The 57,671-nt window shown below is 59.9% G+C and carries 50 protein-coding genes (2 of these 50 only partly in view); 33 read left to right on the top strand and 17 right to left on the bottom strand.

Translation table 11 applies throughout. The features are described 5' to 3' along the window. The 3 genes from H6866_05605 to H6866_05595 form a co-directional block, all read right to left on the bottom strand. A protein-coding gene (locus H6866_05605) for a hypothetical protein (protein ID USO06923.1) crosses the window boundary here: on the bottom strand, positions 1–1,297 show its 5' portion. It extends 29 nt beyond the left edge of the window; 1,297 of the gene's 1,326 nt are visible here — the first part of the coding sequence; it begins with the start codon at positions 1,295–1,297; its stop codon lies off the left edge, out of view. A gap of 302 nt (positions 1,298–1,599) precedes the next feature. After that, on the bottom strand, positions 1,600–2,346 hold the full coding sequence (locus H6866_05600) for an SIMPL domain-containing protein (protein USO06922.1): 747 nt from the start codon (positions 2,344–2,346) through the stop codon (positions 1,600–1,602). Between the two features lie 2 nt (positions 2,347–2,348). Then, on the bottom strand, positions 2,349–3,392 hold the full coding sequence (locus H6866_05595; GenBank protein USO06921.1) for a class I SAM-dependent methyltransferase: 1,044 nt from the start codon (positions 3,390–3,392) through the stop codon (positions 2,349–2,351). 154 nt (positions 3,393–3,546) lie between these two features. On the opposite strand from H6866_05595, the gene H6866_05590 reads away from it, so the two are divergent. Next, on the top strand, positions 3,547–4,290 hold the full coding sequence (locus tag H6866_05590) for a hypothetical protein (protein ID USO06920.1): 744 nt from the start codon (positions 3,547–3,549) through the stop codon (positions 4,288–4,290). A 33-nt stretch (positions 4,291–4,323) separates the two neighbouring features. On the opposite strand, the gene H6866_05585 is transcribed toward H6866_05590, so the two are convergent. Further along, a complete protein-coding gene (locus tag H6866_05585) occupies positions 4,324–4,590 on the bottom strand; it encodes a Usg family protein (protein ID USO08603.1) in 267 nt (88 codons plus the stop codon). Between the two features lie 144 nt (positions 4,591–4,734). Between H6866_05585 and H6866_05580 the strand changes: the two genes are divergently transcribed. The 4 genes from H6866_05580 (at position 4,735) to H6866_05565 (ending at position 8,349) form a co-directional block, all read left to right on the top strand. Further along, the gene (locus H6866_05580; GenBank protein ID USO06919.1) at positions 4,735–5,406 is read left to right on the top strand and encodes an HAD family hydrolase; all 672 of its coding nucleotides are present in this window, start codon (positions 4,735–4,737) and stop codon (positions 5,404–5,406) included. A 103-nt stretch (positions 5,407–5,509) separates the two neighbouring features. After that, positions 5,510–5,800 (top strand): co-chaperone GroES, encoded by a 291-nt coding sequence (groES, locus tag H6866_05575; GenBank protein USO06918.1) that lies wholly within the window; start codon positions 5,510–5,512, stop codon positions 5,798–5,800. A gap of 31 nt (positions 5,801–5,831) precedes the next feature. Next, entirely contained in the window at positions 5,832–7,475 is a 1,644-nt protein-coding gene (gene groL, locus H6866_05570) for a chaperonin GroEL (protein ID USO06917.1), read from the top strand. Between the two features lie 94 nt (positions 7,476–7,569). Next, positions 7,570–8,349, top strand: coding sequence for a hypothetical protein (locus H6866_05565; protein USO06916.1), 780 nt, complete (start codon positions 7,570–7,572; stop codon positions 8,347–8,349). On the opposite strand, the gene H6866_05560 is transcribed toward H6866_05565, so the two are convergent. Then, complete coding sequence (locus tag H6866_05560; GenBank protein ID USO06915.1) at positions 8,330–9,178, bottom strand: GGDEF domain-containing protein; 849 nt, start codon at positions 9,176–9,178, stop codon at positions 8,330–8,332. The genes H6866_05565 and H6866_05560 overlap by 20 nt on opposite strands. A gap of 308 nt (positions 9,179–9,486) precedes the next feature. Between H6866_05560 and mutM the strand changes: the two genes are divergently transcribed. The 4 genes from mutM to H6866_05540 all read left to right on the top strand — a co-directional run bounded on the left by mutM (position 9,487) and on the right by H6866_05540 (position 14,998). After that, the gene (gene mutM, locus H6866_05555; protein ID USO06914.1) at positions 9,487–10,326 is read left to right on the top strand and encodes a bifunctional DNA-formamidopyrimidine glycosylase/DNA-(apurinic or apyrimidinic site) lyase; all 840 of its coding nucleotides are present in this window, start codon (positions 9,487–9,489) and stop codon (positions 10,324–10,326) included. A gap of 226 nt (positions 10,327–10,552) precedes the next feature. Beyond that, positions 10,553–10,819: a 30S ribosomal protein S20 gene (gene rpsT, locus H6866_05550; protein ID USO08602.1), complete on the top strand. Its 267-nt coding sequence runs from the start codon at positions 10,553–10,555 to the stop codon at positions 10,817–10,819. Between the two features lie 530 nt (positions 10,820–11,349). Further along, a complete protein-coding gene (gene dnaA / locus H6866_05545; GenBank protein ID USO06913.1) occupies positions 11,350–12,813 on the top strand; it encodes a chromosomal replication initiator protein DnaA in 1,464 nt (487 codons plus the stop codon). Between the two features lie 196 nt (positions 12,814–13,009). Further along, positions 13,010–14,998 (top strand): hypothetical protein, encoded by a 1,989-nt coding sequence (locus tag H6866_05540; protein USO06912.1) that lies wholly within the window; start codon positions 13,010–13,012, stop codon positions 14,996–14,998. A 58-nt stretch (positions 14,999–15,056) separates the two neighbouring features. Here H6866_05540 and H6866_05535 read toward each other — a convergent pair whose 3' ends face one another. The 3 genes from H6866_05535 to H6866_05525 all read right to left on the bottom strand — a co-directional run bounded on the left by H6866_05535 (position 15,057) and on the right by H6866_05525 (position 18,480). Next, positions 15,057–16,094, bottom strand: a complete 1,038-nt coding sequence (locus tag H6866_05535) for a ribonucleotide-diphosphate reductase subunit beta (GenBank protein ID USO06911.1) — start codon at positions 16,092–16,094, stop codon at positions 15,057–15,059. 35 nt (positions 16,095–16,129) lie between these two features. After that, positions 16,130–16,546, bottom strand: a complete 417-nt coding sequence (locus H6866_05530; protein USO08601.1) for a nucleoside triphosphate pyrophosphohydrolase family protein — start codon at positions 16,544–16,546, stop codon at positions 16,130–16,132. Between the two features lie 119 nt (positions 16,547–16,665). Then, positions 16,666–18,480, bottom strand: coding sequence for a ribonucleoside-diphosphate reductase subunit alpha (locus H6866_05525; GenBank protein ID USO06910.1), 1,815 nt, complete (start codon positions 18,478–18,480; stop codon positions 16,666–16,668). A gap of 585 nt (positions 18,481–19,065) precedes the next feature. Here H6866_05525 and pyk point away from each other — a divergent pair. Further along, entirely contained in the window at positions 19,066–20,514 is a 1,449-nt protein-coding gene (gene pyk / locus H6866_05520; protein ID USO06909.1) for a pyruvate kinase, read from the top strand. Here the strand turns inward: pyk and H6866_05515 are convergent. From H6866_05515 to H6866_05505, 3 genes are all read right to left on the bottom strand, one after another. Next, the gene (locus H6866_05515; GenBank protein ID USO06908.1) at positions 20,511–21,326 is read right to left on the bottom strand and encodes a hypothetical protein; all 816 of its coding nucleotides are present in this window, start codon (positions 21,324–21,326) and stop codon (positions 20,511–20,513) included. The two genes, pyk and H6866_05515, sit on opposite strands and share 4 nt — an antisense overlap. Next, entirely contained in the window at positions 21,323–22,147 is an 825-nt protein-coding gene (locus H6866_05510) for a hypothetical protein (protein USO06907.1), read from the bottom strand. Before H6866_05510 ends, H6866_05515 begins: the two co-directional genes overlap by 4 nt. Before the next feature lie 61 nt (positions 22,148–22,208). Beyond that, positions 22,209–22,883 carry a hypothetical protein gene (locus tag H6866_05505; GenBank protein USO06906.1) on the bottom strand — a complete coding sequence of 225 codons (675 nt, stop codon included), beginning with the start codon at positions 22,881–22,883 and terminating at the stop codon, positions 22,209–22,211. Between the two features lie 404 nt (positions 22,884–23,287). Between H6866_05505 and H6866_05500 the strand changes: the two genes are divergently transcribed. From H6866_05500 to H6866_05490, 3 genes are read left to right on the top strand one after another with little or no spacing between them, the layout of a single operon-like run. Further along, complete coding sequence (locus H6866_05500) at positions 23,288–24,667, top strand: hypothetical protein (GenBank protein USO06905.1); 1,380 nt, start codon at positions 23,288–23,290, stop codon at positions 24,665–24,667. A gap of 51 nt (positions 24,668–24,718) precedes the next feature. Further along, positions 24,719–26,230 carry a YifB family Mg chelatase-like AAA ATPase gene (locus tag H6866_05495; GenBank protein ID USO06904.1) on the top strand — a complete coding sequence of 504 codons (1,512 nt, stop codon included), beginning with the start codon at positions 24,719–24,721 and terminating at the stop codon, positions 26,228–26,230. Positions 26,231–26,281: 51 nt separating this feature from the next. Continuing rightward, positions 26,282–26,932 carry a hypothetical protein gene (locus H6866_05490; protein USO06903.1) on the top strand — a complete coding sequence of 217 codons (651 nt, stop codon included), beginning with the start codon at positions 26,282–26,284 and terminating at the stop codon, positions 26,930–26,932. 143 nt (positions 26,933–27,075) lie between these two features. Here H6866_05490 and pssA read toward each other — a convergent pair whose 3' ends face one another. Beyond that, complete coding sequence (gene pssA / locus H6866_05485; GenBank protein USO06902.1) at positions 27,076–27,918, bottom strand: CDP-diacylglycerol--serine O-phosphatidyltransferase; 843 nt, start codon at positions 27,916–27,918, stop codon at positions 27,076–27,078. After that, positions 27,915–28,664 carry a phosphatidylserine decarboxylase family protein gene (locus tag H6866_05480; protein ID USO06901.1) on the bottom strand — a complete coding sequence of 250 codons (750 nt, stop codon included), beginning with the start codon at positions 28,662–28,664 and terminating at the stop codon, positions 27,915–27,917. Before H6866_05480 ends, pssA begins: the two co-directional genes overlap by 4 nt. A gap of 62 nt (positions 28,665–28,726) precedes the next feature. Between H6866_05480 and H6866_05475 the strand changes: the two genes are divergently transcribed. Next, complete coding sequence (locus H6866_05475; GenBank protein ID USO06900.1) at positions 28,727–29,347, top strand: TIGR00730 family Rossman fold protein; 621 nt, start codon at positions 28,727–28,729, stop codon at positions 29,345–29,347. Positions 29,348–29,477: 130 nt separating this feature from the next. After that, a complete protein-coding gene (locus H6866_05470) occupies positions 29,478–30,539 on the top strand; it encodes a GGDEF domain-containing protein (protein ID USO06899.1) in 1,062 nt (353 codons plus the stop codon). Positions 30,540–30,584: 45 nt separating this feature from the next. Here the strand turns inward: H6866_05470 and H6866_05465 are convergent, their stop codons facing one another. Beyond that, complete coding sequence (locus H6866_05465) at positions 30,585–31,280, bottom strand: Bax inhibitor-1/YccA family protein (GenBank protein ID USO08600.1); 696 nt, start codon at positions 31,278–31,280, stop codon at positions 30,585–30,587. 229 nt (positions 31,281–31,509) lie between these two features. Between H6866_05465 and H6866_05460 the strand changes: the two genes are divergently transcribed. The 18 genes from H6866_05460 (at position 31,510) to H6866_05375 (ending at position 53,039) form a co-directional block, all read left to right on the top strand. Then, positions 31,510–32,589: a thioredoxin fold domain-containing protein gene (locus H6866_05460; protein USO06898.1), complete on the top strand. Its 1,080-nt coding sequence runs from the start codon at positions 31,510–31,512 to the stop codon at positions 32,587–32,589. Positions 32,590–32,742: 153 nt separating this feature from the next. After that, on the top strand, positions 32,743–33,744 hold the full coding sequence (locus tag H6866_05455) for a hypothetical protein (GenBank protein ID USO06897.1): 1,002 nt from the start codon (positions 32,743–32,745) through the stop codon (positions 33,742–33,744). Further along, a complete protein-coding gene (locus tag H6866_05450) occupies positions 33,741–34,268 on the top strand; it encodes a lytic transglycosylase domain-containing protein (GenBank protein USO06896.1) in 528 nt (175 codons plus the stop codon). The genes H6866_05455 and H6866_05450 overlap by 4 nt, the downstream gene beginning before the upstream one ends. Before the next feature lie 106 nt (positions 34,269–34,374). Further along, positions 34,375–34,938, top strand: a complete 564-nt coding sequence (locus H6866_05445) for a DotD/TraH family lipoprotein (protein ID USO06895.1) — start codon at positions 34,375–34,377, stop codon at positions 34,936–34,938. Between the two features lie 6 nt (positions 34,939–34,944). Then, on the top strand, positions 34,945–35,814 hold the full coding sequence (locus H6866_05440; protein USO06894.1) for a type IV secretory system conjugative DNA transfer family protein: 870 nt from the start codon (positions 34,945–34,947) through the stop codon (positions 35,812–35,814). Beyond that, a complete protein-coding gene (gene tadA / locus H6866_05435; GenBank protein USO06893.1) occupies positions 35,793–36,953 on the top strand; it encodes a Flp pilus assembly complex ATPase component TadA in 1,161 nt (386 codons plus the stop codon). Before H6866_05440 ends, tadA (H6866_05435) begins: the two co-directional genes overlap by 22 nt. 254 nt (positions 36,954–37,207) lie before the next feature. Next, entirely contained in the window at positions 37,208–37,450 is a 243-nt protein-coding gene (locus tag H6866_05430) for a type IV secretion protein IcmT (GenBank protein USO08599.1), read from the top strand. Positions 37,451–37,619: 169 nt separating this feature from the next. Beyond that, positions 37,620–38,930, top strand: a complete 1,311-nt coding sequence (locus H6866_05425; protein USO06892.1) for a TcpQ domain-containing protein — start codon at positions 37,620–37,622, stop codon at positions 38,928–38,930. A 291-nt stretch (positions 38,931–39,221) separates the two neighbouring features. After that, on the top strand, positions 39,222–40,835 hold the full coding sequence (locus tag H6866_05420; GenBank protein ID USO06891.1) for a hypothetical protein: 1,614 nt from the start codon (positions 39,222–39,224) through the stop codon (positions 40,833–40,835). A gap of 19 nt (positions 40,836–40,854) precedes the next feature. After that, positions 40,855–42,423, top strand: a complete 1,569-nt coding sequence (pilO2, locus tag H6866_05415) for a type 4b pilus protein PilO2 (GenBank protein ID USO06890.1) — start codon at positions 40,855–40,857, stop codon at positions 42,421–42,423. Between the two features lie 8 nt (positions 42,424–42,431). Next, positions 42,432–43,298, top strand: coding sequence for a hypothetical protein (locus H6866_05410; GenBank protein ID USO06889.1), 867 nt, complete (start codon positions 42,432–42,434; stop codon positions 43,296–43,298). Between the two features lie 24 nt (positions 43,299–43,322). Further along, positions 43,323–44,879 carry a Flp pilus assembly complex ATPase component TadA gene (tadA, locus tag H6866_05405; protein ID USO06888.1) on the top strand — a complete coding sequence of 519 codons (1,557 nt, stop codon included), beginning with the start codon at positions 43,323–43,325 and terminating at the stop codon, positions 44,877–44,879. A 15-nt stretch (positions 44,880–44,894) separates the two neighbouring features. After that, positions 44,895–45,968, top strand: a complete 1,074-nt coding sequence (locus H6866_05400; protein USO06887.1) for a type II secretion system F family protein — start codon at positions 44,895–44,897, stop codon at positions 45,966–45,968. Between the two features lie 138 nt (positions 45,969–46,106). Next, positions 46,107–46,655, top strand: coding sequence for a prepilin-type N-terminal cleavage/methylation domain-containing protein (locus H6866_05395; protein ID USO08598.1), 549 nt, complete (start codon positions 46,107–46,109; stop codon positions 46,653–46,655). Positions 46,656–46,786: 131 nt separating this feature from the next. Next, positions 46,787–48,580: a hypothetical protein gene (locus tag H6866_05390; GenBank protein USO06886.1), complete on the top strand. Its 1,794-nt coding sequence runs from the start codon at positions 46,787–46,789 to the stop codon at positions 48,578–48,580. A gap of 14 nt (positions 48,581–48,594) precedes the next feature. Beyond that, the gene (pilV, locus tag H6866_05385) at positions 48,595–50,253 is read left to right on the top strand and encodes a shufflon system plasmid conjugative transfer pilus tip adhesin PilV (GenBank protein USO06885.1); all 1,659 of its coding nucleotides are present in this window, start codon (positions 48,595–48,597) and stop codon (positions 50,251–50,253) included. Next, entirely contained in the window at positions 50,250–51,788 is a 1,539-nt protein-coding gene (locus H6866_05380) for a prepilin-type N-terminal cleavage/methylation domain-containing protein (GenBank protein ID USO06884.1), read from the top strand. Before pilV ends, H6866_05380 begins: the two co-directional genes overlap by 4 nt. Before the next feature lie 171 nt (positions 51,789–51,959). After that, positions 51,960–53,039, top strand: coding sequence for a hypothetical protein (locus H6866_05375; GenBank protein USO06883.1), 1,080 nt, complete (start codon positions 51,960–51,962; stop codon positions 53,037–53,039). Positions 53,040–53,043: 4 nt separating this feature from the next. Here the strand turns inward: H6866_05375 and H6866_05370 are convergent, their stop codons facing one another. The 3 genes from H6866_05370 to H6866_05360 all read right to left on the bottom strand — a co-directional run. Further along, positions 53,044–54,066, bottom strand: a complete 1,023-nt coding sequence (locus H6866_05370) for a hypothetical protein (GenBank protein USO06882.1) — start codon at positions 54,064–54,066, stop codon at positions 53,044–53,046. Between the two features lie 18 nt (positions 54,067–54,084). Then, positions 54,085–56,175, bottom strand: coding sequence for a flagellar hook-associated protein FlgK (gene flgK / locus H6866_05365; GenBank protein USO06881.1), 2,091 nt, complete (start codon positions 56,173–56,175; stop codon positions 54,085–54,087). 149 nt (positions 56,176–56,324) lie between these two features. Beyond that, positions 56,325–57,671, bottom strand: the 3' portion of a protein-coding gene (locus H6866_05360; protein USO06880.1) for a hypothetical protein. 51 nt of this gene lie beyond the right edge of the window; 1,347 of the gene's 1,398 nt are visible here — the last part of the coding sequence; its start codon lies off the right edge, out of view; its stop codon occupies positions 56,325–56,327.

Below are 57,671 nucleotides of genomic sequence, written 5' to 3'. Positions count from 1 at the left end.
TACCCAAAGAAGTTTGTACGGCGTTGATGAAACTTCCCAGATTGATCGCGATCGACCCTGCGACGATGTGCGTGACGACCGACATCATGCTAGCGCCCTGCGCGCCTTCGGCAAAGCCCTTAAGTAAAAACAGCCCGCGCACCACCGACAAAAACCCGATCACCGCCATAAAAGCCAGTACCGCGGAAAACACGTTCTTGGCGTTCTGAAGCTGGGCCGCGTCGACACCGGTGCCGGACATGAATTCGACCTTGGTCAGCGCCTGACCGCCGCCCAGAAGGCTCATATCGAGGGCGCTTAAAAGTTGCGGGAAGGACAACAGGCATCCCGCCACCACGAACATGGTGATGGTGCCGAAGCCCAAAGGCCCGCGCGGCCCGTCCTGCGCCGTGCGCACCAGGCGCTGCATGGCGAAAAGAACCATCAGGATGCCCGCGAGATAGCAAAACAGCTCGATCGCCGAATAGGCGGGGTTGGCGATGTCGGAAATGAACGACACCATCATGCCGTCGAGCGACCCGGCGCCAGACCCCGCATTCGCGGTCCAGCCGGTGTTGGCGAGCGCGCTGGAACCCGTGCCGCCGGCGCCAAAGGTGTTGTAGATGACGTTGACGATGATCGGGAAGGATAAAAGCGCGCCGCCGACCGCCAGACGTTTCAGGCTGTCCGGCAACTGGGTCTGGCCGGGATTTTCGATATGCGCGCGCAGCATCTGGATGCCGCGGACGACAAAAAAGACGCCGATGATGAACGCCGCCACGTTGGCAACGTCGATCAAAATCATGGTTTCGTTGACGCCGTGGGCGATCAGGCCGCTGATCCCGTTATTCTTGATCCCGCCAGTGCCGGAGGGGTTGAACTTGTAGGCGTTCATATTGAACATTTCAAAGATGGCGCTGGTGCCACCGTCGAACGTGCCCTGCGCCACCGCCGTCATATACGGCACGGCCATCAATATGCCGCCAAAGCCGAGCTTGGCGATCGGATGACGCATTTTCAACCCGTCGGAACCGGACCCCTCGCTTACAAGGCGCAATTCATTGATGCCCAGGCCGGCCAGAATGCAGCCGGAAAGAAAGGCGATATAATTGAAAATATCGATCAGAATCGCCGTCTGATTCGTCGTGTTCTTGGCATAGTTCTGAAAGTCGGCAGTCGTGCCGCCCAAAGGTTCGGCCAACGCCGCGCCCGCATGCGTGGCCACGAACAGGCCAAGCACGACGAAAAGCGCCGCGCGCGCCTGCGGCGTGGCGAGCCAACCCTGAAACCTTTCGTAATACGCGCGCAGTTTGCGCATTATGATCACACCCTTTTGTTTTCTTTTACTATTTAAACATAAAGGGGGCCGGTTTCGCAATGAAATCGCACACCGTATACCAAGCACGCCCCAAGCATTTTCCTTAACTTTCAATCCATCATGCACCGGGACATTTAAAAATTGCTTAAAATTTTAAGTAAATGCCGGGGGTGCGACATTTTGGTTGATCGTTTCTGGTCGCTCACACGCCGCTTGGCTTCGCTCGCATAAGCTCGCGCGGCGGCAGTCGCCGCCGTTTCTGGTCGCTCTGGCCCCGTCACGCTGGATCGCAACGCAATCGGCTATTCGAGATCGTATTCCACCGTCGTGACTACCCGCACCCGTTTGTCGATCACCGCGGTTTCCGGGCTGTTGTCGTCGTCGCGCGCGCTGATCTGGAACAGACCCTGCGTGGCGGTGCGGATGCCGCCCACGCGCGCGCCCGAATCCTCGGCGAATTTGCGGGCGCCCTCGCGCGCGCTTTCCGTCGCCCGGGCGATCATGTCCGGCTTGATGTCGTTGAGTTTGGTGAAAATATAGGACGGGCCGCTGCCCGGCGCGAGTATCACGCCCTGTGCGATCAGCTCGCCCACGTTGCGGGCGATTTTGTCGACCAGATCGACGTCCGTCGTGCGCACCATATAGGTCTTGGTCAGCAGGTAGCGCCCGTTCTGGATATTGTCGGGTCGGTATTGCTGGGCCAGAAGATCCGTCACCTCTACCTTCTGGACGCGCACGGCGTTGGCGGGCAGGCCCTGCGCCTTCAGGAAGGCCTCGATTTTTTGGCCCTGATCGTCCAATGCCTTCTGCGCGACGCCAAGGTCGTTGTCAGTGACCGTGTACTGAACCGGCCAGATGGCCAGATCGGCGCGCACGTCTTGTTCGGAAAGGCCGCGCACCGTCACGCTGCGTTCGCCGCCGCGCAGGTGGACCAACCCTTTCATCACCGCGTAGCCTGCGCCGCCCAGACCCAGCGCCAGCAACAAAGCGGCCAAAAGATGCAGCGCACCCGGCCTGCAACAGGAAGACGAGGAAGAAGCTTCGGTCATCGTTAATCTCCTTTAGTGGCTTGCAGCACCTTGTAGCCAAGCGTATCGGCCAGAAGCGTAATACGCCCCCCTGCGTTTTCAAGCACCGTTTCATAGGGCAAATGCCGGTTGGCCACGAGATAGACGCTGCCACCGGGTTTGAGCAAATTTATGGCAGAAACGCAAAAACGCTGGCCAAGGGCGCGGTCCTCGTCCTGCTGGGTGTGAAAGGGCGGGTTCGTGACCACAGCGTCGAAGCCGGCGGCGTCGAAGCCGGTTAAGTCCGGCGCGGGCCGGGTCGCGTCACCCCAGCGGACATCCCATTCCAGAGTCGGCGGAGCCACGGTCGCCAAATTGCGGCGGCAGCATTCGACCGCGCGCGCATCGGCGTCGATCGCGTACAGGCGGCGCAGTTCCGGGCGACGCGCGAGATGCATCGCCAGATAGCCGTTGCCGCAACCCAGATCGGCGATCGCGGAGCCGATATTCAGCGGCAGCGTTTCAAGCAGCAGGCGCGAACCGGGATCGGCGCGGTCCCACGCGAACAAGCCGGGCGTGGTCCAGAATCCACCGCCGCGGCCCTTACCCGCCGCGACGAAGCGAATGGAAGCGGCGGCGCGCCAGCGTTCCAGGGCCGCCGGATCAGCATCGGCGCGGGCGAGCACCAAGGTGCGGCATTTATATTTGATGACGGCGCGGGCGTTCGGGAAAACCCGGCGCACGGTTTTTTCAAGCCCTTGCGCGCCATGGGCGTTTTCCTGCGCGATCAGGATATGGCCGTCCGGCGCTGTGTGGTCGGCGGCCAGTACCAGATAGCCCAATGTTTCCTCGATCTGGCGGGTGGCGCGGATAAAAACGCTATTAAAAACACATTCTAATGTGTTTTTTAAATTGTTACAGGCGTTATCGCTTTGTTTCACACATGCGTCACCCTTGACGCCCAGTATGTCCATGCCTGCCATATTCCCGTCTGCCGCGTTCACAATTGCAACAGGGGACTTCAGATCGCCGGATTGTTCTGCCGCGTATAAAAGAGCGGCGGTCAGGGTGTCGGTAATAGGGTGCATGGGATCACGTGTGATTGTTTGGGTGAAGTGGTGGGGTTGCGTGGCGTTATACCACGTTCATGAACTTTGTGCATGGGGGATGCAGATTCATGCGTTGCGAGGGCGGGCAGCGTTATGCGGTCATAAAGGAACACCGCAAAAAGAGGCACGAAACATGTTCACCATCCTGCATCTCGACCAGACCGTTTTCAGGCCAGCCCCCGGGCCTGTCTGGGCCGAGCGGGTGGAACAGGCGGAACAGGACGCGCTGGCCCAGATGCAGGTGGCGACGCGGCCTTACGACAAGGCGCTGCGCTTGATGTCGCCGACGGCAAGATTTGCGCGGCTTGCGGCGGAATCCGCGCCCAAAGGCCAGCGTCCGAATGGCGATACCAGCCTGTTTTTGCGTTTACGGTATGAAGGGTTGCATCGTCAGCGGCACATGGCAGGGCCGCGGCTGATCCGCGCGCTCAGGCAGATCTTTCCAAAACCGCCACTGGAATACGACGCGCAAGGAACTTATAAACCACCCCATCCCGACCGGGTGGCCGTGGCCGCGATCGTCACCGCGCAGCCGGTCGAATCCGTGTTTCTGGCGCTCCAGCAGGCAGGGTTGGACAATGAAATACCCGAACGAATGGTTTTTGGGCCGGAAAAGATGAATAATCTGGGTTTTTTGTATCAAAAAGACCAGATGAAGGCCATTTTTTTGCTTGCAGCAGGGTCCGCATGGGGTGATTCCAGCATAATCACCCTGATTTCAGACCAAAATGCCGGTATTTTAGCCGGAAATGATCTAAATTTCGGCAAAACCATATATTACAGCCCTGTCTGGACGCGACGTAAAATTCATGAGATTCCGGATGGCAGCACCCGACATGTCATGCGACGCCTTGGGGGTGGATTCAGGCTAAAATGACCTTATTTGCATGTTTTTCGCGTTAAATCAGGCTTAATGGACCAGAAATACCCCGTCCAAAGCCTGAAATTCATGCGCGGTGACCAGTTTTTTGCGCGCAACATAGACGGAATGCAGTTTTCCATCCAGTTTTTCGACCCAAAAGCCCAAAAACTTGGACAGAACCGGGTATTGCGGCGCCAGATCGTAATCCTGCCAGACATAGGTCTGCAGCAAGGCGGGATAATCGGGCATGTGATAAAAAATCTCCGCCGTCGTCAGGCGGTAGTCATGCAGCAGCAATTCGATATCGCTCATCAGGTTCCTCCCAATGCATGCTTATCCGGCATTTCCGCCGGTAGTTTCATTGTGCCCAAGGATTTGTTAATCCCGCGTTAATTGGGCATCCTTCGCATCGACCGTATGTTGACCGCGTCTTGTTTCCGCCCTATCACCGGCAGCGTTATGACCCGTTTTTCCGCCGTTATATTCGATCTTGATGGCACGCTGGTGGATTCCGGACGACTGGTCGCGCAATCCGCCATCGACGCTTTCCGGCATTTCGCGCTGCCGGTGCCGACGGCGGCGGCCGTCATCGCCTATATGGGCATCCCCATCGAAGTCTACTTCGCCAAGTTGGCAGGCCCGGCTTTTGAAACCATCGACCCCGGCGCGCTTTATGCCGATTACCGCGCGCGCTTCAAGGTGATGGTCGAGGCGGGGGAATTGCAGGCTTATGAAGGCATCCCCGAGATACTGGCCGGGCTTAAGGAAGCAGGCGTTCTCATCGGCATCGCGACCAGCAAGGAAACGCGGCCCGCCATCCATAGCTGCGAACATGCGGGGCTGGCGCCCTATATCGACGCCTATGTGGGGTCGGATATGGTGCAGGCCTACAAACCCGCGCCCGACACCGCCCTGAAATGCCTTGAAGCATTCGGTTTGAGTGCGGGACCCAATATTTGCGTCGTGGGCGACGCCGAAGGCGATATCGCCATGGGGCGCGAAGCGGCGGCTACAACCTGCGGGGTGACATGGGGAGCGCATGACGCCACACGGCTTTCGCGTCAGTCCCCTGCCTTTATCGCGCATACACGCGGGCAGCTTCGCGACTTTCTGGGGCTGGGCGCTTTTTGAACTTTACCCTTGAAAATCGAGTCTTTCGGGGCATATAACCCTTCTGGCACTCGACCTATGGGAGTGCCAAAAACCCAAAACCCAGACAAAACGGAGTTTAGACATGAAATTTCGTCCCTTGCATGATCGCGTCCTACTGCGCCGGATCGAGCAGAACGAAAAAACGGCGGGCGGCATCATCATCCCCGACACCGCCAAGGAAAAACCGATGGAAGGCGAAATCGTCGCCGTCGGCACCGGCCTGCGCGACGATTCGGGCAAAGTGGTGCCGCTGGACGTCAAGGCCGGCGATCGCGTGCTGTTTTCCAAATGGTCCGGCACCGAAGTGACCATCGATGGCCATGAATACCTGGTCATGAAGGAATCCGACATCGTCGGCGTCATCGCCGCCTAACCCACACAAAAAACGACAGGAGTCTTATAACATGGCTGCCAAGAACGTATTGTTTTCAACCGACGCGCGCGAGGAACTGCTCAACGGCGTCGACATCATCGCCAACGCGGTGAAAGTGACCCTGGGTCCCAAAGGCCGCAACGTGCTGATCGAGAAATCCTTCGGCGCGCCGCGCTCGACCAAGGACGGCGTCACCGTCGCCAAGGAAATCGAGCTGAAGGACAAGCGCCGCAACATCGGCGCCCAGCTGATCCGTGAAGTCGCCAGCAAACAGGCCGACCATTCGGGCGACGGCACCACCACCGCCACCGTGCTGGCGCAATCGATCGTGCGCGAAGGCGTCAAGGCCGTGGCCGCAGGCATGAACCCGATGGATTTGAAGCGCGGGATGGACCTGGCGGTCAAGGCCGTGGTCGAGGACATCACCAAACGCGGCACCGCCGTCAAAGGCAACGACGAAATCAAGCAGATCGCGCTGGTTTCGGCCAATGGCGACGAAGACATCGCGGGCAAGATCGCCGAAGCGATGGCCAAGGTCGGCAACGAGGGCGTCATCACCATCGAGGAAGCGAAATCGATGGATTCGGAACTGGACGTCGTCGAAGGGATGCAATTCGACCGCGGCTATATCAGCCCGTACTTCATCACCAACGCCGATAAAATGGTGTGCGAGCTTGAAAACCCGTTCATCCTGCTGGTCGAGAAAAAACTTTCCGGTCTGCAACCGCTGCTGCCGGTTCTGGAAGCGGTGGTGCAATCGGGCCGTCCGCTGCTGATCATCGCCGAGGACGTCGAGGGCGAGGCTTTGGCCACGCTGGTCGTCAACAAGCTGCGCGGCGGGCTGAAGGTTGCCGCGGTCAAGGCGCCGGGCTTCGGCGACCGCCGCAAGGCCATGCTTGAAGACATCGCGATCCTGACCAAGGCGCAACTGATCTCGGAAGATCTGGGCATCAAGCTGGAAAACGTGACGCCGCAGATGCTGGGTACGGCCAAGACCGTGCGCATCACCAAGGACGAAAGCACGATCATCGACGGCGCTGGCGACAAAAAAGGCATCGAGGCCCGTATCGCCCAGATTCGCTCGCAGATCGCCGAAACGACGTCCGATTACGACCGTGAGAAACTGCAAGAACGTCTGGCCAAGCTGGCCGGCGGGGTCGCGGTGATCCGCGTGGGCGGCGCCACGGAAGTGGAAGTGAAGGAGAAAAAGGACCGTGCCGACGACGCCAAGGAAGCGACCAAGGCCGCCGTTCAAGAGGGTGTGATCGCGGGCGGGGGCGTTGCCCTTCTGTACGCGAGCAAGGCGCTGGACGGCCTGAAAGGTGCCAACAACGACCAGCAGGTGGGCATCGACATCATCCGCCGCGCGTTGCAGGCGCCGGTGCGCCAGATCGTCGAAAACGCCGGGTCGGAAGGCTCGGTCGTGGTGGGCAAATTGCTCGACCAGAAGGATTCGTCGTTCGGGTTCAACGCCCAGACCGGCGAATACGTCAACATGGTCAAAGCCGGCATCATCGACCCGGTCAAGGTCGTACGCACGGCGTTGCAGGACGCGGCATCGGTCGCCAGCCTGCTGATCACCACCGAGGCGATGATCTTTGAAGCCCCCGACGATAAAAAAGCCCCGGCCATGCCCGGCGGCGGCATGGGCGGCATGGGCGACATGGATTTTTAAATCCTTGTCCAAACAGAAAACAAAAGGCCGGGAACATCCCCGGCCTTTTTTTATAAATTTGCGCGGCAAGAAATCCTTCGCATAAAGTGCCGCGATGAGCCCGCAAGACATTGACCTTCGCCGCGCCTTCATGCAGGTCACCGGCAACTTCGAGATGGAAGGGCCGCTGGACGGCTGTTTTCTGTGTCGTGACACGGATCCGGCGGGCAATAGCCTCAACGGCCATACCCATTTTTTCAGGCACTGGTATCTGGCGCGGACCTTGGCAAAAACCCTGCGCGATGTCATCGGCAACGATGCCGCGCCGCTTCGTATTCTTGCGGCGCCTTCGTCCATAGGGTGCGAAGCCAACGGTCTGGCGGCCATGGCGATCGCGGGCGGGCTGGATCAAGACGCAGGATTTTCCATTGATGCGTTCGACATTTCGCCCTTGTTCACCCGTCTTGCACGCGCGAAAGCCTATCCGGGGGAGATGGCCGATATTCTGGAGCCACAATGGCGGCGGATGCTCTTTCCGGAAACCTCGCAAGCGCTGGTGCCCGTGCTCGACACGGTCGGCGCACACCTCAATTTTTTGGATGCGCAGCCATTCGAAACCTTCCGGGCGCAAAGCCATTACCATGTGGCGATGGTGAACAATTTATTCCTGTACATGAACGCGGATCAGTTGGCTGCGGCGATGGAAACGTTACGTGCCGTCCGCCCCGATATGATCGTGTTCGGGTTTGACAAAGGTATTGGACGGGAAAGCGGCGTAAGGGTGCCGGGCTATGTCGATATCGGCGCGCATCCCGTCTGGCGCGATACGGCGCTGGCGAACGACAATCTTTTGCGACCCCGCTATGGCATGTGGGTCAGGCAACCGACTGTTTAGACGCTATGCCGGCGCGGCGGGAAACCTCCGCCACCGGTGCGTCCGTATCCTGCATCACACGGTTGCGGCCCGCGCGTTTCGCGGCATAAAGCGCGGTATCGGCGCGTTTTTGCAAATCGGCCAGCGATTCGCCGGGGCGATGGACCGCCATGCCAATCGAAACCGTGACCGGCGGCGCGTAAGGATGCCGTTCATCGGCCTTTTGTTCCCGGCGGGCCGCCACCGCCTTGCGCAGGCGTTCGGCGACGGCTTTGGCTTCGTCCGCGTCCAGGCCAGACAGGGCGATAAAAAACTCCTCGCCACCGCAGCGCGTTACCAGATCGTCCTCCTTCACGCCCTTGCGCAGCTGGTTTGCAAAAATCCGCAAAACCTCGTCCCCCGCGTCATGGCCGTGCGCATCGTTGACCTTTTTGAAATGATCGATGTCGAAGGCCAGCAGGGTCAGCGGCGCGCCGTCTTGCGTCGCCGCCAGTCTTTGCGCCATCTCGGCCTCGTAATAGCGGCGGTTGTGCAGGCCCGTCAGGGCGTCGCGGAACCCTATGTCCTCGGTCGTTTTGTGAATGTCCTCGGCCCCGGTGCGCGCCGTGACCGTGGTCGCGGCGACGAATTCAAGCGCCGCGCGCGCCTGCGCCAGACAATCCAGAACCGCCTGCGGCGCATGCGGCGGCAGCAATTCAAGCGCGCGGTCGAGGGCATTGCGCCCGCCGACGGCCATGAGCGCGGCCTTATGCTGCGTCCCGACCAACGCGTTGAACGCCGCGCGCAGCGAGGCGGGCGTAGTTTTCGCCGTTCCCGAAACCCGGGGTTTTCGTTCCTTTTCGCGCGCCATGCCGCGATCAATCCTTTTTAACCTGCTGATACGATACAGGAATTTGGTTAAGGAACTGCAAAAACCCCGCTGAAACCAAGGCAATAAGCGGTTTTTGAAGCCTTCGGACGTCCCTTCGGGCCGGGCGGACGTAACAACAGCAAAAGACAGAGCATGAACATGGTTTAGAACGTCATACCATCTGTGCAACTGTATTTAATGAGATATATTTCATGCGTAATTTTTTACTTGGTGTTTTTATTTATATTTCATTTTTATTTGGTTTTTGTATGGTGGCGGTACCGACCTGTTCGCGCTAAAATCTTGATATGCCCGAACTGCCCGAAGTCGAGACCGTCCGGCGCGGCCTTGCCCCCTTGATTACCGGCCACGTCATCGCGCAGGTCACGCTGCGGCGCGGCGGGCTGCGCCACGCCTTTCCCGCGCATTTCGCCGAAACGCTTGAAGGCGCGCGGGTTACCGGTTTACGGCGGCGGGGGAAATGCCTGTTGATCGATCTGGACAAAAATCGGGTCTGGATGGTTCATCTGGGCATGTCAGGATCGTTTCGCAGCGTGCCGGACGGGCAGAATTTCCAGCCAGAAACACACGACCATGTCGTCATCACGTTCGAAAACGGTTTGCGGCTGGCCTTCAACGACCCGCGCCGCTTCGGGCAGATGGATATGTTTCCCGCCGATGCGGAAAGCACACACCGGGCCCTGGCCACAATGGGGCCGGAGCCGCTTGAGCGGGGCTTCACTGGCGCGGTCTTGCGCGCGCAGCTGGCTGGTCGGCGTGTCGCGATCAAGGTCGCGTTGATGGACCAGCACGTCGTCGCGGGGATCGGCAATATCTATGCGTGCGAGGCGTTGTTTCGCGCCGGGATATCGCCACGCCGCATGGCCGGGCGGATCACCGCGCGCGAAGCCGACACGCTTGCCCGGTCGATCCGAGTGGTGATGCGCGCGGCGCTACGTTCGGGCGGTAGTTCCTTACGCAACCACCGGCAGGTCGACGGCAGCACCGGGTATTTCCAGCATTCCTTCGCTGTTTACGGGCATGCCAACGCGCCTTGCGCGGGATGCGTCTGCGCAGGAAAAAACCATGTTCGCGCCTTTACGCAAAGCGGGCGGACCACATTCTATTGCCCTGTCAAACAACGATGAATCGGAGCACAGTTTTATCCCCATTCTTTTCCTTGACAGAAGGGTTAACAGACCGTTAATTGTCATCCGTTATGAATTTGGCGTTGCAAATTCGGCGTTGCGAATGTGGGTAACCCCATAATCAACGGCCAGATTTTAACGCGATGCGGACTTAAAAACCGTACTTAAAACCAACACCATGGCACGGCGCATCCCGTTTTGCGCGGCCAGAATGAAGAAGAAAGACATGGCCAACCACAAGTCATCCGAAAAGCGCATCCGCACGACGGCCCGTCAGACCGCCGTCAACACGGCGCGCCGCAACCGCATCCGCACTTTCGTGCGCAAGATCGAGCAGGCCGTCGCCACCGGCGATGCCACCGCCGCCGAAGCCGCATTCAAAGCCGCCCGCCCGGAAATCCAGCGCGGCGTTTCCAAAGGCGTGATCAAGAAAGCCACTGCTTCGCGCAAGCTTTCGCGCCTGTCCGCCCGCATCAAGGCGATCAAGGGTTAATTTTTACAAAGGGCGCCCCTCATCGCGGGCACCCTTTTTTGATATGCGTCCGCGTCATGCGTCGCATTTATTTAAAAACAAACTAAATATTCGTTTTCAACCTGCAAGTATTCGTGCGGGTATTTTTTCATTTCCTAAATATTTGGCAAAGTTAGATTCTTTCTTTTTTGAAATTTTTTCTTCACAACGTCTTGCACAATTTTTTTTTCGCGCGTAGGGTGAGGGACATTCAGACGAAAAAAGCAAGGAAATCCGCCGCTTTGCGGTGAATCTCGCATATTCTCTGGATCTGGGGATAAACGGCGGCAACACCATTTTTTCCCAAGAGGGCGGAAATTCCTTGGGATTTCCCCCTTGAAATGCCGAACGACGCATCTAGCGCAGACGCCAACCAGAAGGGCCGATTAAAAACGCCCCGGAAGCGATGTGTAAAGCCGATGCGCCAAATCGTGCGAAATGCGGCTGCGAAGGCGACCGCGGAAAATTGAGTACAGGGACCAATTCATCAAGGACCAAGGGGGATCCAGACCATGAGTAAAAAAGCAAGCGCCGGCGCCGTTAAAGCAGATGCACCCACGGGTGTCGATTCTGCGCCTTCCGGCGTTGCCGCGGGCACCAAACTGGATACGGTGCCAAGCACGGAAATTCTGGCCACGTGGGAGAGCGTGCACGATGCGCTGCGTCAGGAATTCGGCGAGGCCGTGTTCCGTTCATGGCTCAAGCCGATGCAGCTTCAGGCCTTTTATCAAGGCACGCTGGAAGTTTCGGTTCCGACGCGATTCATGCGCGACTGGATCGGCAGCCATTACCATGATCGCATTCTGACCCTGTGCCGGGAATCGAACCCCGACATCCTGCGCGTGCAGATCGTCGTGCAGGTTCAGGCGCTCAAGGACGCAGGCGGGCGCGGCGGCGATCCGATCGAGGTATCGACGGCGGCGCGTCTGGGCGAAAGTGATTTGTATTCCGAGCTTTCGTCAGCGCTTGACCCGCGTTTCACGTTCGAAACCTTCGTGGTCGGCAAGCCTAACGCATTCGCGCACGCCGCGTGCCGCCGCGTGGTCGAGGCCGACGGGATGCCGTTCAACCCGCTTTACATCTATGGCGGCGTGGGCTTGGGCAAAACCCACCTGATGCACGCGATGGCGCATTCCCTGCGCGAAAAGCAAAGCCGCAAGGTCGTTTATCTTTCGGCCGAGAAGTTCATGTACCAGTTCGTGCGCGCGCTGCGTCGGCAGGATTCTATGAATTTCAAGGAGCAGTTCCGTTCGGTCGACGTATTGATGATCGACGACATCCAGTTCATCGCCGGCAAGGACACGACGCAGGAAGAATTCTTCCACACGTTCAACGCGCTGGTCGACCAGGGCAAACTGATCGTCATTTCGGGCGACCGCGCGCCGATGGATCTTGAAGGCCTGGACGAACGTCTGCGTTCGCGCCTTGGCTGGGGTCTGGTCGCCGACATCAAGCCGTCAACCTTTGACCTCCGTCTCGACGTCGTCAAGGCGAAGGCGGGCTTGATGGGCGTCGACCTGCCGGCCGACGTGTCGCATTTCCTGGCGGGCAAGATCACGTCGAATATCCGCGAACTTGAGGGTGCGCTCAACCGTCTGGCCGTGCATCGCGATATGACCGGGCTGCCGCTGACGCTCGACGTCACGCAGGACGTGCTTTCGGACGTTTTGCGCTCCTACGAACGCCGGATCACCATCGACGAAATCCAGCGCAAGGTGGCGGAGCATTACAATCTGCGCCTGACCGACATGCATTCCGCCCGCCGGTCGCGCAACGTCGCGCGTCCGCGGCAGGTGGCGATGTATCTGTGCAAAAAACTTACCACGCGCTCTTTACCCGAAATCGGACGCAAATTCGGCGGGCGCGACCACACCACCGTGATGCACGCGGTCAAGAAGGTCGAAGAGCTGATGGGCGAGGACAATCTGTTCGCCGACGAGGTGAATTCGGTGCGCCGGGTGCTGAAAGGCGATTGATCGCAGACCCGTCAAAGACGAAAACCCGCCGAAAGGCGGGTTTTTTAATGTCCCGCACGGTAAGCCAGATAGCCGCATCAGAAGTTATTTGACATACATATATTTTTGATATGTAAATCGTGTCATGACATATAATCCGATTTTAGACCGCACCGGCCCTGTTCCCTCGTTCGACAAGATCGCCCCGGGCCAATTCATGCCCGCATTGGAGACCTGCATCACCAAAGCGCAGGCACGCATTGAAACAATTGTTGCCGGAGACAGCGATGACATCATGGCGCTGGCGCAGGAAATCGAGTCCCTGTTCCACGACATCAACCATGTTTCCTTCGTTTTCGGTGCGTTCGCGGGTAGCAAGCGAAGCGCGGAAATCGCCGCGATGGAAGGTGATTTCAACACGAAATACGATTCGTTTTCCAAAAGCGTGTTCCAAAACCCCGCGTTGTCGGCGCGCTTCAAGGCCCTGTTCGCGGATGGCGCACATGGTCGGCAGGGCGAGGACGCACAATTGCTGGACGTCCTGAACCGTCAGTTCCTGCACGAGGGCGCCTATCTGGACGCGGAACAAAAACAGCGCCTGTGCGCGATCGACCAAGATCTGATCGCTCTGGCCGCAAAGTTCAGCAACAATATCGAGGACGCCAAACTTCAGCACGCCGTACATGTCACCGACAAGGCGATGCTGGAGGGGCTGGACGAAGCCACGCTGGCCGCGTTCCGCAAGAACGCCGCCGATAACGGCAAGGAAGGCTGGCTGGTTTTGATCGAGCGTTTGTCAGTCGACACGCTGCTGTCGACCGCCGCGAACCGCGATTTCCGCAAAATGCTTTTGCAGGCAATCGACACGGTCGGCACGCAGGCGCCGAGCGACAACCGGCCTTTGTTGCCTGAATTCGCCCGTTTGCGCCATGAGCGCGCGCAGCTTTTGGGTTTCTCGAATTATGCGGCGTTCGCGCTGGACGGCACCATGCCGGGCACGCTTGGGCACGTTCAGGCGATGATCGACGAGATGGCGCCGATGGTGCTGAAACTGTTTTCGCAGGACATCGCCCGTATTCAGGATTATGCGCGCGAAAACGGCGGGCCTGATGTGCTGGAGCCTTATGACGCCGCCTATTGGGCCCAGCGATACCAAAACGCCTTTTTCTCTTTCGATGGCAGCGCCATGTCGGAATATCTGCCGATGGATCGCATGCTGGACGGGTATTTCGCGCATGCCCAGCGCCTGTTCGGGTTGAACTTCATCGAAAACGACCAGCTTCCGCGCCTGCATGACGACATCAGGGTGTTCGATGTCGCCGACGCGCAAAGCGGCGCGATGATTGGCTACCTGTACGTCGATCCCTATGCCCGCGAGCAAAAAATCGGCGGCGCGTGGATGAGCCAGATTCAAAGGGGCAGCGCCACGCATCTGCCGGCGGTGTCGCTCAACCTCAACCAGTTGAAGCCCGACGCCGGCAGACAGACATTGATGAGCGTCGAGGAAGTGTCCACGCTTTTCCACGAGGGCGGACACGCCATGCACGGCCTTCTGGGCGCGCAGGCACAGCATTATCAAATTCTGCAAGGCACCAACAACACCCCGGAATTCGTCGAAATCCATTCGACCTTGCAGGAACGCTGGGCGACGAGCCCTGTCATTCTTTCGCAATTCGCCCGTCACCACGAAACAGGCGAGAAAATTCCGGAATCCCTGATGGATGCGTACAAGGCCGCGGAATCCTTTTATAAATCGGCACCCATCGTCCGCCTGCTTCAGAACGCGGCTTATGATCTGACGTTCCACGCGCAAGGGCCGGATTTCAAGGATGCCGACGATACGCACGCGCGCGCGGCGCTTGGCCATCCGCTTGCCCCGTTTGCGCGGCCTTATCCGCTGCCGCGGTTTAGACACCTGTTCGGCGACGCCTTGAGCAAGTACGCCGCCGGGTATTACGGGTATTTCTGGGCCTATATTTTCTCGGCCCACGGCTTTGCAAAATTCGCGCGCAGCGGCGATCTTTACGATCCGGCCCTGTCGGCGCGCCTGCGGCAGTTTTATGCGCAAGGCGCGTCCAGATCCAGCGCCGAGATCTATGCTGCCTTTGCGCGTGATGAGGCCACGCCGGTCGCACTGATGGCGGAGATGGGCCTGAAACCCGACGCCGTCGTTCCACCGGCACCGGCCGCGCGCCCGTCCATATAAACAAAAACCCGGCCCGCGCTTTCGCGCCGGACCGGGGTTTAACTTTGTCGCGCGCGACTTACGCCGCGGCTTCGTCGACGCCGTCGAGCGGCTCCAGCCCCGCGCGCTTGCCGTAATTGCCCGAAAACAGGTCTTCGGCGAAGACGTCTTCCCACGAACCGCCGGTCGAAGCCTTGGAGTATTCGGTCGCGCGGTTTTCAAAGAAGTTCACGTGTTCTGCGCCGTTCATCATGATGTCCATCCACGGCAGCGGGTTCTTTTCCTTGCCGAAGACGGGTTCGAGGCCGAGCTGCTGCAGGCGGCGGTCGGAGATGTAGCGGATATATTCCTTTACCTCCGCCGCGGTCAGACCTTCGATCCCGCCCTGTTCAAAGGCAAGATCGATGAACGCGTCCTCGTAACCCACGATTTTTTTCGCACAATCGGTGATTTCTTCCTTCAGTTCGTCGTCCCAGATATCCGGATTTTCGGAAATGAAGGTTTTGAACAGGCGGATCATGGAAAGGCAGTGCAGGGTTTCGTCGCGCACCGACCAGGTCACGATCTGGCCCATGCCCTTCATTTTGTTGAAGCGCGGGAAGTTCATCAGGATCGCGAAGGAGGCGAAAAGCTGCACGCCCTCCGTGAACGCGCCGAACATGGCCATGGTCTTGGCGATGTCGCGCGGACTGCTCATGCTCGCGGTTTGCATGTAATCGTATTTGTCCTTCATTTCCTTGTACTGCATGAAGGCGGAATACTCGATCTCAGGCATGCCGAGCGTATCAAGCAGGTGGGAATAGGCGGCGATGTGCACCGTTTCCATGTTGGCGAAGGCGCCCAGCATCATCTGCACCTCGACCGGTCCGAAGACGCGGGAATAGTGCTTCATATAGCAGTTGTTGACCTCGACATCCGCCTGGGTGAAAAAGCGCATGATCTGCGTGAGCAGGTTCTTTTCCTCGGGCGAGAGTTTCTTGCGCCAGTCGCGCACATCCTCGGCCATCGGCACTTCCTCGGGCAGCCAGTGGACACGCTGCTGTGTCAGCCACGCCTCGTAGCACCACGGGTACAAAAAGGGTTTATAGACGTGGCGTTCTTGCAACAGTTTGGACATTTTCCTCTTCCTTCTCTCTTCTTCCTTTGAAAACGCTATGCCGCTTTTTTGCGGCTGGCCCGCCATGTTTCCATGACCATGGTCAAATCGGGCGGAGTATAATCGGGGCCTTTCAAAATCTTGCCGTCTTCCGGCCTGACGACGGGTTTACCATCGCGCCCCAGCTTCGACATGTTGGACCGCTGGACTTCGGCGAAGGCCGCGTTCTTCAGGTCATGAAAGCCAAGGGACAGATAAGCGCCATCCAGCACATATTGCAAGTCCGTCAGCGCATCAAGGACGCCGACTTCATCGCCCTGTTCCAGCGCTTCCTTCAGTTCGTCCAGTTCTTCCTGCAGCAGACTGATACGCAAGGAATTGACGCGGGCATCGTCCAGATGCGGCGCATCCTTCACAGGCAGGCCATAGGTTTCATGAAAGACGCGAACGCATTCCAGCGTGTCTTTTTTCATTTTCATTCCCCAAGCTTTTGGTTGGCCGTATTTGCCTTTGCACACATCTTGGGCAAATACGGCGTTTCTTATCGTCCGGCGTTCGTGGGCTTACTGGCAGGCCAAGGCTCACCCGCGTGCTACTGGCACGCGAGACATTCCTCGTACTTGCCCGGTTCTTCGCCAGCCGTCGGCGCCGCCTTTTTCGAGCGGTCCCACGAGGCCGCGCTTTCGGCGCGGGCGATCGAGCGCGAACGGCAGTAGTAAAGCGATTTCACGCCTTTTTTCCACGCTTCCCAGTGAACCTGGTGCAGGACTTTCTTGTGCACGTCGGCGGGCAGGAAGACGTTGAGCGATTGCGCCTGACAGACGAACGGCGTGCGGTCGGCCGCGTGCTCGATGAGCCAGCGCTGGTCGAGTTCGAACGCTGTTTTAAAGACGTCCTTTTCGATTTCGCTGAGCGCGTCGAGATGCTGGACCGAGCCTTCGTTGGTGAAGATCGAGGACCAGACATCGTCCGTATCCAGGCCTTTTTCGGCCAGAAGCTTTTTCAGATACGGGTTCTTGACCGCGAAGGAGCCCGAGAGCGTCTTGTGCGTGTAGGCGTTGGCCGCGGCCGGTTCGATACCAGGGGACGCGCCGCCGGTGATGATGGAGATGGACGCCGTCGGCGCGATCGCCATTTTGTTGGAAAAACGCTCCATGATGCCGTAATCGGCGGCGTCGGGGCAGGGCCCGCGTTCATGCGCGAGTTTTTGCGAGGCGTCGTCCACCCCGCGCTTGATGGCCGAGAACATGCGGCGGTTCCAGACCTTGGCCATCACCGATTCCATCGGAATCATCTTCGATTGCAGGAAGGAGTGGAAGCCCATCACGCCCAAGCCCACCGAGCGTTCGCGCATCGCCGCGTATTTGGCATGCGAGAAGGAATCCGGCGCCTTGTCGATGAAGTCGGTCAAGACGTTGTCGAGGAAGCGCATCACGTCCTCGACGAAAGTCGGGTGGTCCTGCCATTCCTCGAAGGTTTCGAGGTTGAGGGAGGAGAGGCAGCAGACGGCCGTGCGCTCCTTGCCGTCCGGATCGATGCCGGTGGGCAGGGTGATTTCCGAGCACAGGTTCGACATCTTGACGTTCAGCCCCGCCATCTTGTGGTGTTCGGGGATGGCGCGGTTCACATGGTCGATATACAGGATGTACGGCTCGCCCGTTTCGATGCGGGCGGTCAGGATGCGAATCCATAAATCGCGGGCCCGGACCTTGTCGATCACCGCATTGTTGTGCGGGGATTTGAGCGCCCATTCCTCGTCCCGCTCCACCGCCTGCATGAAGGCATCGGGAATCACCACGCCGTGATGCAGGTTGAGCGCCTTGCGGTTCGGGTCACCGCCGGTGGGGCGGCGCATTTCGATGAATTCCTCGATTTCCGGGTGCCAGACCGGCAGGTAGCACGCGGCCGAGCCGCGGCGCAGCGAGCCTTGCGAAATCGCGAGGGTGAGCGAGTCCATCACGCGGATGAACGGGATGATGCCCGAGGTTTTGCCGTTACGTCCGACCTTTTCGCCGATCGAGCGCAGATTGCCCCAGTAGGACCCGATTCCGCCGCCCTTGGCCGCCAACCAGACGTTTTCGGTCCACAGGTCGACGATACCTTCCAGTTTGTCCTGGCATTCGTTGAGGAAGCAGGAAATGGGCAAGCCGCGGTTGGTGCCGCCGTTGGAAAGCACCGGCGTCGCCGGCATGAACCAGAGGTTGGAGATGTAGTCGTAGATGCGTTGCGCATGTTCGGAATCATCCGAAAACGCCATCGCTACGCGCGCGAACAGATCCTGATACGATTCCTCCGGCAGCAGATAGCGGTCATCCAGCGTGGCCTTGCCGAAATCGGTCAACTTGGCATCGCGGGCGCGGTCGATACGGACGCGCGGTCCGGCTTCCACCTGGGCTACATCAAACATGAAAATTCCCCCGTATTTTTCGACCGCCGCAGCCTTCCGGCGACGGGTGTCAGATTATGGCGTTTTTTGGGCAACTTTGGAGATTATGACGGAAAGCCACAACCCATAGTGTCTCAACACCACCTATGATACTAGATGATGTGTGCCTGTGAATAGGACGTTATTCTTAATTTTGACAAAATCAAGGACGCGACTCCAATTTTCCGGTGCATGGACCGAACTTGTTTTGAAACCATGCACTTGCATGAAAGCTTCCGTCTTTATCCACGCGCTTATGGACAGGCAGGTCACCATTAAGGAAACAAATCCGTGGATAAGGTCGCCCCGAAAATAAGACAGCAGTCTTGTTGCAATTTGGCCGTGAAGGGTATCCGTGTTTGCGAATCGCACAAAGGACGATACCTGCGAGATTTATAATAAAATTATTTGTTTTCAATCTGTTGCATATCCTTACGCGGCGCCATCCGCTTTTGCCGCGCGGCTTTTCGATTCGGTCCCGGTTTTGACTGGCTCTTGTGATATCACGAACGGCGCGGCATGATCGGCCGCACATCCGCAACTTCATCCTCACGGCCCGATTCTTCCATGACCGATTCCGATTTTCATGCCTCGCCCCTTCCCCGCCAGCGCCGGACGCGCATCGTCGCCACGCTCGGCCCCGCCTCCAGCGACCGGGCGATGATTGAAAAGCTGTTCCGCGCCGGGGCGGATGTCTTTCGGCTCAATTTCTCGCACGGGACGCATGACGACCACCGCGCGCGGCTGGGCATCATCCGCGAACTGGAAAAGGACGTGGGCCACCCGATCGGCATCATCGCCGATCTGCAGGGGCCGAAGCTGCGCGTGGGCAAATTCGCCAATAAAGCCATCGATCTGCGCGCGGGCATGGTGTTTTCCATGGACCTTGACGAAACGCCGGGGAACGAGGCGCGCGTGTGCCTGCCGCATCCTGAAATTATCGCGGTCGCGCATCCGGACATGATGCTTTTGGTGGACGACGGCAAGGTGCAATTGCGCGTGCGCGAACAGCACAAGGACCGGCTGGTGGTCGAGGTGGTGTCTGGCGCGCGGCTTTCGGACAACAAGGGCGTGAACGTACCGGGTGTCATCCTGCCCATTCCGGCCCTGACCGAAAAAGACCGCCGCGATCTGGTGGCGGCGCTGGACATGGGCGCGGATTACATCGCGCAGAGCTTCGTGCAACGGCCCGAGGACGTGGCCGAGACACGCAAGCTTTCGGGCGGGCACGCCAAGGTGATGGCGAAGCTGGAAAAACCCTCGGCCATCGAACGGGCGGAGGGAATCATCGAGCTTTCGGACGCGATCATGCTGGCGCGCGGGGATCTGGGCGTCGAAATTCCGCCCGAACGCGTGCCGCCGGTGCAAAAACACATCGTGCGGCGGGTGCGCGCGGCGGGCAAGCCGGTGATCGTGGCAACGCAAATGCTGGAATCCATGATCTCGGCCGCGACGCCGACACGGGCCGAGGCATCGGACGTCGCCACCGCGATTTATGACGGGACGGACGCGATCATGCTTTCAGCCGAAACCGCATCTGGCCAATACCCGGTCGAGGCGGTCGCGATGATGGACCGGATCGCGCGATCGGTCGAAAACGATCCGTATTACCGCCCGATCATGGACGCCGAGCATCCGGACATCGCCGGCGACGACGTGTCGGACGCGATCTCGGCCTCGGCCCATTTCATCGCGCGCGACATCAACGCCGCCGCGATCGCCACCTTCACCACATCCGGCTTCACCGCACGGCGCGCGGCGCGCCAGCGCCCTGTCGCGCCGATATTGTGCCTGACGCCGCAAATCGACGTGGCACGGCGCCTGACGCTGTCTTACGGGGTGCACCCGGTGCACGACACCAGCGTCAAGGATTTCGACGGGGTGGTCGCGCGGGCCTGCGCCATCGCGCGCGAGGAAGGCATGGCCGAAAAAGGCCAGCGTATCGTCATCACGGCCGGGGTGCCTTTCGGCACGCCAGGATCGACCAACGTAATCCGGATCGCGTGGGTGGATTAGGAAGTAAGGTGGCGCGACTGGCGCGCGGCCAGCGCGCGGGCGCGGATCGGCACGCCGGTATAGGCTTCCACCCGATCCATCTGAAGGCGGTGCGCAAACTCCACACAGGCGGGGTATTCCAAACCGAAAAGCATGAACTGGCCCAGCGTCATGGTTTTCACGCTAAACCCACTGGCTTCGTATTCCGCCGGCATGGCTAGATGGTGATTCGCCGGCATCCAGCCGAACGCGCGGAAAAACATCTCTTCATCGACCTGAACCCTGTGGTCCAGATTCGCGATCTTCCTCAAATCGCTCGTCTGGCGTAAACGCACAAGATATTCCAGATCATAGACCGTTTCCTGCGGCAGCTGGTCCTTTACAAGCCCGGCGCGCAGATCCAGATGCTTCAGCAAATCGGTTTTATCCTCCAGTCGCGCCCCGGCCCGCGCCCAGACATAGGCACCAACCATATGCCCGGCATAAAACCGAATGGCGTTCAAACCCAGCGCCATGCCGACGACGCAGGCCTGGGCAAACATCCGGCGGCCTGTCGCGCCGTCGCGTAAATCGCAAGTCAGCTCACCGTCCAGAATCCATCCCCAATCGGGTACGATGTCATAGCGATGATGAAATCCCCGCCCCAAATAGCGCAGCGTGAAGGTTTCAACCGCCCTGTCCGGCTTGACGCTAAGGATTTGCGTGATTTGCGCACCAGATTCCGGCGCGGCGGCGATGGCAAGGTCGAAAATATCCTTCGCCTTCCAACCTGTTTTTTCCCTGAAAGCTCTGGCCGCTTCAATGCGGGGATTCGTGCGCAGAACGCTCGTCATGGCACCAGCCTTGCCGCATGCGCCGGTTTGCGCCGCAACGCAAGCGCACGCTCGCGGATCGGCACGCCGGTATAGGCTTCCACCCGATCCATCTGGCGCGAATTGGCGAAATCGAACACCGCATCATAGCTTAAGCCGCAGAGCATGAACTGGCCCATGGTGACACCGTTCTTGAAAAACCCCTCGTTTTTAAAATAGGCATGATTACCGATAGAGTACGTATGATCGAGCGCTGTATCGAAATCCGCTTCGCTAACCGGTGCCAACGCACCCAGATCGGCAAGACACCAAAGATCTTCCAGATCGTCCAGACGGGACAATTTCCTGATTGCTTCATTTTGGTCCGGCGTCAGAAGCGGGGCCAGAATGGCCGCGCGCGCGGCCAGCATGCCGGGCAATCCGTCTTGCGAAGATTTCGGCAGCATCCCCGCGCGTGCCCAGACATAGGCGCCCATGGTGTCCGCCGCGTAGCCTTCCAACCTTGTCGCCCCCAATGCCTGCCCCACGATCGCGCGGTTGGCGAACATGCGCCGCCCGGTGTGTCGGTCACGGCGGTCGTTGAACATAGTGCCCCGCAGTACGGATTTTTTCACAGGGTCTATGTAATAGCGGTCGGAATAACCGTTTCCGGCTATCGAAACCACTATCTGCGCTTTCGATATGTCGCCTTCACAGGTCACCACACAACTTTTCAGATCCGGTAATCCATCGGCCGCCAGGGCCTTGATACCTTTTTCCATGCACAGCCAGTCGCATGGGGCCACATTGTCGGCGAAGTCACAAAATATGTCCGAAATGGCAGTGGTAAGGGTGGCGGCCATGCGGCCACCCTAATATAATTTTTATGAAAAAACAAATTCCGATGCCCGCGGCCAGCGCAGCTTATGGCCGGCGTTTCTGGTGAAACAGACTGAAGGACACTACCTCCGCACCCTCGCGGGGGCGGATCAGGTCGAAAGGCAACGGAACCTGCACGGGCGTCTTGCGGCGCGCGGCTGCATGATCCGCCGATGGTTTCGCGGTTTTGCGCGGGCGCGCAAAGTCGGCGACAAAGCGGTCGGCCAGATCGGCGTGGCTTTCGGATTGGTAATACAGGGTCTTGAGCGCCGCATGGATCGGCCCCGGCGCGGTTTCAAGGAGCATGTCGCGCAATTCCATGAAGATCGAGGTCAGAATGCGCAGCCGGTCGGGAATGGTGGCAATCACGTCGCGGTCGGACCGGGCAGGCTTGATGCCGTTGCACACCGTGTCGAGCCACAGACGCCCGACGGTCAGCAGATTGTCCTCGCACGCGACGGTCAGTTCGCGCAAAACCGGGCCGCCCGGCCCGTCCTTGAGTTCGACGGGAAAGTCGCGCGCGACGATCAACGCGCATAAGGAAAGCGAGATCAGGGCCAGATCCGGCGTCTGGGCCGCGATGGAATCGTGGACCGCGATTTGCGCCGCGTCGCCATGCACGCGGTCCTGCATCAGGTCGTCGAGACGCAGGGGCGCCTCGGTCTGCAGGTAAAGCTGCGCGAGGTCCTGTTCGGACAGGCGGCGAATGGGAAGCGACATGAAAACCGGAAAGGCGTCAGGCGGAGAGAATCATTACGACAAGACAGCGTAACATGATTTGCGCGTTGTGGATAATCGTCTATAAGCTCCGGATGGATAACCAGATATGAACCGAACTTTCGAGAAAGAAGCCGTCCGCAAATGCCGTTAAAGAAAATCCGTCTTGCCGTCGCGTGCGTTCTTTTTTTATGCCCCCTGTGGATTGCAGGGCCCGCCCTTGCCGACCCCTTTCATATCCTGGCAACGGAAAATCAGGTCTTGCTGCCTTACACATGGGGCTACGACACCACGACGTCGCTTGCCAAGCTGCAGGACGAAAGTTTCAAGGATCCCTATATCATATCATAGGCATCAGCATCCTGACCGCGCTGCGCGATCCGCAGCTGCGGAATGACCCGGCGCGCATGGCCATCGTCGAAGGACGGTTCAACCGATTCCTCGATTCGCGCAACAAGGACGGATACTGGCCGCACGATGCCTACGATTCCTTCCCTGCGGGATGGTATTCAGGCATGGATTTTTCCGGCATGGGGCTGGCCGCCCTGGCCCTGTACGAAGCCACTGGAAACGACAAATATCTGGCGGCGGGCAACGCGCTGATGGATCAGCTTATCCGCCCCGTGGATGCGCACGGCGCCCTTCATAAAACGGATACGGCCAAATGCTGGCTTGGTGAATTCGTATGGCCCGAAATGAGCAATGCGGATCAAAACTACGTACTCAACGGCTTCCTTGTATCGCTGGAAGCGCTTGCCATATACGCCAAGGCCGAACCCGACCATGCGGCGTACACTGATATAACCGATTGTGCCTTTAACGACCTTAAATCGAATATATCGTCATTTTTCTTCAAAGACGGCAGCTGGTCTTATTACATGCTCTCGCCGCATATCCCCAATCACACACGATACATCATATTCGAGACCAACCAGTTCGACGCGCTTTACCGGTTGACCGGGGATGCGTTTTACAAGGGACAGGCGGCACGAAGGCGCTCCATTTTTTCCAAAAACTATCAAGTCTTCAGCCATGACGGGCAGTTCCTGTTCTCCGAACTCGGCACGCCGCAGCCGTATCTGAGGGACATCTATCAAACCCGTCTTACGTTTTTCGACCGGGATGGCGGGACGCTTGCGGACGTGTCGAGCGGGGCCGGCAACACCGACGCCGTTCGTGATTCCAAGCTTTTTCTGACCGGGCCAGTGCCCAAGGGGACCGATCGGGTCCGGCTGGATATTGTCAATGGCGGTTCACAAATATCCATGTTCGATGCGCCGTTGGCGCAGGTTTCAGGCAAAACCGATCCGCTGGTTCTACAGACCGGCAACGAAGCCCTTATCGGCATGCAAAAGGATGCCGATGGCTATCTGGTTCTTAATCCACCGGCGCAACCGGAACCACAGACGCAGGGACGCCTTACGCTGGACCTAAACCATTCGATCGATACGAATATCCTGAACCTGTTCACGATAGATGCCGAATCCTCCGAGCCGATATACTGGGCCCTTGGACTTGTCGATGAAAGCGGGCGGGAAACCTATCGCTATTTGCCGCAGATCACCAAAGCGGGGCATTTCACCGTGCCGCTTTCGCGTTACGGCTTTCAGGATCCGGAAACAGTTGGATCAACCGTCAAACGTGTGGTGATCTATCTTTACGCAAACGCGCTGACAAAACCCATCCGTTTCAAATTCAACGGCATCACCGTATGGCCGGATTATTATTCGTTCGCAAAAAACATCAAAAAACTTGGTTACGACCATTTGCTTGTCGAGAATCTTTAGAAACGCACCTGCGCGTGTTTTCGCGTTTACCAGCCTGATCATGGGGCCATCATGGTAGCCAACGTCCAGACCGTCGCGTTTTCCGGGATCGACGTATTGCCGATCGAGGTGCAGGTCCAGATCACGTCCGGCCTGCCCGCGTTCACCATTGTCGGTTTGCCGGACAAGGCCGTGGGCGAAAGCCGCGAACGCGTGCGCGGGGCGCTGCACGCGATGGGGTTGAGCCTGCCGCCCAAGCGGATCACCGTCAATCTGGCCCCCGCCGACGTTACCAAGGAAGGGTCGCATTACGACCTGCCGATCGCGCTGGGCCTTTTATGCGCGATGGGAATCCTGCCCAAGGAGGAGCTGGCCGGCGCGTGCGTGCTTGGCGAACTCGGCCTCGATTCCCGCATCCGCGCGGTGGGCGGCGTCCTGCCCGCCGCCATCCATGCCAGCGCCAGCAATCTTAACCTGATCTGTCCCGGCGCGTGCGGGGCGGAAGCGGCCTGGGCGGGCGGGCTGGACGTGCTGGCGCCCGACGATCTGCTGCAGTTGATCAACCATTTCAAGGGGACGCAGGTCCTGCGCGCGCCGGTCGCGGCGCTGGGCGGCGAGGCACCGGGGCCGGGTCTGTGTCTTTCCGACATACGCGGGCAGGAATCGGCCAAGCGCGCGCTGGAAATCGCGGCGGCGGGCGGCCACAACATATTGATGGCAGGACCGCCGGGATCGGGGAAATCCATGCTGGCGCAACGGCTGCCCGGCATATTGCCGCCGCTCAGCCCCAAGGAGGCGTTGGAGGTTTCGATGATCCACTCCCTCGCGGGCCTGTTGCCCGAAGGGGGCATGGTGCGCGCGCGGCCCTATCGCGATCCGCACCATTCGGCCAGCCTGCCCGCGTTGGTCGGCGGCGGCGCGCGGGCGAAGCCGGGCGAAATCTCACTGGCCCATCGCGGCGTCCTGTTTCTCGACGAATTGCCGGAATTCGCGCGCGCGAGTCTGGAGGCGCTGCGCCAACCGCTGGAAACCGGGCAAGCCGTCATCGCCCGGGTCAACAGCCACGCGGTATGGCCCGCGCGCTTTCAACTGGTTGCGGCGATGAATCCATGCCGGTGCGGGTATCTGGGCGATCCCGCGCAGGAATGCACCCGCGCGCCCAAATGCGCGGCGGAATATCAGGGCCGACTTTCGGGCCCGCTGCTGGACCGGATCGACATGCATATCGAGGTGCCGGCGGTGTCGCTTGCCGATCTCAACGCGCCTAAAACAGGCGAGGCTTCGGCGATTGTCGCCGCGCGCGTCGCCGCCGCGCGGACGGCGCAGGCCGCGCGCCACGGCGAGGGCGTGACCAACGCGACGCTGCCGGTGGCGCAGCTTGAAGACGCCTGCGCGCTGGCGCCGGACGCGAAAGCGCTGGTCGATCAGGCGGCCGCGAATCTGAACCTGTCGGCGCGCGGGTATCACCGCCTGTTGCGGGTCGCGCGCACGATCGCCGATCTGGACGGCGCGGCGGCCTTGATCGGGCGCGTGCATCTGGCCGAAGCCTTGTCATATCGCGCGCACAAATACCTGAATACCTAAGAGAATCCGGTTTTTGTTGGTTGGGGTCATGAATCGCCCTATAGTACAGGCATGACAGATGCCAGTGCCCTGCTTATGAACCGCCCGATCGATCCGGACACGCCCATCAGCGATGCCGGTGACATGCTGCGCGCCGCGCATGGTGTCATTGCCGCGGGCATCGCCGTCATGGCCGCCACGCCGGCGCCCGTTGTGCGCCATGCGCCGACGCGCGCCGCCCGGCCGTTCCGCCGCGCCCGCCCGCGCAGTTACGCCGAACCGATTCTGGACATGCGCGCGGGTGTCGCCGCACCCACCACGCAAGTTGCCGCGCGCGGCAACGGCCATGGCATTCGCCGTGGCGGCGGCGCGACACGGTTTTTCCGCCGCAGCCTTGCGCCCGCCTTCAGGATGGGCGCCGGTGCCGCCTTTACGCCCAAGCGCAGGCTGCGCATGGCGAGCGCGCTTTTATTCGCGGGCGCACAGCCACGAGCGCGCATCGCACGCGCTCGCACACCGGTGGCCGAGCCGCTGCTGATGCTGCGCGCACGCAGCGCGCAGGCCGCAGGGATGCGCGCCCTGCTGCAACGCGCGCAATATGTGCGCGGCGTCCTGACGCAGCGCTTTGCCGCGAACGGCCGCGACTGGCAGGACGGGCACGCCGATATGGCGCGCACCATGCTGGCCCAGCGCCGGTATCACTGGATTGCTTACGCCATCTAGTGTCGTTTGGCGTTCAAACGCCGCGCGGGTTCCGCTTGCATAAGTTCGAGGAGCGGCTGTCGCCGCTCTGGACTGCACACCATTCAGTGATGTGGCAGCGATCCAGCATCCATAAAAAACCCCGGAAGAGCCGGGGTTTTCTTTTATGCCGCGTCCGCAACCGGCGCAGACGGCGCGTTCATGCGTTTAAGGCGGAAATACATTTTCAACCCGATCAAAATCGAGGCCGCGTATGTGGTGCCCGCGACCAGCAGCGTGGCCCAGGGCATATGCACCAACGCGGCCAGAAACAGCCCCGCCGCCGCAAGCATCGGCACCGCCGAGGACGCCGGAAGCTTGACCTGCTTGCTGGAAAGGGTGGGGAGTTTGGACACCATCAGCAGGCCGATCAGAATCATCCAGATCCCGATCAACGGCGTCAGCAGCGGGTAGCCTGAAAAATCCGGAAACTGAAGGCTGGCGATCAACGGCATCAGCGCGAGGCCCGCGCCGCAAGGGGCGGGCACACCCATGAAGAATTTGCGCGCCCATTGCGGCCGCGGGTCGATTTCGGAAAGCGTGTTGAAACGCGCAAGGCGCAGGGCCGAGCACAGCGCGAACACCAACACCGCGACCCAACCGACCGGCCCCGCATTGTCAAGCGTCCAGAGATACATGACGAAGGCAGGCGCAACGCCGAAGCTTAAAAAATCGGCAAGTGAATCAAGCTCGGCGCCGAATTTCGAGGTCGCCTGTAAAAGCCGGGCGAGCGCGCCGTCCATCGTGTCGACGATGGCGGCGAAAGTGATCAGCAGTACCGCATCATCCCATTGGTTGTTGACCGCCTTTTGAATGGCCAGCAAGCCTGCCGAAAGGCCGCAGAGCGTCAAGAAATTGGGCAGAAAGCGGCGCAGGCGCGTGCCTTCGGGTGTTTTTTCTTCGGACGGATCCTCGATAAAATAGGCGTCGAGGGTTTCCTCGGCCCGCGGGTCCGGTTCGCCGGTCATTGCAGCACCGCCTCGCGCGGTTTTTCCTTCGATTTAAAATCGGCCAGCACGGTTTCGCCCTCGATCACGCTTTGGCCCACAGACACCATCGGCACGCAGCCATCCGGCACGTAGACGTCGATGCGCGAGCCGAAGCGGATCAGGCCCATGCGTTCGCCGGTGCGGACCTGACGGCCGGGAGCGAGTTCGTTGACGATGCGGCGCGCGACCCAGCCCGCGATCTGGACAAAGGCGACATCGACATCCTTGGTGCCGTTCTTGACCTTGAGCAGAGTCGCCGACATCTCGTTGTCGGTCGAGGCCTTGTCGAGCGCGGCGTTGAGGAATTTTCCCGGACGGTAGGCGGTCTGCGTTACCTCGCCCGTTACAGGCACGCGGTTGACGTGGACGTCGAAGACCGAAAGGAACACGGAAATACGGGTGAAATTGAACCCCGTGTCCATGGCGCGGTCGAGTTCCGGCGGCAATTGCACATCCGGCGTGACAGCCACCACGCGCCCGCAACCGGGCGAGACCACCAGACCCTCGCGCGCGGGTGTCGCGCGCACCGGGTCGCGGAAGAAATACAGACACCACAGGGTAAGGACGAGTCCGATCCAGCCCAGCGGCGTGGCGATAAAGCCAAGCACCGCGGCACCGACGGCGAAAGCCGCGACGAACGGCCAGCCGGCCGGGTTGACGGGGAAAATGACGGTCTTGCGGATGGTCGCGAGCAGGTCGGACCAGTGGTCGTTGGTCTGGGTCATTCCGACTATGTAGCAAACAGGCTCTTGAAGGGAAAGGCATTCCCTTTTAAAACTGCGCGGTCATGAGCGAAGCACAAAACACGGCCGCCGCGCGGCCTTTTCCAAAAATCTCCTCTGTATGCGTATATCTGGGGTCTTCTGGGCATTGCGCCGAGCACCACAAGAAAACCGCGCATGATTTCGGACAGTTGCTGGCACAAGCCGGCATGACCCTGGTCTATGGCGGCGGGCGCGTGGGGTTGATGGGCATTCTGGCCGATTCCGTGCTTCAGGCCGGGGGCAAGGTCATCGGTATCATTCCCGAACACATTTCCAAGCGCGAGGTCAGCCATGTCGACCTGACCGAGCTGCATGTCGTCGATTCCATGCATACGCGCAAGCAGATGATGGTCGATAAATCCGATGCCTTCGTCGTGCTGCCGGGCGGGATCGGCACGCTGGACGAATTGTGCGAGGTGATGACCTGGAAGCAGTTGGGCATCCACGACAAGCCGATCGTCATCGCCAACGTCAACGATTACTGGACGCCTTTCATAAAAATGATCGATAACGTCATCGGCGAGCGTTTCATGCGTGAGGACGACCGCCACCTGATTTCAGAAGTCGGCAGCATCGCTGACGTTATCACGGCTCTGACCGTCGCGCCGGTGCAGACTTTCGATCCGTCGTCGAAATGGATTTGATTTTTTCATAATATAAACAAAGATTTCCGCTTTTCGACTTTTAACCAGCGGGTAATAATTCACCTGTAACACTGAAGCATGCGGCGCGAATCGCACCGCCTTTTCAGAGTGTCTTTTTCAGAGGTCGGTCTTGAGCTACAACCACTCTCCCACCAAGGCGCGGGAATTCGCCGATAAAGTGATGGAACGGCTGGATTCGCTGGAATTACCGCCGATTCCCGTGCTGTTCGAGCTTTGGTACGTGTATGAGAGCGGCGAGGACGCCGAGATCACCCGCGCGATCGACATCATGATCAAGGGCGGCCACGAGTTGACCGAGGAACGGTGCATCGAGCTGCACAACAAGTACCTGAACATCAACCTGCGCTCGGAAGAAGCCTTGAGCAAGGCCGAAGGGCTGGTCGCCGAAACGATCACCAACGTGTCGTCGGCGGCATCGGCCGTTCATGCCAAGACAGAAACCTATTCCGACCAGATGGCCGGCGTCGCCGGCAATCTTGCGCAGGCGAAAAGCCCGGAAGAAATGAAGACGATCGCCGAATCGATGATGGCGCAGGCGAAAAAAATGGTCGAGGAAAACCGCGCACTGGAAACACGACTGACGCAATCGGCATCGGTCATGCAGCAATTGCGCGAGGAAATGGAGACGGTGCGCAAGGAAGCGATGACCGATGCGTTGACCGGCATCGCCAACCGCAAGCTGTTCGATGCTGAATTCTACCGCCTTGTCAGCCTTGCGCATGTCGACCAGAAACCCCTAAGCCTTCTTATGGTCGACATCGATTACTTCAAATCCTTCAACGACAATTACGGCCATCAGGTCGGCGACCAAGTGCTGAAACTGGTCGCGCGCACACTGAAGGACGGGGTCAAGGGCCGCGACCTGCCCGCACGTTACGGCGGCGAGGAATTCGCGGTCGTGCTGCCGGAAACGCAACTTGAAGATGCGATCAAGGTCGCGAACGCCCTGCGCGAAGCAGTGGCTGCCAAGGAAATCCTCAACCGTGCGACCGGTGCGCGGCTTGGGCGCATTACCATGTCGGTGGGCGCCGCGCTTTTGGGCGTCAACGAAAAGACGTCGGAACTGATCGAGCGCGCGGACGCCGCCCTTTACAAGGCCAAGGGCGGCGGACGCAATCAAGTCGTCGCCGCGCCCAGCGCACGGCAAAAGCGCGTCAGCGTGGCAGAATAAAGAAACCCCGCCGGTTTGGCGGGGTTTCTCGTTTTACGGCTTCGATCAGTTACGGTTCGATCCCATCAGGCGCAGGATGAACTGAAAGAGCATGATGAAGTTCATGTACAGGCTGAGCGCGCCCATGATCGCAAGCTTGTCGTTCGCCTCGGTCCCACTGGAGGCGGCGTAGGATTCCTTGAGATTTTGCGTGTCCCACGCGACCAGGCCGGTATAGATCAGCACGCCCGCCATCGAGATGATGTAATCCATCATCGGCGAACGCAGGAACATATTGACCACGATCGCGATCATCAGGCCGAGCACGCCCATGAACAAAAAGCTGCCGAATTTTGAAAGGTCGGATTTCGTGACGTAAGACCACAGCGACGTGCCCGCGAAGGTCGCGGCGGTGACGAAAAAGGCGCGGGCCAGATCGGCGCCGGCGTATATCAATACTAACGGCGTCAGGCACAGGCCAAAGGCGGCAGAAAAAATATAAAACCGCGCCTTCAGGGACGAGGCCGGTTTATTCATCAACGCGCCGCCGTTGAACAGGGTCATACCCAGAATCAGCGGCAGAAAGGCGAACAGGATCGCGAAAAGCGGCTTGGTGAACAGCACCGCGATGGCCGGTACGCTGGCGCAAACCATCGCGACCAACCCAGTCAGCAACAAGCCCGCCGTCATCGTGTTGTATATCTTGCGGAAATACGTGCGCAGACCCTCGTCATACGAGGCAGCGGTCTGTGCCGCGGTCATCGGCGCGCGTGAATCATCAATCATGGACGTCTCCTTATACAGGGCCCTTTATTGAGCCTGATACTGTACCAGATTGATATTAGGGTCACCTGACCGGAATTCAATCGAAAACGGACGCCGTGTGCCGCCGGAAAGTGCGCGCGCTTCGGGCTGGCGCTATCGCGGCGTTGCTGTAAACTATCGGTCCGATCGCAACCCGTCATGCAACCTGATACAAGGATCGCCATTCATGTTTCGCCGTCTGACTTTGTTTATTTTTTTCGCGGGCGTGCTTTTCTCCGGTGCCGCCCGGAACAGCGTTCAGGCCCAGACGCTGGAGCAGCCGCAGACAGACGCCCTAACCGCAGGTCTGCCGCATTTCGACCCCGGTCAGGGCACGCAGGTCATCCCGGAACCGCTTAAACAACAAATAGCGCGCGGCGCGCAGGTTTATTATCTGGGCAAATACGACACGCTGGACAGCTGGGTTATGATGCGCGGCGGTCAGCCGGAATTCTATTATGCCACGCCCAACAACCAAGCGATCGTCATGGGCATCCTGTTCGACGCGCAGGGCAACATGCTGACGGGCGAACAACTCAAGCAACTGGGGCAATCGCAGCAGATGAGCCTGAATGCGATGGCCGCCGGACGGGCCGGGGACAGCGGCGAACAACCTGCCACGACTCCGTCCGCGGCACCGCAAGCTGCGCCTGTACCCGCACCCGTGGCACAGGCAGCGCCAGCACCCGCGCCCGACACGAAGCAGAACGATACGCCGGTCAAACCCGCCGAAAGCGCTACGCCAACAGGCAGCAAGCTGAGCGACGTCGCCAACACCGTCGAACGCGCGACACCGGGCATCAGGCTTTTGAACGACGCGGCGCACGCCAACGGCATGACATGGGGCAAAAGCGGTGCACCGATGTTTTACGCCTTCCTCGACCCCACTTGTCCGCATTGCCAGCAGTTTTTGCGCGAGGTCGAGCCCTATGTCACCAAAGGCACGGTCGCGGTGCACATGATCCCCATGGGATATTCGTCCAAAGCCAGCGCACTGGCCGCTTTCGCACTGGCCGCGGCGGACGGGCCGCAACGCATGCTCGATTACGCCAAGGGCGACGAAAGCCGTCTTCTGGCACCGCCCGACATCAATATCGAGGCGATCAAGGCGAATACGCTTTTGCTGGGACAGTGGAACCTGCTGGCAACGCCGATGATCCTTTATCGCGCAGGCGGGGCGAATGGTCCGGTGCGCCTGATCCGCGGACGGCCGTTGGATATCGCCGCGGCGGTACGCGACCTGACCACCGGATCGGCCAACCCCTAAATTTGTTTTTTCGTAACCACGCCGAAGCTGGCGCAAAAAGACTCGACATTCAGGATTTCATAACCTTATATGTGGATAAAATAATAAAATGGGGCAGTGTCAAAGGCTTAGAAAGCCGTTTGTCCCTTTGTAACTGGCGGGCCATAATTGCTCATGAGTCGTGAATCGAAACAAGCGCAGGCCTTGTTGCGCGTCTTCGAATCTTTGGGCGTCCCCCTGATCGGGGCGGTCGATGAGTTGTTGGCATGGCAAGGACCGGCCGCAGACCCCAGTCCGGAGGAAGCGGCCAAGCGATTCGCCGCGCTTTTATCCGCCGCGATTTCCACCGGCACGCAATTATCCGCCCGGCTTGCCCCGGGCACGCAGGAAGAGGCCGAGGCCGCGCGTTTACGCGTATCCACGCTGGCCGGCGCCGCGATCGCACAACACTACGTCCTTTCCGGCGCGATGCCCGACGATGCCTTCAACCGCCGTCTGGCGCAGGCCTTCGACGGGTGCCTTGCGCTGGCCGATTCCTTTCCACCGCTGCCCGATGAAACCGGCAGCACCACCGATATGGTCGCGCGCCGGGTCGAGGCGCTGACACCCTTTATTCAGGCCGTGATGCGTTTCCCCTTTGGTCAGGAGGATAGTCTGGTCATTCGCAAGCTGGGCGAGGCTTTATGCGAACGCGCGGTGCATCTGGCCGATGCCTTTTCCAGCGGACAGCACGACCCGGCCGGGGATTCGACGCTGTATGCCGAACGCGAACTTGCGTTTCTGGCCGGCGGATCAAAACTTTTGGCGCGGGCGTGCGAGGTCGAAATGGACCGGATGCAGCACGCGATGGCGAACGGACAGGCACAGGCCAGTCCCGATCCCGAAGAACTGCGTGAGCGGATCTGGCAGCGTTTCGAAGACGGGATGGACGTGCTGCGCGCCGTGATCGGATTCCTGAGCCCCAACGATTCCACAGGCGGCGCGCGCGCGCCGCAACCGCAGAACGCAAAAGCACCAACCGCCAAAGCACCGGCAAAAGCGCCGGGTACGAAATCCGCACCCGCACAGGCGAGCGGGAAACAGGCCGATGAAAAACAAACCGGCGGCATCCCCGGCAATCCGATGTCGTTTTTCGTCAAGAAGGAAACCTCGTCCGACACAGGTGAGGCGGCATGATCAACCATCTGTTCGCGGCGTGCCTGATGATCGCGGCCCAGACCTATGCGGTGCCGCCGCAGGTGCTGGTCGGCATTCTGCACGTCGAGGGCGGCCGCATCGGCCAGCAGGTGGCCAACACCAATGGCACGTACGATCTGGGGCCAATGCAGATCAACACGATCTGGCTGCCGCAGCTGGCGCGCAACTGGGGCGTAAGCGAAAAAATCGCGATGAAGTGGGTGCGCGACGACGGATGCACCAATGTCAACGTATCGGCGTGGATATTGCGACAGCACCTGAACGAGACGGGGTCGCTTGCGCGCGCGGTCGCCAATTACCATTCGCGTACGCCGTCCAAGGGTTTTCAGTACAAGCAAAAGGTGGTCGAGGTGATGCGGCGCAAGGGGCTGCTGGCCCGGCCCAACGCCGCCGACCAGACAGCGGCGCGCAAGGCCGCCGAATCCGCAGCCAACGCGGCCAGAAAGCCCGCCATCCGGTTCCGGATGGGGCGTAGCAGTCAGGAGTCTGAGGATAAAGGATAAAAACAGAGTTTTAATCTGTTGTGGGCCGCGGGCGCGGCCTTTACAGTTCGGCAAGATGAGGATGCGTGTACCTGTGACCAGTTCGACTTTTTATAAAATCGCCCGAATGGGCGTGCTTGTCCTTACCATTGGGCTTGCTTTGCCGTTGGCCGCCTGTTCCGGCGCGGCGGGCATCAATTTCAGAAACACCAAGCCGCAGCTGGTGGCGGAGCCTGACTCCACCTCGCTGATGATCGCAGACGCCGCCGACCGTGCGACGCGCGCGCTGGAATCACTCGCCGCCGTCGAACAGACGCGCACGCCCGGCGTCGCGGCCGCCGCCGCGATGGTCCCGAACGCGCCGGTGGAACTGCAACGCGCCGTCACCTTCCAGTGGAGCGGCCCGGTCGAGGACGTGACCCGCGACATGGCCGCACGCGCGGGATACAGTTTCAGCACCGTGGGCGATCTTCCGCCGACGCCGATCATCGTCAACCTGAACGCGTATAACGAGCCGCTGATCGAGGTGTTCCGCGACATCGGGCTGCAAATGGGTACGCGCGCCGATCTGAAGCTGGACGCCAGCCGGCATACGGTCGACATCCTTTATACCCCGACCGTCAACCGCGTGATGCCGAACAGCAGCAGCACGTCCGAGGTCACCCTTCACCGCAAACGTCCGTCGCGGTAAGCCGCCATGAATCCAATAGTCGTCCGCACCGCCTTTTGCCTGATCGCCCTGCTTGCAGCAGGCGCTCCGGTTGCCGCGCGGGCCGAGGCGATCCCCCAACCGGGCATTGTGGACATTCTGGACCAAAGCATCGGCAAGGCACCGCCAAGCCTTGAGGAATTGCAGATCATTCCCGCCAATGCGGGTGCCGCGGTCAAGGCCGACACCAATCCGGAAATCCGCAACGAAGGGCTGGCCGACGCCGCGACGTCGTACGGCGCGCGCGGCGGGCTGGCGTGGCGGACCTATCAGATCCGCGCGACGCTGGACGACCGAGCGTCCTATCTGGACAAGATTTACGACTTCAAACGTCTTTTGATCACGGCGCCGTCCGGCCTTTTGATTGAGCCGCCGATCATTTCCGAAGCCGAGGACGCGATGGTCATCGAAGGCGGCGGGCAAAGCGCCGCCGTGGCCGACAAAATCTACAACATCAACGTCAACGCCCAGATCGTGGCCGTGGCGCGCAACTGGCGCGCCTATCTGGAGCGCGAATGGGGCGACGTCACGCCGCCGCCTTCCGTCCTGTACCCCACCACCCCGGCTGAACGCACCGTGTGGTTCACCAACCTGCGCAAAGGTTGGGACGAAGGCATCAAACAAGCGGACGAGGTGTTTCAGGCCGATCTTGACCGCCTGAACGCCGATTTCCGGGGCATGATCCGTTACCGGATGCTGCTGGCGCAGGGTATCGTTTCGCCACCCTTTACATTACAGACCGACCGCGGCGTCACCGGCGGCGGCGCCGAAATGCGCGTGGGCGACCGCGCGTTGCAGATTACCGGTCCATCCGAACTCCAGCCCAGACCATACGAATGGCAACCCGCAAGCCGATAAGCCTGCTCAAAGGGCAAGGCGGCGCAGGCCAGACATGGCCCGGCGAACCCACGCGTTTTACCGACGAACATGTCGACCCGTTCCTTTTGTGGTGCGTACAGCAGGGTTCGAGCGATGTGACGTGGCAGACCGACCGGCCCGTCTATAACGAAATTTCGGGCAAGCTGTACCCGGGCACGTTCCGGCCGATGGACGCCGCCGACATGGCGATCGTGCTGACCAAGATCTACGGCCCCGAAGCGCAGGCACGGCTGGCCGGGGGGGACGATCTGGACGTATCGTATGAAATCCGCCCCGACCGCTATACCCGCCACCGTTTCCGCGTAAACATCACCGCCATTCTTTCAAAAGGCCGCGACGCCGCACAGATCACCATGCGCGCCCTGCCCAGCGAGCCGCCGACGATGGCGCAACTGAACATCGAGGAAGACGTCATCGCCAACTGGTCGCCGCGCCAGGGCATGGTGGTCGTCACCGGCCCTACGGGTTCGGGGAAAACCACATTGCTGGCCGCCGGGTGCCGAATGCTGCTGGAGCGCAAGCACGGCTGCGGCAAGATGCTGACTTATGAAGCACCGATCGAATTCACATACGACACCGTGCATTCGCCGCACTCGGTCGTCGCGCAGACGGAAATCCCGCGCCACCTGCCCAATTTCGCCGCCGGGGTGCGCAACGCGCTGCGCCGCAAACCCAACATCATTCTGGTGGGCGAGGCGCGCGACCGCGAAACCATCTCTGCCGCGATCGAGGCCGGGCAAACCGGCCACGCGGTTTACACGACCACGCACACCACGGGCGTGGCCGCGACAATACGGCGGATGATTTCCACCTTCGAATCCGACGAACGCGCGGAACGCGCCTATGCGTTGATGGAAACGTTGCGCATGGTGGTCACGCAGGCACTGGTGCCGAAAATCAGCGGCGGGCGCGTGGGCGTGCGCGAATGGATGGTGTTCAACGACGTGGTGCGCGAAAAGCTGCTGGATATGGATTTCAACCAATGGACGGTCGAAATCCAGCGCATGATCCCCAATTACGGCCAGACCATCAACGCTTCCGCCGCCAAGCTGTTCGAGGCGGGCGTGATCGAGCGCCGCTGGTATCTGACGCTGACGCAGGCCACTGGCGCGACGTAATCCGTGCGCTCAGACGCCGCTTGGCTTGGCTTGGCTTGGCTTCGCTCCGCTTACGCTTCGCGGGGCCGCAGTCGCGGCCCTTATGTTTGTCCCTCAAACGCCGGGCGGCGCGCTCTCGCACGCCTTGGCTTCGCTCCGCTTACGCTTCGCGGGGCCGCAGTCGCGGCCCTTATGTTTGTCCTTGATGCATTTCATGCTAGGTTTATTCCGTGACCGATATTGAAACATCAGGCGACTGGCATTGGCGCAACAGCATGAAACCCGTGCGGTTTTTCGGGCTGGATGCGCGCGTCGCCCTGTTTTTCATGGTCTTTTTGATGCATATGCGGATCTGGACTTTGGCGCTGTTCGCCATCATGTGCATCCTGTTCTGGATTCTGGAGCGCAAGGGGCTGACCTTCGACGCGGCGATGCGCTCGCTACGCACGTGGATCCTCGGTCCCAACCGGCCCGGGCTTTTGTGGCACCGGCGGCGGCGGATGATCGATTACGGCTGAGGGCGCGATACGCCCCCTCTTCTGGGTCGCGTCACCAACTTTGTGGTCAATCCATTTCGCGGCGCTTGCCGCGCTTGTATTTTACAGGACAGGGTTCTAGACTTGGCGCAAAATGGGCGGCGGGCAATTCGCGGCTTTTGAAGTTTTACGGCATATAAGGGATTTTTCGATGGCGTTTCCTCTCTTGCGCAAATATGGCACGGCTGCGGCCGTGGTGGCTGGAACTGCGATGGTTGGCGTTTTCGCCTTTGCCGCACCGGCCCGGGCTGGATTCCAATGGACCGCGCCTGCAAACATGGCCGCAAACGCCCCCGTACCAGCCAGCGGCACCATCAACCCGGGCTCTCAGGCACGGCCGTTTGAAGCCGCGCCACGCGCCGCCGCCGCGCCGGTTGCGCCTGTAACATCGGAAAGCCTGCCGAACTCGCTTGACGGTATCGCCACAGGTGCCCCGGTCGCAACCACGCCGGACGGGCCCGCCAGTGCCGCGCCGATTTACGGCAATGGCATGACCAACGATCCCATCACCTGGAACCCTTCGTATAGCGGGCGCACTACGGACATGCCGCGGCCACCCGCCAGCGCCATGCCGGCGGAAAATGTATCGGTCTTTTATTCAGGCCCCGGTCCCGCGCCGATCGGCCCGCAGGTTCTGGGCCCCACGCTGGGTGCCTCCGCTGCGCCCGCCGGCACACCGGTCATGCTGGCGCCGCAATCCGCCGGAACGTCGATGATGGCCGCGCCTACCGCAGCTTCCTATGCCAGCCAATACCCGGTCGCCGACGGCTTCGGGCAAGACCTACCGCTGGTCATGGCAATCCGGCAAATCGTGCCGGCACATTATGGGTTCGTCTTCGATCAGGGCATCGACATTTCCGGCAAGGTTTCCTGGCAGGGCGGTCAACCGTGGGATGTCGTGCTTCAGAGCACTCTGGCCCCGCTGAACCTTCAGGCCAGCATCAACGGCAATGTCGTAACCATTACCCGCGCTGGCGGCATGCAGATGACCGCATACAATGACGGACCAATGGTCACGACCGCGACAATGCAAAGCACCACGACCACGGCGATGGCGCCATCGCCGCTTTTGATGCAGGCCTCCGTCACCAGCCCCGCCGCAGCTCAACCGCAGCCGATCATCGACGACATGTCGGGCGCCGCCGGATATTACAATCCCGCTTCGGCCCCTGGCACCACCGACCTGAACGCCACAGCGACCTGGACGGCCGCGCGCAATTCATCCCTGCGCAGCATCCTTGAGGACTGGTCCAAACAGGCGGGGGTCGAGCTGTACTGGGCCGCAGAATACGATTACCCCATCCAATCCCCGGTTTCGATCGACGGGACCTTCGAGGATGCGGTGCAGACGCTGCTCAAGGGTCTGTCGGAATCAAAACCGCGCCCGCTGGGCAGGCTGCACCCCAATTTACCGAATGGCCCCGCGGTACTGGTGATCGAAACCCGCCAAAACAGCATGTAGGCCATTCGAATTATTCGGGCCGGTCCGCGCTTCGCGCGGCCTTACGGCGGGTGGCCCCGCGGTACTGGTGATCGAAACCCGCCAAAACAGCATGTAGGCCATTCGGATGCCGTCTTTTTCCTGTTTTTTGCGTGCTTAATTCCGCTTTGCGCGAACGCGGGCATGGCTTAAACTTTGAGTCGTCATAATTCCAATCCGGGCGCGACCCCCGTCAGGGCCCGGTCGAACCCATTACGACCCGTTTGGTGGCGCCTGCCGATGATGTTCCCACGCTTTTCATTCCGTTTGTCTTTGAAACCTCTTCTTGGTCTTGCGCTGGCGGCGGCTTTCGTGCTCACGTCCTGCGCCGATTATAAAAAGGCGAACGACGCAATTGAAACCAATCAGGCCACTGCCGACCGTGCATTGGAGGCGATCAGCCCCAAACAACCGCCGGCACAGACGCTGGAAATCGACAGTCGGCCCTATTACGGATCCAGCGCGGTACCGATTGCCAACGGCTCGCCCCTGCCTCCGAAATTCGAGCAGTCGAACTCCATCGTCATGACCTTCGCCCGTCCGGTCACCATGGCGGAACTGGCGCGCATGGTGCAGTCCGTGACCGGGTTGCGCGCGCAATCCATGGCACGCAACGAAAGCAGCAGCGCCGCCGGCGATTCAGCCGCCAGCAGCGCCGCCAGCCTGACATTCCTGCCAACCGGCGGCGAACAAGTCGCGGGCGGGCGCATCGTGTGGCAGGGTCGCCTTTCGGACCTGCTCAACCAAGCGGCCGACAATTTCGATGCGGACTGGACCTTTGACGGCTCCACCATCACCTTCGCACAAACCGTCACCCGGACCTTCATGCTGCACGCGCTGGCCAGCGAAATGTCGGTCAACGGCTCGGTTTCCGGTGGCGCGGGGCAAGGGGATTCCGGCGCTCTGCCGAAAGAGGACATTTCCTCGAAAGTCTCGATCAAGGTCTGGGACGAAATCAAGGATGCGGTTTCCACCATCATCGGTGATTCCGGCAAGGCCGCATTTTCGCCGTCGACCGGGACGATCACCGTTACGGGTTCACCCGACGCGGTACGGCAGGTCGAATCCTACCTGAACCAGCAGAACGCCATGCGTTTGCGCCGCGTCGCGGTCGCGGTCAAGGTGCTGTCGATCACCGCCAACAACGACATGGATCTTTCTGCCGACGTCACCGGCATCCTGAAACGCGCATTCGACCAGGCGTCCCTGCGCACCGTCGGCGGCGCAACATCGGGCATCGCCATCGGCGTCCTGAAAAAGCCCATCGGCATTGAAAGCTACACACCCGGCGACGGCAGCGACGGGGACATGATCCAGTCGGACCGGATCGTTTCCGCGTTCAAGGCCGACCGCAACATCGGTCGCGTGTCGGTGGTGCATTCGGGCGCGATCGTCACGCTTTCGGATCAACCGGCGCCGCTTCAGGTCGGGCGTCAGATCTCGTATCTTGAACGCACGTCATCAACCACCGGAGACACAACGGGCAGCGGCTCGGTCAGTCTTGAGCCTGGTACGGTCAATACCGGTTTGATGATGACCATCCTGCCGCGCATCGTCGAAAACAACCGCATCCTGATGCGGCTGTCCGTTGCCCTGACCGACGCGCCGCAGCCCTTCGCCACATACGGATCCAGCGCTTCCGGCGTTTCGATCCAGCTGCCAGAAGTCAACACCACCGGGTTCATGCAGAACGCCGTGATGACGTCGGGTGAGACGCTGGTGCTGGCCGGGTTCGAAAAGAACCTTGATTCCAATACCGATGATGGCACACCGTTCCTGCCCTTCTTGGGTGGCAAGCGCAGCACATCGCGCACGCGCGAAGTGACCGTGCTTTTAATCACTTCAGAAATTCTGCCCGAAGATCCGATCACAGTGATCGGCAACTGATCCGGGCAGCAGACCGACCATGGCCCGCGACGACGAGCAAAACCAGGACAAGGATTTCCTGGACATAGATCTCGACGAACCGATGGAATCGATCCTCGGCGCGGATTTGCTTGCCGAAATCGAAGGCCAGCACGGCGCCGACGAAGGTGCGGATGATGGCGGCAAGACCCTGGCCGCACCAAGCCGAAACATTAAGGTGGCGGGTGACGGTGTCCTTGTATTCGACAACAAGCGTTATGCCGTCGGCCTGAACTGGCTGATCGCCGAAGAGGAAGGCGACACGGACCTGGCCATGCAGCGGGCCAAGGAGTTCCGCGCTGATTTCTACGTCCTGCGGCAAGGCATCGTTTCCCAGCACGGTTTCGGGTATCTGTCCAAGGGGCATCGGCTTGGCCTGCCTGCACTGGCCGGTGCCGCAGCGGACGCGCTGGTCGGCGAATGGCACGGGGTTTTCGTCGCCGACAATGGCTGGTGGTATGTTGCCGTGCACAGCGACAACATCGCGCCGGAAGGGGACATCCTGTTCCAGTCCGAGGAAGCCGCCTACAACCATTTCATCGCCCAGAACGAGAAATACCGCTGGCCGCGGTCCTATGCCCCTGAAAGCTGGAATATACCCGATTGCACGGGCGGGATCCCCCTGAACAGGATTATGGGCGAGGCACAGGCCCCCGGGCTTAAACCCGTAACACTGGATGCGATCTTTTCCGGGCGCCGCAACCGAAACATGGCGCTTGGCGCGCTGGTCGCCATCATCCTTCTGGTCGTCCTCAGCTTCATGGGACAGCAAATCCTGCCTTCGCTGATTCCGATGCAGGCGCAGGTACCGGCGCCGAATATCGAAGTATCCGAGAATATCCAGGCACCGCCCAAAGAGCCCGTCATCCTTAAGGAGCAGGCGAGACAAAGCATCACCAGCATGGCCCTGCCGCTGCCAAGCGGACTTATCGCGGGGTGCCTAAGCGGGTTTTCCGCGATCACCGTATCGCTGCCCGGGTGGCAGCAGGAGACCATACGCTGCAAAGAAAGCTTCGTCGAAGGAACATGGCGGCGGACAACCGGCTCACTGAGCCTGATCGAGCCTTATCTTTCGCAGTTTCCGCAAGGGGTCGTGCGTGGATTCCAAGACAGCGACACGCTGATCGCAACGCGGCGCAATATCGGCCAGAAGACCACCGCGCCCGCGCAGGAACTTTTTGAACGCAACCACGCCATCATGCTTTTGAGTCAGCGGTTTTCCGGCATCGGCGACTTGCAAATCGAAGAAGTGACGCCCGCCGCCGGGCAGGAACTTCTGGCCCAGGTCGACGCCATGCAACAGCAGGCAGGCCTATCCATGGGTATAGGACAGGCACCGGTCGACATACGCCCCCTGACGCCGAACGACCTGCCCTATCTGGGCATCGTCCTTAAAACCAAAACGCCGCCCAACATGATGAACCGCTATTTCGACCTGCCCGGCATCATCATCAATGAAATCGGCAGCGGCAAGGACGGGGAATGGACATATCAGGGCAAGCTGATCCTGAAGCCCGACCGCCGCCTGATCGAAGCCAACAACAAAGCCCTTGCCCTGCAACAGCATTAGGAGCCGCCATGCGCCAGACCATCCTAACCAGCGTTTCGTTCCTTGCGGGCATCCTTGTCCTGTCGGGTTCCGTCCATGCACAGGATGCCGCGCCGCCGCCGGACGCCCAGTTGCAGGCACCGGGCAACGCCACGCTCGAACCCTCGCTCAACCCTGCCGCCGTTCCCGTCATGGACTCGGATAAAAAAACCGATGCCATGCCCGCGCAACCACAGGCCGCGCGCAACGGTGTCAACGGCGCAAGCGGCAATAATGCCGACCCCTGCCCCGCACCCGAAGCCGCGCTGAACCAGACGCCCGACGATCTGGCCAAGGTTCAGGCAGATATCGATCGTTTCACGCTGTGCGTCCAGCGCGCGCAGCTTCTTGAACGGCTGAATGAAAGCGCCCTGAAAAACCAAGCGGCAGAGGATGTCACCCTTGGCTATAATCCGGCATTGGCCGGTATCGCCAGCGGACAACAAAACGGGATGCCCGCCCTGCCTGCCGCCCTTGCGGCCCAGATGGCCGGCATGAATGGGATGCCCGCCCTGCCCGCCAGCGCATTGGGCACCGATGCCATGCCATCCGCCGCGCAAAAACCCACCGCCGCGCCGGGAACGAATCTGGGTACAACCGCGAATGACGGCGCAACACAGGACGCGAAGAAAGAACCAGAAAAGCCCAAAGCATGGACAATCGGCGGTATCTCGGGCGTCAGCAGCAACATGCAGGCTACGTTGATCAGCCCCGAAGGCGACGAAGTACGCGTTCATGACGGCATGCGCCTGTCGGATGGGAAGACCGTGGTCGTGCGCATTACATCCGGCGGCGTCACAACCCGCGACGCTGGCGGCGTAAAGAGTTTGGCCTGGGCCGATTTAAACAAGAACTGACGGGAAGAAAGGATCGTTTCGCATATGGCCTTCGAGCTTCTATCCCGCAAGAAAAAGACCGACGATGCGTGGGATCCGAACATTCCGCTGACAGCGGAGGACGGCCCGCTCGACCGCGGACAGCAGCTGCGCCAGATCGCCGCGTTTTACGCGGACGGCAAGCTGGTCGTTTCCAAATCGCACCAATCCAGCCCGCATATTTTGTCGCTTTTGATGGAAGCCAAAATCGCGGGCTATCCGGAACCGCAGATCGAGGCGGTCGAACTCAACCGCGTGCAGATCTGTTACGAACGCGCGGTCAGTACGTTCGATTTCCGCAACAAACACGACGAAGTGCGGATGCGGCGCGAGGTGCTCGACCTCGTCGCGGACATGGCCAAGCGCCGGGTGTCGGATATCCACGTCGTGGTGTACGAACAATCTTGCCTTGTCCGGGCGCGGGTCGCGGGGGCAATGGAATATATCGCGGAATGGCCGCCGGAATACGGGCATTCCTTCTGCGCAGCAGCGTTCACCATGGCGGACGCCGCCGACGTCAACTACCAGCCCTATGAATACCAGGGCGCGCGGGTGTCAAACCGCAAAGACCTGCAATTGCCGGACGGCGTGATCTCGCTGCGTCTGCAGTTCAACCCCACCGTGTACGACGGGCGCGCGATGATCATGCGTATCCTGTACAACACGGACGACAAAACCGCAGGCGACGTGACCGCGCTGGGCTTTACGCCCGAGCAGCTTGAGGATTTCGAGTTCCTGCGCTCGAAACCCTACGGTATCAACGTCGTGGCGGGGCCCACGGGTCATGGCAAATCGACGACCCTGCAACGCAACATCATCGCGATCTTGAAGGAATATAATTACAACATCGCGTTTTATACGGTGGAAGATCCGCCGGAATACCCGATTCAAGGTGCGGTACAGATGCCGGTGACCAACGCCAGCACGCAGGAAGAGCGGGCGGCGCAGTTCACCAAGGCGATCGCCGCGGCGATGCGTTCCAACCCGGACCGGATGATGATCGGCGAGGTACGCGACGAGGCTTCGGCCCAGCTGGCTTTCGAGGCGGCGATGACCGGCCACCAGGTATGGACGTCGCTGCACTCAAACGACGCGATCACCATTCCGTTCCGTCTGCGCGACCTGCATGTCGAGGATTACAAACTGTGCGACCCGACATTGATGACGGGCATGGTCTCGCAACGCCTGGTGCGCAAGCTGTGCAAAAGCTGCTGCATGCCGATCGAGGAACGAGAACTGAATTACAACCTGATTTCGCGCCTTGAAACCGCGGAAGTGCAGGTTGAACGTCTGCGCAAGCGCAACCCGCAAGGCTGCAGTGCATGCAACGGCACAGGATATGCCAGCCGAACCGTGGTTGCCGAGGTCATTATTCCGGATCACACCTTCATGGAACTCGTCAAAAAGGACCAGAAGCAGGAAGCCGAGCAGTACTGGCTTACGCAGCTCAACGGACGCAACATGATGGAGCACATGGTCGACCGGCTCCGCGCGGGCGAGGTCGATCCCGGCGATGCCGAACGCGTGGTCGGCCCCATCATCCTGCCCAAACGGCGTGGCTGAGGCGAGGGCGTCGGAATGGCAAAAAAAAAGAACGACCTTTTCTTTCAGCTTTCGATCAAGTTTGAGTTCAACGGCGCACAGCGGATGCGCTTTTACACCAAGCTGGTGCAATTGCTTGAGAACGGAGTGTCGCTGGATACCGCGCTTGGACAAATTCAAAGCATCTCTGCGCGCAAACGCAATTCCGCGCTGCCCAAGCTGTACAAGAAATGGCGCAACGACGTGGCCGAAGGGATCAATTTCGGTCAATGCCTGGCGCCCTATGTGCCAAGCTCGGAGTCAATCCTGCTGGAAACCGGCGCCAATTCGGGAAAGCTGATTCGCAGCCTGCACAACGCCGCCGAATCCATCGAAAACCAATCCAAGGTCAAAAAGGCGATCATTACGGCCGGCGCCTACCCCGCCGTGCTTTTGGGCATGTTGATCGCGGCGATGCTTTTGTCCGCATATAAGGTGATTCCGACTTTCGAGGAGATCATTCCGGTCGATCGCTGGGAAGGCATCGCGTATTTTGTCGCCAAGACCGCGGAATTCATTCGCGACCAAGGCTTTTTCATTCTTGTCACGGTCGTATCGATCGGGCTTATCATCGCCTATTCCATGCCGCGATGGACGGCCAAGGCACGTATCAAATTCGACCGGTTCGTGCCGTGGAGCCTTTACAAGATGTGGCAAGGTTCGGCGTTTCTGCTGTCGGTCGCAAGCCTGATGAGCGCCGGGGTCAAGCTGGATGAAGTCAGCCTTGCACGGATATCGCGCCAGTCCGACCCTTATCTGAAACAGCGGGTACGCGCGATTCAAAAATATATCGCGTCGGGCGAAAACCTGGGCGATTCGTTATACAACTCCGGATATGAATTCCCGGATTCCGAAATCATCGGCGATCTGCAGATTTACGCCAAATTGCGTGGATTCGACCAGAATTTGATTCGCGTCACCCGCGTATGGGTGGACGGGCTGGTCGACCGGGTCAACCTGGTGATGAAAACCGTCAATTTCGTCATTCTGGTACTGATCGCGGTGGTTATCGGATGCCTGATCGTGTCGTTTTATTCCGTCTTCCAGCAAATCCAGTCGCAACAACAGTGATGCGACAGATCCGCGCAGGCAGGGGGGTTGTTGACAGAGTTTTAAAACACTTCACAATAATCTGGTCCTAATCCGGGCGCATTATCATAACAAAAACATGCGCCCAGCCGTTTTCAAACCTTGAGGAGAGATGAACCAATGATTTCCAAACAGACACGCAAAAGCGGGATGAAAGGCTTCTCGCTGCTTGAACTCCTGCTGGTGGTCGCCGTCGGCGCGGTCCTGATCCTCGCGGGTCTGGGCGCTTACCGTCTGGTATCCGAGAACAACAACACCAACCAGGCCAGCCGCCAACTGGCTACGCTCAAGCAACAGGTGCAGCAAACGTTCCAAGGCCAGACCGGTTATCCCGCCACGGCAAACCTGCTGACCACCATGAACAGCCTGAAGGCGGTTCCGAGCGACATGGCAATCGTCGGCCTTGCCGCCGGCACGCTGAAAGGCGCGCTGGGTACGGTTACGCTTGCCTCGCCCGCCGCAAACTCGACCACCTTTACCATCACCATGGCGGGCGTGCCGCGGTCGGCCTGCGTGAAACTGGCGCAATCCTTCAATCAGGACAATTCCAGCGACACGACCGGCGTTTCGATCGGTGGTACGGCCATCGCCTCGGGCGGATTCACCCAGACGGCGCTTTCGGCATCTTGCGCCGCCGCTGGCAACGCGATGATCTGGACCTTCCAGTAAGCCCATCACAAATTTCACGAAAAAGGCCCCGGAAGGGGCCTTTTTTATGTTAGAATCTCTCATACTCCAGCCCGCCGATCGGTGGGATTTTATACAATCTTTAAGGACCTTGGATTTACAATAATCCTATTATGATACGGGGACAGGCAGGGTTGTTCGGTCATCCCGGCATTACCGGGCGCAATCGGCAGCGAGGCTTCTCGCTTTTGCTGGCGCTTTTGTTCATGGCGGTTTTCGGCGCCGTACTGGTGGTCATCGCCCGGTACAACAGCGGCGAACCCCGACAAAACCTGGCCAAGGTCACGGGCTGGCAACTGGTCGAAATCGGCAAAGCCGCGCGTCTTTACACCCGCGACCAGTTCGTCGCCGATCCAACCCTACCCAACACGCTGGCGGCAGCGGCGCAACTCGTTTCCCTTCAAACCCTGAAAAACAAAGGTTATCTGCCGCAGAATTTCGCACGAACCACCGGCGGCCTTGATTACAACGCGCTGGGGCAACGGATCATCATCGTCATGGTCAACTGGTCACCCAGCGGGCTTGGCGGCCCCCCGAACGACCCAAGCACCGTACCCGCCAGTTTCGTATTCTTCGCACCCGGCGGTAAAAGCAATCCGGAATTGATGCTGCGTACGATCCAGACCGCCAAGACTTACGGTGCCGCCGTCACCGGCCTTCTGTTCGACGACGCGGGTAACAACCTTTCGAGCCAGTGTAAGGGCGCCGAGGCCGCATCGTTTTGGGATTCCGGTTGCCTGACGCAAACAGAATTTGCCGCAATGATGAACGGCATCCTGCCACCGGGTTCGAACCAAGTAACGGGAGGCAGTCTGGTCATTCCATCATGGAAGGCCGTTCAACCGGATTTGCGCGCGGTTATGCGCTATCCCCAGCCGGAAAATCCCGGTTTCGCCACCATGCTGACCGATTTACGCATGGGCGCACCGACCGACCCTACCGCAAAATGCACCGCAACGGCCGATCAGGTCCAGATCACCACCGTGGATGCCGCCGGAAATCCGGTCAGCGTCAATACCGGCGTGTGCGCGGTGACATCGGACAATGCGACGACCGATCGCCGCTTCGACATCGATAAGATCGCCAACGTGCAGGCCGACCGACTGGTCGCCGAGCCACAGACACAGGATTATAACGCAGCGGCGGAAACCGCCAATATCGGCACGGCCAACGACGACGCGCTGTATATCAGCCAGGGTTTAACACTGGGCAACGATCTGCGCGTTTACAACACCAAGCCGCTGCCCAGCGGCGGCGCGCACCCTGCCAGCGCGCGGCTTGAAATGGCAAGCACCGCCGTGGTCGAGCGCAACGCCTATACCTATGCCAAGGATGTCACCCATGCGGGCGTCGCCACGATTGATCAGAACGCGCAAGCAAAAACATTGCTGAGCGATTCGCTGACCACCAACCAATTTACCTCGACCGTTGCGGGCATCTCGGGTGCCGCGCCGCAGATGGAAGTGGCTACTCATACAACCCTGTCCGGCAACCTGACAGTCATGGGACAGCCGGACGCCGAACTTTTGTCCGACACCGTCGACGCGCCATCGGCGCTAACCACCGCGACCGACAATACAGGCAAGGTTCAGATCACCGGTATCACCCAGATGAACGGATCAACCATGACCATCAACGGGACGACCACGCCCGATAGCGGTTATACGACGCTGGCCGGCGAGATCGCCAACGCGGGCAACGTATACGTTCAAGGGGATACCGCGGGCAGTTCGACCCAGGACCTGAAATTCCTGGCGGGCAGCCGGTCACTGTCAGTAACGGGCACGAAAAACTACGCCGGCGGCGCGCTACCGGTGGTTTCCACGACAGGCTTTTGCAAGGAGGGCGTAAATGTCGCCGGCGGTTGCCCCGATCGCCAGTACACACCGCCGACCATCACGCCATGACAAAAGCGCAGCCCATGACCACCCTACGCGCACGCGATGCCGGCTTTACCCTGCTGGAGCTTTTGCTGGCCGTATCACTGATCGGTCTTTTGCTGACCGGCATGTATCAACTGTTCGATAGTTGGCTGCAACGTTCGATAGACCGTTCCGCCGCGCTTGACATGCTGCGCGTGCAGACCGCGGCCGAGGATTACGTGCGCGCCCATTTCGATACAATCAAGGATGACGGAACGACGACCTTCGTGGAAATCGGCCTGACCACGCTGCGAACGGAACAATATCTGCCAACAGGCTTTACTGGCGTCAACGCGTTGCACCAGCCGATCCGGGTTTTTTACCGCAACCAGAGCGTATTCAAGGTCGATCCGGCGACGGGCGCCGATTACACCGACGTCGACGGCAACAAGATCAGAATGCCAAGCGTCGAGGTGGTAACGGTGTCGGACGGCGCCTTAAAAGTCGCCAACCAGCGTCTGCTCGACATCGCGCGGGCGGGCGGGCCGCGCATGGGCGTTTCAACCGACATGGTGATGCCGGGCGCAACCTTCGCGGGGCGGATTACCAGCGTGCTCAATCAATGGTATGTAAACCGCACTGATATCGCAGGGTTGAGCGCGCCAAGCGCCAGCGCCGGTTACATCGCAGCCTATGGCCGCGTGAACAACGAGGACCGGGACCCCAACGATCGCTGGCTTTACCGCGTGGCGGTCGACGACAGGCCGGAGTTGAACCGGATGCTGACCAACATCCACATGAATGACAACGAATTGCAGAATGTCGGCACGATGGTTGCGGACAGGGTATCGGTTACCGGATCCGCCGCGTTTCGCGGTGCCACGGACGGTACGACCGGCGCGAGCGCGCAGGCGATGACGGTCGAGCAAGCCTTACGCGTCGACGGTCCGGACGAAAACCGTTTCGATATGAAGGAAGGCGACGGCACCGGATGCACATGGGGCGGCGGCGCCAACCGGACGCTGAGCGGTTCAGGATGCGCCATTACGGGGGGCGAGCTTCAGGTCGTGGGCGAGGCGGGCGACGCCAATCTGCACCTCACCAACTCGCTTCTGGCGGATGGCAGCGTCATTACCGATAAAAGCACCATCAACATGACTACGTCGAACGGGATTTCGACTTTCGACACCGTCAACGGCAATACGATGCAGGCCTCGCACAGCGTCACCGCGCCTCTGACGCAAATCCACGGTGCCAGCGTCAACACGCAGGAACTTCAATCCGGTACGTTCTCGATCGCACACGGCGCAACAATCGAAAACGGTCTGGTCGCGGCACAAATCGACGGGGCCGGAAGCCACTATTATGCGGCCAAGCAAATGGATGTCGGCAACGCCGCAGAATTTACCGGTTCGCTTTACGCAGACGGCGCGACGGCAAGCAGTACGCTGTATATCCAAAATATCAGCGGTGGGTACCAGGACGCGGTTTTAAACCGGCATGTCACCTGCACACAGGCAAACGGCGCGGTGTATTGCGAACCCATCGGCACAACAAACTGGCCCGGCGGCGTATATCGCGAGGATTGCAGCTATATCCCCAACGGATACAGGTGTCTGCATTATAAATACGGCGTGTATTTCGGGCATTGCGATTTTACCCGCGGGCGCGAGTCGGACGGCCGGGCATCATGGAGCAGCGCATGTTACCCAACATGACCGGGCACACAGTCCACATATCGCCCGTACGGCGGGCACAGGCCGGTTTTTCGTTGCTGGAACTTCTGCTTTCGGTGGTGGTCTTCTTTGTGCTGCTGCTTGCGATTTTCGACCTGCTGCAAAACTACACCGCAAAGGAACAGGGGCGCGCCGCCGCCGCCTATATGGCCAATATCGCCGACGCGATGGGGCAAATTCTTTCGGATACCGACAATTTTAATATCCTGTACGACGCGGCCATCGCAACGGGGGGCGGGTATGAGCTGACCGTTGATTCAAATCCGGGCACCGCCAACAACATCGCGGCACCATCTTTCAAGGTCGGCGCGAAATACGTACAGGGCGCACGCACGCTGAATGGAAAAATCATCGCGCTTTCACCCTTGATGACGCGCGTCAGCATCCTTTTGCGTGTGACCAGCGGACCACCCAATCCGCGGGCGATGGAAGTTCTGATCGCCACGCGTACACCACGGCCGGACAAGATCATCGAACGCGCCGCCATCGAATCCGGGCCCGCGGGCGGTATCATCCGCAGCTATGCGGACAAGGCAACCGCCGTGGCGAGCAGTGTATTCTCCAGTTGGTCCGTCACACCGTCCACCGGGTTGCAGCAAACCAACTGGTATCTGAACGACATCAACGCAACGCTGGATTCCACGACGCAGGGCAGCTATCTGGTGTATTACCGATATTACAACATGCAGGATCTGGCCGGCGATTATCTGTACCGTGCCGACGGCGTCGACGGCGCCACCACCAATTACGAGCGCAATACGATGCATGCCGCTTTGAATATGGGGAACAACAACATCGCAGGCGCGGACAACGTCAATATCGGCAACGGCACGGGCAAAGCATTTGTCGCCGCCGCGGACGGGACGAACGCGCTGTGCGACGGCAGCGTTCTGTGCGTCAACGGGACCACTTCGCTGAAAGGCGCGGGCGTCGTGGCCGGCAACATGAACACCACGGGGTCCGGCTTCGTCGCCGATTCCATGTTGGCCAGCAATATGCGGGTACAAAACGGCCTGACCAGCGCGCAGCGCAATGATTACAACGCGCAAAGCCTGTTCGTGGTCGACGGCGGCCCCGGCAATAACGGCGGCGGCGCGTTCGACCGGGTCACCGTAGGCAATGTCGGCACGTTCACCGACGGTTCGACCGTACAGGATGGAACACTGACACATACCATCGCGACGGATGTCGCCATGCCTTCGGGCGGCGTGCTTGAGGCCGATACACTCGACGCACGGCGCATATCGGCACAAAGCGCCACGACAAATACATTCTATGCGGCCGACCAGCTCAAAGCCGGAATTATTAAAAACGGTGATGTGAATACCGCCAGCGGACGCGCCGCTATCATCGATATCCACGATAGCGGCAATCTGGTTTACGGCGGGAGCATAAGCCGGACGCTGAATGCCCCCAATATCACCATCACCCCCACGCCATCGACCGCCCCCGGCGCCGCTGGCACCGGGTTGACCACCAGCACGTTCGGCGCCTGTAATTCCGGCTGCGGAGACTGATGCGGCTTTGTATGGTCGCTCAGACGCCGCTCAGGCTTCGCTCGCATAAGCTCGCGCGGCGGCCGTCGCCGCCGTATCAGGTAATAAACGGACGGCAACAAGGCGTTGTACAGACGTGCGGTTCGGGATTACAATAAGCAGCGAAGCAACCGTCATTCCCGCATGCCCTTCATGATTCGGATTTTCCATCTCCCCGCCGGACTTGCGGCGCTTGTTCTGGCACTTGGCCTTGTTTGGCCCGGGTCGGTGCGGGCGAACGAAACCCTGCCAAGCTTCAATTTGCCCAGCGTAATCACACCGGGCGACGTCGACGGGTTATCCGTCGATTTCGACGATGCCTTTGATTCCATCGAAAGCCCTTATCTTTCCGATACGATCAAGATGCAGTACCAGATCAGCCTTCTGGACAAGCTGATTGAGCGGCAATCAAAACTGGAACAGATCGCCACATCCTATGACGCGCTGGGCATTCCGTTCACGCCACCGCCACCGCCGCGTGGCATTTGCGTTCAACTGCCTGCGAACGCGCCCTGCCTGAAGGCCTATCCCGATCTATACAAGGGGCTGATCGCAGAGCGAAAAACCCATTACGATGACATGAAGAAAAAGATCGAGGCCGAGGCCGAGGCTGCCGCCAGGCGCATGGGGCTGCCGGTTCAAAGCGCCTCAGCCGCCAATGATCCCGCCGCGGCCGCACGCGCCCGCAAGGAAGAAGCGGAGCGCAAAGCCAAGGAAGAAGCCGCCGAACGCAAGGACCGTTACCGCTGGACCGACGTTACCTGTCTTACAGGTTCATGTTACGGCGTGTTGATCAAACCCAAGGAAGACGGCTACCGCGTTACCGTCAGGCCAGGCACACGCTTGCCGGATGGCACATTGGTCCAGCAGATATCGACCAGCGGTATTCGCATTTCCCTTAAGGGCGATGTCATCGACGTGCGCCCAGCGCCGGGCGAAGGCGCGAACACGGCCGCATCAGGTGCCAATGCCGCAGCGCCGGCAATTCAGGAAAACAACGTTGGCGATGCCATGAGGGCGGCAGATGCCGAGCGCGCACGACGCACGCCATCGCCGGATTTCGGCCCCACGCCGACATCAAGCCAACAATTGACCAGTTCAATCGTGGCAAATGCCCAAAACGGTGCAAACACAACATCTACGGACGCCCCGGCATCCGCGGCGCCATCCGGCGCAACGTCCGGCGGGCAAACCGTGTCGCAGCCGACGCTCGGCCCTTCCGGGCTTTTTTAAACGCTTATCCGCCGTACAGATACCGTGCCAGGCTGAGCTGGCTTAGGATCGACGTCACCTGATAGGACGCTTGTAACTGCGTCTGGAGCGTCTGGAACTTCACCACCGCATCGGTCGTATCGGCAGCTTCCGTGTTTTCCAGTATCTGCTGAAGGTTCTGCTTGTCATCAAGGTGGTTCTGTTTCACCACGTTGAGCTGCTGCGAGGCGGAAGCGATCTTGGTCGAGTCGTTGCGCAGGTCGTTCACGCCCGACTGAACCTGCGCGTAAAGCGAATTGAGTGCGTCGTAAAAATTATCCTTGGTCGGCACGTCGGTGCCTTCGGAGGGAAACTGGATATTGGCGATGGCGCGGATCGCGTTCACGACTTTCTTGAACCCCGGGCTATTGGCCAGGACCGTATAGTCGACCTCGAACTGGTCGTCGGCGCGCGCGAAGACCTTCTTGGCCGATTGCAACGACGTGGAATATCCAGACTGGCTGTCGGTCATGTTATTGATTCCGTCAAGGAACTGGTCCGTCGTCACCGTGCCGTCAAGCCAGTCGCTGACACGCGCCTGAACCCCGTTGTCGGCGGCGGCCGCCCCGGAATAGGGTTTGACGCTGACATCCGAACCCGCGAACAGATAGCGGTCGCCAACCTTGGCGTTCATGTTCGCCTCGATCACCTGCAAGGCCGTGCGGGCGGCGGACTTGATGCCTTCAACGTCGAAATCCGATCCGCGCGCAAGTTGCACCGAAATCGCCTGAAGAATATTGCCCGCCTGATCGATGTTTTCCGAGATCGCGGAATTCATCTGGTCGATGTTCACCTGCGCGCTGTCGATGTTGTAGGTATAGCCGTCGATCGAGGCAAGGTCGGCGCGGTAACGCTGGATGCGCAGGCCGTCGGCGCCGTAATCCTTGAAGGTCTGGTGTTTGACGCCGGTCGTGATCTGCTGCTGGTACTCCGACATCTGCACCTGAACCTGCTTGACCCGGTCGATCAGGCTGGTCTGGCTGGCAAGCGTGGAAATATTGACGGCCATGACGGTTCTCCTTTTCCTTTAACGCATCGCGTCCATCAGGGTGTTGAGCATGTCCTGCACCACGCTGATGGTGCGGGCGGACGCGCTGTAGGCCGTCTGGATGTTGATGAGCAGCGCCATTTCCTCGTCAAGGTTGACGCCGGTCGTATCGAGATATTGTTTTTCGATGGTGGCGCGGTAATTGTCTTCCGTAGTCAACGTACGGTCGACATTGTCGGCGGCATTGGACTGGTTGCCGATGGCCTGCGTCGAATAATCGATCAGCGAGGTGGCCGTTTCGACGCCCCCGTTGAGATTTCCACCGGGGCCAAGGCCACTTACGTTGAACGGGGTGTGCTGGACCTCGCTGATCTGCATGCCGAGCGCGACCAAAGGCTGGTTCAGCCGGTCGATCAGAGTGATACTGCCACCTTCGTCGGGCTGGATCTGGAGCTTGCCGCCCACGATTTGCGCGTCGATTCCGGGCACGGCGTTGAGTTTGTCCAACAGGTCCTGTCCGGTATCGGTGGACAGGATGGTGATCGTGGTGGTGTCGTTGTTGCCTGCCGCCACCTCGAAGGACGGCGGTTGCGCCGCGGTCACGCCGGTCGCAAGCCCGAGTTCGGCCAGACCGTCCGTTCCCAGCGTCCCGCCGCCGATGGTGATGTCGCTTGACGCGGTCAAGATCAGCTGTCCACCCGAAGACAGCTGGGCCATGCCGGGAATCGCCGTATTGATCGCGGTGACAAGGCCATTTGCCGTCATGCCCGAGGTGATGGTTATGGTCTGGGCCGCGCCGGTGCCAACCTGGATCGTGAAGGTGTCGTTGGTGCCGGGATTGATGAATGTGCTGGAATCCAGCGATCCCAACGCCTGAATATTGGTATCGCCGATGACGCGCGCCTGTCCGGTCAGGCCGAGTTCGGTGAACAACGTGGCCGGGCCGGTGGAGATGGTGGACGTGCCCAATGCACGTTCATAGGCCACGTCGCCGAACGTGTTTTCGACAATCTTGGAGAGCAGCTCGCTCGACCCGCTTTGAACGGTGTTGAGCGGGTTGGTGCCGCTGCGCAGCAGGGTCAAATCCGCCGCCACGGCAGGGTTGACCACCATGTCGGCGGAAAAACCCACGTAATCCTGCGGGTTGTTGGCGGGGATGGAGCCGTCCGGCAGGGTGAAGAGTTTCAGCCCCTCGTCGTCGAAACGCATCGCCATTTTGTGCGCAAGTTCGTCCATCTGGGCCTGAAAGGTCGGCAGCGTCTGGTCGCGCAGTTCAACCAGCGCGCCAAGTTTACCGCCCAGGGCGTCATAACTGGTCAGGTCGGTGCCAGTGGTGGGGTTGCCGATCATCACAGGGTTGGCGCTGGCCGGGTAATAGCTTTGCGGGCCAAGCTGGTTTTTGGTGAAATACATCGTATTCGGCTGGGTGTCGGCCAGCAGCTGGCCCTGTTTGGTCATCACCGTGATGACACCGGTCGAATCCTTGTAGTAGGAAATGTCCATTTCCTTGGCCAGGTCGCGGACCGCGAGGTCGCGTTGGTCCTCCATGTCGGCGGTGCTGCGCTGCTGGCTGGTCGCGACCTTGATCGAGACGTTGAGATTCGCGATCTGTTCGGTCAAGGAGTTGATGTGATCGACCGAATTTTTCATTTCGGTCTGGACGTCGTTGCGCATCTGGTTGATGCCGTCCGAGAAATCCGCGAATTTCTTGATGGTCTGTGTCGCCTCGGCATAGACGTTGTCGAGCAGGTATGAATTTTCCGGCGTGTTGGCCAGCTGCGCGAACGCATCCTTGAGCTTGCCGATCTGGGCGGTAATGGTCTGTTCCGCGTCCGGCGGACCGTGCAGGTCCTGAACCTGATTGAGATAGGTGGATTTGGTGTCGAGCGCCGAAGTCAGGGAAATCTGGCTGCGATAATCGCGCAGAAGGATGTCGTTGATGCGGCGTTGGACGATGCCGACATCGGCGCCCGCGCCTTCCTCGCCGATGATGCGGGTGTATTGTTCCACATTCTTGCGCGTGTAACCGTCGGTCGAAACGTTGGCGATGTTGTTCGAGGTCACCGAGATCTGGGCCTGCGCGACGCGCAGGCCGGAAAGGGCGATGCTGAGCGGGTTGACCTGAACCATGGGCCGAATTCTCTCTTGCGTTTCAGGGCGCTGGCGCGGGCTGTCCACACCAGGGTCCGAGAACATCAATTGCAAGGAGCGTGCCACGGCACGACTAAACAGAAACCGCGCCAAAACGGCGCGGTTTGTTATTAAATATCAATGCACTATCAATTGCCTGGGGCGTTTTTGATCGCGTGGATGTTGTCCTGGATCGCATCGAACTCGTTGCGGGCGAGCAGGGAGCCGATCACGCCGAGAAGACGATTGCTGGTCTTGATCTGTTCACGGATATCGTAAAGCAGGGAAACCTGCTTCATGGCCTGGCCGACCAAGAAGGCGGTCGTCCTGAGGATGTTCACCGAACCCGAGCCGACATCACTGATGATGGTTTGGGGGTCGTTTTCGTAAACCTTGTATTGAATATACTCCAACGCCGCGCGCGACATATTATCGCCAAGGGAAAGCAGCTTTTCCTTGGCGGCACCTTCATAACCCGCACGGTTCACTGCGCCGAGCAGCGAGTTCTTGGCCGCAATCACGCCGCCTGTCGACGCCCCTGTCGACGGATTCACCGACAAGGGTGTACGATCCGAAACCTCGTCCTGAAACGGTTGCATCAGGGTATTCATGGTCGCGTTATAGGCGACCTTGTCGTTCATGGCCCTGGCCACCGCCGCCGGAAGCGGGTTTTTGTTCTGCGCATCGGTCGGAATGGGGTCGAAGGCGCGGTCGGGGAAGAGATTTGCAATGTATTGTTTTGCGAAGGTCAGACTTTGCAATTTGCTGGCGTCAAGCGACAGCGTCCAGTTGGACAGCAGGGATGCGGTCACGACATCCGCATTTTCAAGGTCCGAATTGCCGCCCGTGCAAACGGCCTGCGATGCGCCGGCATCGCCGGTTTTGACACAGGTCTGGCTTTTGCGCTGATCGATCTGCTTGAGCGCCAGATAGGCGGGGCCGCGCGAGTAATTGGGTGTCTGGGTCGAGCCGGCAGTTTCAAGCGCGGCCTGTTTTTCCAGCGAATCCCGGCCCTGTATCGCCATGATTTCGGCCGCGAGGTTGGATTGCCCCATCGAGGGCTGGATGCACATGGTGTCGGGCAGGCCGACCGCCTCGGCCGCGTTCTTGACCTGCATCTTGCTGACGTCCTGCTTGTAATTGACCTGCGCGGTCGCGTCGGCGGTGCGTACGTTTTGTTGGCCTTGAACGGCGGTGAATTTCTGCTGGTTGCCGGTCTGCATCTTGGAAAGTTCGATCAGACGCGGGAAAAAGACCTGTTCAAAATAACCGACCAGGCTGGTGTACGGGATGGGCGCCACGGGCGACATGACGGGGATGGGCGCGATATCCCCTGCTTTGCCCAACTGCATGGGTGTACCCACGGTTGCGATACCCAGAATAACCTGACGGATATTGGCGATCTGGGCGGCGGACGTGGTGTTTATGGCGGCGACGACGCAGGCGTCGCAGAATTGCGCGCGGGCGGGGCCGGTAAACACCAGCGCGCCCAGACA

Source organism: Rhodospirillales bacterium, from assembly GCA_023898805.1.
In the GTDB taxonomy this organism is placed as follows: Bacteria; Pseudomonadota; Alphaproteobacteria; order Micavibrionales; family UBA1664; genus UBA6145.
The sequence above is the reverse complement of the archived record's forward strand: the minus strand, read 5'-3'. Positions and strand labels throughout refer to the sequence as shown.

Bases quoted from the DNA above. Each gene is read 5' to 3' on its own strand.
- H6866_05600 (USO06922.1), bottom strand. From the start codon at position 2,346: ATGACCGAAGCTTCTTCCTCGTCTTCCTGTTGCAGGCCGGGTGCGCTG.
- H6866_05595 (USO06921.1), bottom strand. From the start codon at position 3,392: ATGCACCCTATTACCGACACCCTGACCGCCGCTCTTTTATACGCGGCA.
- H6866_05590 (USO06920.1), top strand. From the start codon at position 3,547: ATGTTCACCATCCTGCATCTCGACCAGACCGTTTTCAGGCCAGCCCCC.
- H6866_05580 (USO06919.1), top strand. From the start codon at position 4,735: ATGACCCGTTTTTCCGCCGTTATATTCGATCTTGATGGCACGCTGGTG.
- groES (USO06918.1), top strand. From the start codon at position 5,510: ATGAAATTTCGTCCCTTGCATGATCGCGTCCTACTGCGCCGGATCGAG.
- groL (USO06917.1), top strand. From the start codon at position 5,832: ATGGCTGCCAAGAACGTATTGTTTTCAACCGACGCGCGCGAGGAACTG.
- H6866_05565 (USO06916.1), top strand. From the start codon at position 7,570: ATGAGCCCGCAAGACATTGACCTTCGCCGCGCCTTCATGCAGGTCACC.
- H6866_05560 (USO06915.1), bottom strand. From the start codon at position 9,178: ATGGCGCGCGAAAAGGAACGAAAACCCCGGGTTTCGGGAACGGCGAAA.
- mutM (USO06914.1), top strand. From the start codon at position 9,487: ATGCCCGAACTGCCCGAAGTCGAGACCGTCCGGCGCGGCCTTGCCCCC.
- rpsT (USO08602.1), top strand. From the start codon at position 10,553: ATGGCCAACCACAAGTCATCCGAAAAGCGCATCCGCACGACGGCCCGT.
- dnaA (USO06913.1), top strand. From the start codon at position 11,350: ATGAGTAAAAAAGCAAGCGCCGGCGCCGTTAAAGCAGATGCACCCACG.
- H6866_05540 (USO06912.1), top strand. From the start codon at position 13,010: ATGCCCGCATTGGAGACCTGCATCACCAAAGCGCAGGCACGCATTGAA.
- H6866_05535 (USO06911.1), bottom strand. From the start codon at position 16,094: ATGTCCAAACTGTTGCAAGAACGCCACGTCTATAAACCCTTTTTGTAC.
- H6866_05530 (USO08601.1), bottom strand. From the start codon at position 16,546: ATGAAAAAAGACACGCTGGAATGCGTTCGCGTCTTTCATGAAACCTAT.
- H6866_05525 (USO06910.1), bottom strand. From the start codon at position 18,480: ATGTTTGATGTAGCCCAGGTGGAAGCCGGACCGCGCGTCCGTATCGAC.
- pyk (USO06909.1), top strand. From the start codon at position 19,066: ATGACCGATTCCGATTTTCATGCCTCGCCCCTTCCCCGCCAGCGCCGG.
- H6866_05515 (USO06908.1), bottom strand. From the start codon at position 21,326: ATGACGAGCGTTCTGCGCACGAATCCCCGCATTGAAGCGGCCAGAGCT.
- H6866_05510 (USO06907.1), bottom strand. From the start codon at position 22,147: ATGGCCGCCACCCTTACCACTGCCATTTCGGACATATTTTGTGACTTC.
- H6866_05505 (USO06906.1), bottom strand. From the start codon at position 22,883: ATGTCGCTTCCCATTCGCCGCCTGTCCGAACAGGACCTCGCGCAGCTT.
- H6866_05500 (USO06905.1), top strand. From the start codon at position 23,288: ATGGCCATCGTCGAAGGACGGTTCAACCGATTCCTCGATTCGCGCAAC.
- H6866_05495 (USO06904.1), top strand. From the start codon at position 24,719: ATGGTAGCCAACGTCCAGACCGTCGCGTTTTCCGGGATCGACGTATTG.
- H6866_05490 (USO06903.1), top strand. From the start codon at position 26,282: ATGACAGATGCCAGTGCCCTGCTTATGAACCGCCCGATCGATCCGGAC.
- pssA (USO06902.1), bottom strand. From the start codon at position 27,918: ATGACCGGCGAACCGGACCCGCGGGCCGAGGAAACCCTCGACGCCTAT.
- H6866_05480 (USO06901.1), bottom strand. From the start codon at position 28,664: ATGACCCAGACCAACGACCACTGGTCCGACCTGCTCGCGACCATCCGC.
- H6866_05475 (USO06900.1), top strand. From the start codon at position 28,727: ATGAGCGAAGCACAAAACACGGCCGCCGCGCGGCCTTTTCCAAAAATC.
- H6866_05465 (USO08600.1), bottom strand. From the start codon at position 31,280: ATGACCGCGGCACAGACCGCTGCCTCGTATGACGAGGGTCTGCGCACG.
- H6866_05460 (USO06898.1), top strand. From the start codon at position 31,510: ATGTTTCGCCGTCTGACTTTGTTTATTTTTTTCGCGGGCGTGCTTTTC.
- H6866_05455 (USO06897.1), top strand. From the start codon at position 32,743: ATGAGTCGTGAATCGAAACAAGCGCAGGCCTTGTTGCGCGTCTTCGAA.
- H6866_05450 (USO06896.1), top strand. From the start codon at position 33,741: ATGATCAACCATCTGTTCGCGGCGTGCCTGATGATCGCGGCCCAGACC.
- H6866_05445 (USO06895.1), top strand. From the start codon at position 34,375: ATGGGCGTGCTTGTCCTTACCATTGGGCTTGCTTTGCCGTTGGCCGCC.
- H6866_05440 (USO06894.1), top strand. From the start codon at position 34,945: ATGAATCCAATAGTCGTCCGCACCGCCTTTTGCCTGATCGCCCTGCTT.
- tadA (USO06893.1), top strand. From the start codon at position 35,793: ATGGCAACCCGCAAGCCGATAAGCCTGCTCAAAGGGCAAGGCGGCGCA.
- H6866_05430 (USO08599.1), top strand. From the start codon at position 37,208: ATGAAACCCGTGCGGTTTTTCGGGCTGGATGCGCGCGTCGCCCTGTTT.
- H6866_05425 (USO06892.1), top strand. From the start codon at position 37,620: ATGGCGTTTCCTCTCTTGCGCAAATATGGCACGGCTGCGGCCGTGGTG.
- pilO2 (USO06890.1), top strand. From the start codon at position 40,855: ATGGCCCGCGACGACGAGCAAAACCAGGACAAGGATTTCCTGGACATA.
- H6866_05410 (USO06889.1), top strand. From the start codon at position 42,432: ATGCGCCAGACCATCCTAACCAGCGTTTCGTTCCTTGCGGGCATCCTT.
- tadA (USO06888.1), top strand. From the start codon at position 43,323: ATGGCCTTCGAGCTTCTATCCCGCAAGAAAAAGACCGACGATGCGTGG.
- H6866_05400 (USO06887.1), top strand. From the start codon at position 44,895: ATGGCAAAAAAAAAGAACGACCTTTTCTTTCAGCTTTCGATCAAGTTT.
- H6866_05395 (USO08598.1), top strand. From the start codon at position 46,107: ATGATTTCCAAACAGACACGCAAAAGCGGGATGAAAGGCTTCTCGCTG.
- H6866_05390 (USO06886.1), top strand. From the start codon at position 46,787: ATGATACGGGGACAGGCAGGGTTGTTCGGTCATCCCGGCATTACCGGG.
- pilV (USO06885.1), top strand. From the start codon at position 48,595: ATGACCACCCTACGCGCACGCGATGCCGGCTTTACCCTGCTGGAGCTT.
- H6866_05380 (USO06884.1), top strand. From the start codon at position 50,250: ATGACCGGGCACACAGTCCACATATCGCCCGTACGGCGGGCACAGGCC.
- H6866_05375 (USO06883.1), top strand. From the start codon at position 51,960: ATGATTCGGATTTTCCATCTCCCCGCCGGACTTGCGGCGCTTGTTCTG.
- H6866_05370 (USO06882.1), bottom strand. From the start codon at position 54,066: ATGGCCGTCAATATTTCCACGCTTGCCAGCCAGACCAGCCTGATCGAC.
- flgK (USO06881.1), bottom strand. From the start codon at position 56,175: ATGGTTCAGGTCAACCCGCTCAGCATCGCCCTTTCCGGCCTGCGCGTC.